The 56,377-nt window shown below is 45.7% G+C and carries 57 protein-coding genes and 1 tRNA gene; 26 read left to right on the top strand and 32 right to left on the bottom strand.

The window, feature by feature from the left end; all coding sequences use genetic code 11:
- Nucleotides 1-39: 39 nt before the first annotated feature.
- Together AB4405_RS22840 and AB4405_RS22835 are read right to left on the bottom strand one after the other, a co-directional pair.
- Complete coding sequence (locus AB4405_RS22840; protein ID WP_102471187.1) at nucleotides 40-1,743, bottom strand: sodium:solute symporter family protein; 1,704 nt, start codon at nucleotides 1,741-1,743, stop codon at nucleotides 40-42.
- Between the two features lie 10 nt (nucleotides 1,744-1,753).
- The gene (locus tag AB4405_RS22835) at nucleotides 1,754-2,020 is read right to left on the bottom strand and encodes a DUF4212 domain-containing protein (RefSeq protein WP_372062936.1); all 267 of its coding nucleotides are present in this window, start codon (nucleotides 2,018-2,020) and stop codon (nucleotides 1,754-1,756) included.
- A gap of 332 nt (nucleotides 2,021-2,352) precedes the next feature.
- Here AB4405_RS22835 and AB4405_RS22830 point away from each other — a divergent pair, with 332 nt between their 5' ends.
- Nucleotides 2,353-4,086: a potassium/proton antiporter gene (locus AB4405_RS22830; protein WP_372062935.1), complete on the top strand. Its 1,734-nt coding sequence runs from the start codon at nucleotides 2,353-2,355 to the stop codon at nucleotides 4,084-4,086.
- A 79-nt stretch (nucleotides 4,087-4,165) separates the two neighbouring features.
- On the opposite strand, the gene AB4405_RS22825 is transcribed toward AB4405_RS22830, so the two are convergent.
- From AB4405_RS22825 to aspA, 4 genes are all read right to left on the bottom strand, one after another.
- The gene (locus tag AB4405_RS22825; protein ID WP_102471184.1) at nucleotides 4,166-4,795 is read right to left on the bottom strand and encodes a response regulator transcription factor; all 630 of its coding nucleotides are present in this window, start codon (nucleotides 4,793-4,795) and stop codon (nucleotides 4,166-4,168) included.
- 99 nt (nucleotides 4,796-4,894) lie between these two features.
- The gene (locus tag AB4405_RS22820; protein ID WP_372062963.1) at nucleotides 4,895-6,679 is read right to left on the bottom strand and encodes a protein-disulfide reductase DsbD; all 1,785 of its coding nucleotides are present in this window, start codon (nucleotides 6,677-6,679) and stop codon (nucleotides 4,895-4,897) included.
- A 152-nt stretch (nucleotides 6,680-6,831) separates the two neighbouring features.
- The gene (locus tag AB4405_RS22815) at nucleotides 6,832-8,142 is read right to left on the bottom strand and encodes an anaerobic C4-dicarboxylate transporter (protein WP_372062934.1); all 1,311 of its coding nucleotides are present in this window, start codon (nucleotides 8,140-8,142) and stop codon (nucleotides 6,832-6,834) included.
- 148 nt (nucleotides 8,143-8,290) lie between these two features.
- Nucleotides 8,291-9,742 carry an aspartate ammonia-lyase gene (aspA, locus tag AB4405_RS22810; protein ID WP_372062933.1) on the bottom strand — a complete coding sequence of 484 codons (1,452 nt, stop codon included), beginning with the start codon at nucleotides 9,740-9,742 and terminating at the stop codon, nucleotides 8,291-8,293.
- 349 nt (nucleotides 9,743-10,091) lie between these two features.
- Between aspA and AB4405_RS22805 the strand changes: the two genes are divergently transcribed.
- Genes AB4405_RS22805 through mutM form a run of 3 tightly spaced genes read left to right on the top strand, consistent with a single transcriptional unit; the run spans nucleotide 10,092 to nucleotide 11,965 of the window.
- Nucleotides 10,092-10,616, top strand: a complete 525-nt coding sequence (locus AB4405_RS22805; protein ID WP_372062932.1) for an FxsA family protein — start codon at nucleotides 10,092-10,094, stop codon at nucleotides 10,614-10,616.
- Nucleotides 10,617-10,622: 6 nt separating this feature from the next.
- The gene (locus tag AB4405_RS22800; RefSeq protein ID WP_372062931.1) at nucleotides 10,623-11,141 is read left to right on the top strand and encodes a hypothetical protein; all 519 of its coding nucleotides are present in this window, start codon (nucleotides 10,623-10,625) and stop codon (nucleotides 11,139-11,141) included.
- A gap of 14 nt (nucleotides 11,142-11,155) precedes the next feature.
- Nucleotides 11,156-11,965 carry a bifunctional DNA-formamidopyrimidine glycosylase/DNA-(apurinic or apyrimidinic site) lyase gene (mutM, locus tag AB4405_RS22795; RefSeq protein WP_372062930.1) on the top strand — a complete coding sequence of 270 codons (810 nt, stop codon included), beginning with the start codon at nucleotides 11,156-11,158 and terminating at the stop codon, nucleotides 11,963-11,965.
- 97 nt (nucleotides 11,966-12,062) lie between these two features.
- On the opposite strand, the gene lpxM is transcribed toward mutM, so the two are convergent.
- From lpxM to coaBC, 4 genes are all read right to left on the bottom strand, one after another.
- Nucleotides 12,063-13,013 (bottom strand): lauroyl-Kdo(2)-lipid IV(A) myristoyltransferase, encoded by a 951-nt coding sequence (gene lpxM, locus AB4405_RS22790; protein WP_102471177.1) that lies wholly within the window; start codon nucleotides 13,011-13,013, stop codon nucleotides 12,063-12,065.
- 7 nt (nucleotides 13,014-13,020) lie between these two features.
- On the bottom strand, nucleotides 13,021-13,962 hold the full coding sequence (gene lpxL / locus AB4405_RS22785) for an LpxL/LpxP family Kdo(2)-lipid IV(A) lauroyl/palmitoleoyl acyltransferase (protein ID WP_372062929.1): 942 nt from the start codon (nucleotides 13,960-13,962) through the stop codon (nucleotides 13,021-13,023).
- A gap of 5 nt (nucleotides 13,963-13,967) precedes the next feature.
- Complete coding sequence (slmA, locus tag AB4405_RS22780) at nucleotides 13,968-14,558, bottom strand: nucleoid occlusion factor SlmA (protein WP_102471175.1); 591 nt, start codon at nucleotides 14,556-14,558, stop codon at nucleotides 13,968-13,970.
- 229 nt (nucleotides 14,559-14,787) lie between these two features.
- Nucleotides 14,788-16,002 (bottom strand): bifunctional phosphopantothenoylcysteine decarboxylase/phosphopantothenate--cysteine ligase CoaBC, encoded by a 1,215-nt coding sequence (gene coaBC, locus AB4405_RS22775; protein WP_372062928.1) that lies wholly within the window; start codon nucleotides 16,000-16,002, stop codon nucleotides 14,788-14,790.
- Nucleotides 16,003-16,216: 214 nt separating this feature from the next.
- Here coaBC and radC point away from each other — a divergent pair, with 214 nt between their 5' ends.
- From radC to rpmG, 3 genes are all read left to right on the top strand, one after another.
- Nucleotides 16,217-16,891 carry a DNA repair protein RadC gene (gene radC, locus AB4405_RS22770; RefSeq protein WP_102471173.1) on the top strand — a complete coding sequence of 225 codons (675 nt, stop codon included), beginning with the start codon at nucleotides 16,217-16,219 and terminating at the stop codon, nucleotides 16,889-16,891.
- Nucleotides 16,892-17,187: 296 nt separating this feature from the next.
- Nucleotides 17,188-17,424, top strand: a complete 237-nt coding sequence (gene rpmB / locus AB4405_RS22765) for a 50S ribosomal protein L28 (protein ID WP_076589033.1) — start codon at nucleotides 17,188-17,190, stop codon at nucleotides 17,422-17,424.
- 14 nt (nucleotides 17,425-17,438) lie between these two features.
- The gene (rpmG, locus tag AB4405_RS22760) at nucleotides 17,439-17,606 is read left to right on the top strand and encodes a 50S ribosomal protein L33 (RefSeq protein ID WP_002535344.1); all 168 of its coding nucleotides are present in this window, start codon (nucleotides 17,439-17,441) and stop codon (nucleotides 17,604-17,606) included.
- Nucleotides 17,607-17,740: 134 nt separating this feature from the next.
- On the opposite strand, the gene AB4405_RS22755 is transcribed toward rpmG, so the two are convergent.
- The 4 genes from AB4405_RS22755 to AB4405_RS22740 form a co-directional block, all read right to left on the bottom strand.
- Nucleotides 17,741-18,217 (bottom strand): tRNA (cytidine(34)-2'-O)-methyltransferase, encoded by a 477-nt coding sequence (locus AB4405_RS22755; RefSeq protein ID WP_372062927.1) that lies wholly within the window; start codon nucleotides 18,215-18,217, stop codon nucleotides 17,741-17,743.
- Between the two features lie 199 nt (nucleotides 18,218-18,416).
- A complete protein-coding gene (locus AB4405_RS22750; protein WP_372062926.1) occupies nucleotides 18,417-19,541 on the bottom strand; it encodes a M14-type cytosolic carboxypeptidase in 1,125 nt (374 codons plus the stop codon).
- A gap of 76 nt (nucleotides 19,542-19,617) precedes the next feature.
- Nucleotides 19,618-21,006: an envelope stress sensor histidine kinase CpxA gene (cpxA, locus tag AB4405_RS22745; RefSeq protein WP_372062925.1), complete on the bottom strand. Its 1,389-nt coding sequence runs from the start codon at nucleotides 21,004-21,006 to the stop codon at nucleotides 19,618-19,620.
- A gap of 2 nt (nucleotides 21,007-21,008) precedes the next feature.
- Nucleotides 21,009-21,692 (bottom strand): response regulator, encoded by a 684-nt coding sequence (locus AB4405_RS22740; RefSeq protein ID WP_372062924.1) that lies wholly within the window; start codon nucleotides 21,690-21,692, stop codon nucleotides 21,009-21,011.
- A 183-nt stretch (nucleotides 21,693-21,875) separates the two neighbouring features.
- On the opposite strand from AB4405_RS22740, the gene AB4405_RS22735 reads away from it, so the two are divergent.
- From AB4405_RS22735 to pfkA, 3 genes are all read left to right on the top strand, one after another.
- Nucleotides 21,876-22,394 (top strand): CpxP family protein, encoded by a 519-nt coding sequence (locus AB4405_RS22735; RefSeq protein ID WP_372062923.1) that lies wholly within the window; start codon nucleotides 21,876-21,878, stop codon nucleotides 22,392-22,394.
- A 504-nt stretch (nucleotides 22,395-22,898) separates the two neighbouring features.
- Nucleotides 22,899-23,807 carry a CDF family cation-efflux transporter FieF gene (fieF, locus tag AB4405_RS22730; protein WP_372062922.1) on the top strand — a complete coding sequence of 303 codons (909 nt, stop codon included), beginning with the start codon at nucleotides 22,899-22,901 and terminating at the stop codon, nucleotides 23,805-23,807.
- 300 nt (nucleotides 23,808-24,107) lie between these two features.
- Nucleotides 24,108-25,070 (top strand): 6-phosphofructokinase, encoded by a 963-nt coding sequence (gene pfkA, locus AB4405_RS22725; RefSeq protein WP_102471166.1) that lies wholly within the window; start codon nucleotides 24,108-24,110, stop codon nucleotides 25,068-25,070.
- Between the two features lie 117 nt (nucleotides 25,071-25,187).
- Here pfkA and tpiA read toward each other — a convergent pair whose 3' ends face one another.
- Complete coding sequence (tpiA, locus tag AB4405_RS22720; protein WP_372062921.1) at nucleotides 25,188-25,958, bottom strand: triose-phosphate isomerase; 771 nt, start codon at nucleotides 25,956-25,958, stop codon at nucleotides 25,188-25,190.
- A 241-nt stretch (nucleotides 25,959-26,199) separates the two neighbouring features.
- Between tpiA and AB4405_RS22715 the strand changes: the two genes are divergently transcribed.
- Both AB4405_RS22715 and AB4405_RS22710 read left to right on the top strand, forming a co-directional pair.
- The gene (locus AB4405_RS22715; protein WP_102471164.1) at nucleotides 26,200-26,547 is read left to right on the top strand and encodes a 5-carboxymethyl-2-hydroxymuconate Delta-isomerase; all 348 of its coding nucleotides are present in this window, start codon (nucleotides 26,200-26,202) and stop codon (nucleotides 26,545-26,547) included.
- A gap of 14 nt (nucleotides 26,548-26,561) precedes the next feature.
- Nucleotides 26,562-26,987 (top strand): DUF805 domain-containing protein, encoded by a 426-nt coding sequence (locus AB4405_RS22710; protein ID WP_102471163.1) that lies wholly within the window; start codon nucleotides 26,562-26,564, stop codon nucleotides 26,985-26,987.
- Between the two features lie 64 nt (nucleotides 26,988-27,051).
- On the opposite strand, the gene AB4405_RS22705 is transcribed toward AB4405_RS22710, so the two are convergent.
- The 3 genes from AB4405_RS22705 to glpX all read right to left on the bottom strand — a co-directional run bounded on the left by AB4405_RS22705 (nucleotide 27,052) and on the right by glpX (nucleotide 29,369).
- Nucleotides 27,052-27,381: a DUF3135 domain-containing protein gene (locus AB4405_RS22705; RefSeq protein WP_102471162.1), complete on the bottom strand. Its 330-nt coding sequence runs from the start codon at nucleotides 27,379-27,381 to the stop codon at nucleotides 27,052-27,054.
- Between the two features lie 215 nt (nucleotides 27,382-27,596).
- On the bottom strand, nucleotides 27,597-28,214 hold the full coding sequence (locus AB4405_RS22700) for a helix-turn-helix transcriptional regulator (RefSeq protein ID WP_372062920.1): 618 nt from the start codon (nucleotides 28,212-28,214) through the stop codon (nucleotides 27,597-27,599).
- Between the two features lie 147 nt (nucleotides 28,215-28,361).
- On the bottom strand, nucleotides 28,362-29,369 hold the full coding sequence (gene glpX, locus AB4405_RS22695; RefSeq protein WP_102471160.1) for a class II fructose-bisphosphatase: 1,008 nt from the start codon (nucleotides 29,367-29,369) through the stop codon (nucleotides 28,362-28,364).
- 337 nt (nucleotides 29,370-29,706) lie between these two features.
- Between glpX and zapB the strand changes: the two genes are divergently transcribed.
- From zapB to AB4405_RS22680, 3 genes are all read left to right on the top strand, one after another.
- A complete protein-coding gene (gene zapB, locus AB4405_RS22690) occupies nucleotides 29,707-29,949 on the top strand; it encodes a cell division protein ZapB (RefSeq protein WP_102471159.1) in 243 nt (80 codons plus the stop codon).
- Between the two features lie 152 nt (nucleotides 29,950-30,101).
- Nucleotides 30,102-30,746 carry a TetR/AcrR family transcriptional regulator gene (locus tag AB4405_RS22685; protein WP_102471158.1) on the top strand — a complete coding sequence of 215 codons (645 nt, stop codon included), beginning with the start codon at nucleotides 30,102-30,104 and terminating at the stop codon, nucleotides 30,744-30,746.
- A gap of 123 nt (nucleotides 30,747-30,869) precedes the next feature.
- Complete coding sequence (locus AB4405_RS22680; protein WP_372062919.1) at nucleotides 30,870-31,847, top strand: DHH family phosphoesterase; 978 nt, start codon at nucleotides 30,870-30,872, stop codon at nucleotides 31,845-31,847.
- A 171-nt stretch (nucleotides 31,848-32,018) separates the two neighbouring features.
- Here AB4405_RS22680 and AB4405_RS22675 read toward each other — a convergent pair whose 3' ends face one another.
- Complete coding sequence (locus AB4405_RS22675) at nucleotides 32,019-33,149, bottom strand: murein hydrolase activator EnvC (protein ID WP_372062918.1); 1,131 nt, start codon at nucleotides 33,147-33,149, stop codon at nucleotides 32,019-32,021.
- Nucleotides 33,150-33,274: 125 nt separating this feature from the next.
- On the bottom strand, nucleotides 33,275-34,807 hold the full coding sequence (gene gpmM / locus AB4405_RS22670; protein ID WP_372062917.1) for a 2,3-bisphosphoglycerate-independent phosphoglycerate mutase: 1,533 nt from the start codon (nucleotides 34,805-34,807) through the stop codon (nucleotides 33,275-33,277).
- A 383-nt stretch (nucleotides 34,808-35,190) separates the two neighbouring features.
- Here gpmM and AB4405_RS22665 point away from each other — a divergent pair, with 383 nt between their 5' ends.
- The 4 genes from AB4405_RS22665 to cysE all read left to right on the top strand — a co-directional run bounded on the left by AB4405_RS22665 (nucleotide 35,191) and on the right by cysE (nucleotide 38,381).
- Complete coding sequence (locus tag AB4405_RS22665; RefSeq protein ID WP_102471154.1) at nucleotides 35,191-35,625, top strand: rhodanese-like domain-containing protein; 435 nt, start codon at nucleotides 35,191-35,193, stop codon at nucleotides 35,623-35,625.
- Between the two features lie 160 nt (nucleotides 35,626-35,785).
- A complete protein-coding gene (gene secB, locus AB4405_RS22660; protein ID WP_102471153.1) occupies nucleotides 35,786-36,253 on the top strand; it encodes a protein-export chaperone SecB in 468 nt (155 codons plus the stop codon).
- Between the two features lie 170 nt (nucleotides 36,254-36,423).
- Entirely contained in the window at nucleotides 36,424-37,446 is a 1,023-nt protein-coding gene (gpsA, locus tag AB4405_RS22655) for an NAD(P)H-dependent glycerol-3-phosphate dehydrogenase (RefSeq protein WP_372062916.1), read from the top strand.
- Between the two features lie 113 nt (nucleotides 37,447-37,559).
- Nucleotides 37,560-38,381 carry a serine O-acetyltransferase gene (gene cysE, locus AB4405_RS22650; RefSeq protein WP_102471151.1) on the top strand — a complete coding sequence of 274 codons (822 nt, stop codon included), beginning with the start codon at nucleotides 37,560-37,562 and terminating at the stop codon, nucleotides 38,379-38,381.
- A 78-nt stretch (nucleotides 38,382-38,459) separates the two neighbouring features.
- Here the strand turns inward: cysE and AB4405_RS22645 are convergent, their stop codons facing one another.
- On the bottom strand, nucleotides 38,460-39,821 hold the full coding sequence (locus AB4405_RS22645; protein WP_372062915.1) for an MATE family efflux transporter: 1,362 nt from the start codon (nucleotides 39,819-39,821) through the stop codon (nucleotides 38,460-38,462).
- A 224-nt stretch (nucleotides 39,822-40,045) separates the two neighbouring features.
- Between AB4405_RS22645 and AB4405_RS22640 the strand changes: the two genes are divergently transcribed.
- The 3 genes from AB4405_RS22640 to AB4405_RS22630 all read left to right on the top strand — a co-directional run bounded on the left by AB4405_RS22640 (nucleotide 40,046) and on the right by AB4405_RS22630 (nucleotide 42,853).
- Complete coding sequence (locus AB4405_RS22640) at nucleotides 40,046-40,336, top strand: co-chaperone GroES (protein ID WP_102471149.1); 291 nt, start codon at nucleotides 40,046-40,048, stop codon at nucleotides 40,334-40,336.
- Nucleotides 40,337-40,404: 68 nt separating this feature from the next.
- On the top strand, nucleotides 40,405-42,042 hold the full coding sequence (groL, locus tag AB4405_RS22635) for a chaperonin GroEL (RefSeq protein ID WP_102471148.1): 1,638 nt from the start codon (nucleotides 40,405-40,407) through the stop codon (nucleotides 42,040-42,042).
- 244 nt (nucleotides 42,043-42,286) lie between these two features.
- A complete protein-coding gene (locus AB4405_RS22630; protein WP_372062914.1) occupies nucleotides 42,287-42,853 on the top strand; it encodes a VC2662 family protein in 567 nt (188 codons plus the stop codon).
- 100 nt (nucleotides 42,854-42,953) lie between these two features.
- Here the strand turns inward: AB4405_RS22630 and AB4405_RS22625 are convergent, their stop codons facing one another.
- The gene (locus AB4405_RS22625) at nucleotides 42,954-43,436 is read right to left on the bottom strand and encodes an MgtC/SapB family protein (protein ID WP_372062913.1); all 483 of its coding nucleotides are present in this window, start codon (nucleotides 43,434-43,436) and stop codon (nucleotides 42,954-42,956) included.
- 97 nt (nucleotides 43,437-43,533) lie between these two features.
- A complete protein-coding gene (gene epmB / locus AB4405_RS22620; protein ID WP_102471145.1) occupies nucleotides 43,534-44,556 on the bottom strand; it encodes an EF-P beta-lysylation protein EpmB in 1,023 nt (340 codons plus the stop codon).
- A 34-nt stretch (nucleotides 44,557-44,590) separates the two neighbouring features.
- Between epmB and efp the strand changes: the two genes are divergently transcribed.
- Nucleotides 44,591-45,157 (top strand): elongation factor P, encoded by a 567-nt coding sequence (gene efp, locus AB4405_RS22615; protein WP_372062912.1) that lies wholly within the window; start codon nucleotides 44,591-44,593, stop codon nucleotides 45,155-45,157.
- Between the two features lie 62 nt (nucleotides 45,158-45,219).
- Here the strand turns inward: efp and AB4405_RS22610 are convergent, their stop codons facing one another.
- The 5 genes from AB4405_RS22610 to frdA form a co-directional block, all read right to left on the bottom strand.
- Entirely contained in the window at nucleotides 45,220-45,915 is a 696-nt protein-coding gene (locus AB4405_RS22610; protein WP_372062911.1) for a hypothetical protein, read from the bottom strand.
- Nucleotides 45,916-46,065: 150 nt separating this feature from the next.
- On the bottom strand, nucleotides 46,066-46,428 hold the full coding sequence (gene frdD, locus AB4405_RS22605; protein ID WP_372062910.1) for a fumarate reductase subunit FrdD: 363 nt from the start codon (nucleotides 46,426-46,428) through the stop codon (nucleotides 46,066-46,068).
- Nucleotides 46,429-46,438: 10 nt separating this feature from the next.
- A complete protein-coding gene (frdC, locus tag AB4405_RS22600) occupies nucleotides 46,439-46,822 on the bottom strand; it encodes a fumarate reductase subunit FrdC (RefSeq protein WP_102471110.1) in 384 nt (127 codons plus the stop codon).
- Nucleotides 46,823-46,824: 2 nt separating this feature from the next.
- Nucleotides 46,825-47,583: a succinate dehydrogenase/fumarate reductase iron-sulfur subunit gene (locus AB4405_RS22595; protein WP_102471109.1), complete on the bottom strand. Its 759-nt coding sequence runs from the start codon at nucleotides 47,581-47,583 to the stop codon at nucleotides 46,825-46,827.
- A complete protein-coding gene (gene frdA, locus AB4405_RS22590; protein WP_372062909.1) occupies nucleotides 47,583-49,400 on the bottom strand; it encodes a fumarate reductase (quinol) flavoprotein subunit in 1,818 nt (605 codons plus the stop codon). Before frdA ends, AB4405_RS22595 begins: the two co-directional genes overlap by 1 nt.
- Before the next feature lie 250 nt (nucleotides 49,401-49,650).
- Here frdA and epmA point away from each other — a divergent pair, with 250 nt between their 5' ends.
- Entirely contained in the window at nucleotides 49,651-50,625 is a 975-nt protein-coding gene (gene epmA / locus AB4405_RS22585; RefSeq protein ID WP_372062908.1) for an elongation factor P--(R)-beta-lysine ligase, read from the top strand.
- A gap of 105 nt (nucleotides 50,626-50,730) precedes the next feature.
- Here the strand turns inward: epmA and AB4405_RS22580 are convergent, their stop codons facing one another.
- The 4 genes from AB4405_RS22580 to rsgA form a co-directional block, all read right to left on the bottom strand.
- Nucleotides 50,731-51,624, bottom strand: coding sequence for a DMT family transporter (locus tag AB4405_RS22580; RefSeq protein WP_372062907.1), 894 nt, complete (start codon nucleotides 51,622-51,624; stop codon nucleotides 50,731-50,733).
- A 110-nt stretch (nucleotides 51,625-51,734) separates the two neighbouring features.
- A complete protein-coding gene (locus AB4405_RS22575; RefSeq protein ID WP_372062906.1) occupies nucleotides 51,735-53,150 on the bottom strand; it encodes a DASS family sodium-coupled anion symporter in 1,416 nt (471 codons plus the stop codon).
- 228 nt (nucleotides 53,151-53,378) lie between these two features.
- Nucleotides 53,379-54,251 carry an archaetidylserine decarboxylase gene (asd, locus tag AB4405_RS22570; protein WP_102471104.1) on the bottom strand — a complete coding sequence of 291 codons (873 nt, stop codon included), beginning with the start codon at nucleotides 54,249-54,251 and terminating at the stop codon, nucleotides 53,379-53,381.
- Nucleotides 54,252-54,388: 137 nt separating this feature from the next.
- Nucleotides 54,389-55,444: a small ribosomal subunit biogenesis GTPase RsgA gene (rsgA, locus tag AB4405_RS22565; protein WP_102471103.1), complete on the bottom strand. Its 1,056-nt coding sequence runs from the start codon at nucleotides 55,442-55,444 to the stop codon at nucleotides 54,389-54,391.
- 97 nt (nucleotides 55,445-55,541) lie between these two features.
- Between rsgA and orn the strand changes: the two genes are divergently transcribed.
- Both orn and AB4405_RS22555 read left to right on the top strand, forming a co-directional pair.
- Nucleotides 55,542-56,087 (top strand): oligoribonuclease, encoded by a 546-nt coding sequence (gene orn / locus AB4405_RS22560; RefSeq protein ID WP_372062905.1) that lies wholly within the window; start codon nucleotides 55,542-55,544, stop codon nucleotides 56,085-56,087.
- Between the two features lie 177 nt (nucleotides 56,088-56,264).
- Nucleotides 56,265-56,340, top strand: a tRNA-Gly gene (locus tag AB4405_RS22555).
- The last annotated feature ends 37 nt before the right edge of the window (nucleotides 56,341-56,377 follow it).

The raw sequence follows: 56,377 nt of genomic DNA, 5'->3' as shown, positions 1-56,377 counted from the left end.
GCCAACTTTATAGTAACGTTGTTATTGTTTGTCAGTTGATTAATGGTCGTGAGCTTCGCCTGCGCCTTTCGGGTAACGAATAGACTCAACCATTTCTTGTACGTCATTTGGCACTTCAGCGGTAAATTTATTGACCACAATGGATACAACAAAATTTAGACACATACCCAGTGTACCAATCCCTTCAGGGCTGATTCCAAACCACCAGTTTTCAGGTGAGCTTGCTGCTGGGTTAATGAATTTGAAGTAAATGATGTAGCTTGCAGTGAAGGCAATACCCGTCAACATACCGGCAATGGCTCCTTCCTTATTCATCTTCTTGTAGAAAATACCCAAGATGATGGCAGGGAAGAAAGAGGCAGCGGCTAGACCAAAGGCAAAAGCAACCACTTGTGCAACGAACCCAGGAGGGTTTATACCTAAGTACCCCGCCCCGACAATCGCGACCATTGCTGCAATACGAGCGGCGAGTAGCTCTTGCTTATCGGTCATGTTTGGTCTGAAGCCTTTCTTCAGTAAATCATGAGAGATAGAGGTAGAGATGACTAATAATAGACCCGCAGCCGTTGACAGTGCAGCCGCTAGGCCACCCGCTGCAAGCAATGCAACCACCCAGTTAGGTAATTTTGCCAACTCAGGAGAAGCCAGTACGATAATATCGCGGTTGATCTTCATTTCGTTGCGTTCGTCACCCGAGTAGAACATCTTACCGTCGCCGTTCTTATCTTCCCAGCCGACTAGGCCTGTGCTTTCCCAGTTTTGATACCAACTCGGTGCTTCAGCGGCAGGAACCCCTTTCATGTCGGGACCGTTGATGGTCTCAATCATGTTAACGCGAGCAAATGCGGCAACCCCAGGTGCAGTTGTGTACAGCAATGAGATGAACAGAAGTGCCCAACCTGCCGAGATACGAGCATCACGTACACGTGGCACTGTGAAGAAGCGAATGATGACGTGAGGAAGACCGGCAGTACCTACCATTAGAGCGGCACAGATGAAGAACACATCCACCATGCTCTTGTTGCCTTCGGTATAGGCGGTAAACCCGAGCTCTTCAGTTAATCCATCAAGTTTATCAAGTAGATAAACATCCGTTCCGGTAAGTGTGGAGCCCATACCAACCTGTGGAAGTGGGTTACCTGTCATCATGATAGAGGTGAAAATTGCAGGGACAAGGAAAGCGAAAATGAGAACACAGAATTGAGCTACCTGTGTATAAGTGATACCTTTCATGCCACCTAGTACCGCGTAGAAGAACACAATACCCATACCGATAATGATGCCGAGGTTAATGTCGACCTCTAAGAAACGAGAGAATACGACACCAACACCACGCATCTGGCCTGCGACGTAAGTGAACGATACGAAGATCGCACAAAAGACGGCAACCATACGTGCGGTTCTTGAGTAATAACGCTCACCAATAAAATCGGGAACCGTAAATTGTCCAAATTTGCGAAGGTAAGGTGCTAAACATAGCGCAAGAAGTACATAACCTCCGGTCCAACCCATAAGGTAAACCGCGCCGTCGTAACCGACGAAGGAAATAATACCCGCCATTGAAATAAACGATGCTGCCGACATCCAGTCTGCGGCTGTCGCCATGCCGTTAGCGACGGGGTGCACACCACCACCCGCTACGTAAAACTCACTGGTTGAACCCGCACGAGCCCAGATTGCGATGCCGATATACAATGCGAAGGTAATACCGACGAGAATAAACGTCCAAGTTTGAATATCCATGTTCTAGCCTCTAGTCTTCTTGTACGTTGTATTTTTTGTCGAGCGCATTCATGCGAGCAACGTAAATAAATATCAGCGCCACGAAGGTATAAATCGAACCTTGCTGAGCAAACCAAAATCCGAGCTTAAAACCGCCAAATTGAATGGTATTGAGGACATCAACAAATAAAATGCCAGCGCCGTAAGATACGACAAACCAAACCGTGAGCAGTGCACCCATGATTCCCAAGTTTTCTTTCCAGTAGGCTTGCGCATGTTCCGATGATTCGAACGCCATGGCCATCTCCTTATTAAGTGGTGTTAACGTAATGTTACGCTTAATAAGGTAGCAGGGTCTTGACTAGAACTCTGTGCAACTTTAGTCGAGCGCCGAAAGCTATAAATACATTAACTAACAGTGCCTTATGTCTTTGCATGCAAAAAGTGTGATGTTAATTTGCTGTTAAATTAGCCAAAGGTCTAATATTTAACAGTATCAACAAGCGGTGATAGGTCAATTAAGTACACATTAGTACACAAGTGTCTTGTAAATTAACGAAGTTGAACGTGAACAATTATGTTTTAATTGCCGTGTTAGTAATAAGTTACAAGCATTGTGGAGAGGAATGAGTGGACGCAGATTCGATTAATAGCCTTTTTTTAACGGGCGCCGTTCTTGTGGCATTGAGCGTGGTCTTTAGCCAGGTGTCAGCAAAGCTAGGTGTCCCGATTCTCGTCATGTTTTTAGGCATCGGGATGCTGGCTGGAGAAGATGGCCCTGGTGGCATTTATTTTGACGACTATTCAATAACCTACCTAGTAAGCAATCTAGCACTGGCTGTCATTTTGCTGGATGGCGGGATGCGCACCAGAGTTGCTAGTTTTCGCGTTGCTTTTTGGCCGTCGATTACAATGGCAACGCTTGGTGTCGCTTGTACCACAACGCTTACTGGTTTGATGGCGATGTGGTTGTTTGACCTCGAACTCTTACAAGGCATCTTGGTTGGCGCTATTGTGGGGTCAACAGATGCTGCGGCCGTTTTCTCTTTACTGAAAGGGCGTCAACTCAATGAACGTGTTGGTGCGACTCTTGAGATTGAGTCTGGAACCAATGACCCTATGGCTGTATTCCTGACCGTTACATTGATTGCGGTTCTTGGTAGTTCAGGCTCTGACTTGGGGGCAACGTTCCTGGTTAAGAGTTTTCTGATGCAATTTGGTATTGGTATCTTCATCGGTTTGGCTGGTGGTTGGTTGCTTTGGAAGTTGGTTAATCGAACACAGTTGCACGAAGGGTTGTATTCGATATTAGTCATCAGTGGAGGCGTTGCGCTACTTGCGCTCGCAAACCAACTTGGTGGTAGCGGTATTCTGTCGATTTATCTGGTGGGGTTATTACTGGGCAATAAACCGACTCGTTCTCGTCATTCCATATTGAGTGTATTGGATGGCATGACTTGGCTTAGCCAAATCGTGATGTTTTTGGTACTCGGTTTATTGGTGACCCCATCCAGCCTGATTGAAATTATGCTCCCTGGCTTTGCATTAGCGTTTGGTATGATCTTTTTTGCAAGGCCAATCTCCGTCTGGTTAGGCTTGTCTCTGTTTAAGAGTTTTGGTGCTCGTGAGAAATGGTTTATCTCATGGATTGGGCTAAGAGGCGCGGTGCCTATTATCCTCGCGGTGTACCCTATGATGGCGGGGCTTCCTAATGCCCAATTGTATTTCAACATTGCGTTCTTTGTGGTGTTGGTTTCGTTGGTGGTACAAGGCGGCACGTTAATGAAGGCCGCAGCCTTAGCTAAGGTTGAATTACCACCTAAACCTGAGCCTATGTCTCGCTCCGGTGTCGAAATATTTCCGACCAGTGAGTGGGAACTGTTTATTTATAAACTGAAACTGGAAAAGTGGTGTGTAGGTGAACCATTACGTAAATTAAAGATGCCGAAAGGTACTCGTATCGCGGCACTATTTAGAGATAACCAGCTCCTACATCCATCAGGAAGTACGGTATTACGAGCGGACGATACGCTGTGTGTTTTGGCTCAAGATAAAGACTTAGACGCGTTAAGTGCCTTGTTTAGTGACGCGCCAGAAGATGAAAGTTTGGCACGATTCTTTGGTGACTTCTTTTTGGATGCTACTGCTAGGTTATCCGATGTATCGACTTTTTATGGCCTAGACTTTGATGATGTTGATGAAGATATGACATTGAAAAGCCTAGTGGAAAAAGAGCTCGGCGCTCAACCCGTGTTAGGTGACAGTTTTGAATGGCATGGATTGCAGTGGGTGGTGGCGGCAATTGAAGAGAATAGCGTCACTAAATTAGGACTTTGTTTGCCTGAAACATTGGACGAGTCATGATTATATTGTGCGTTAGGGTGTGATTGTCGAAAACGATTTATGAATAACTCGATAACCCTTGCAGGGCTATCGAGTTTATTTATTCACTAGCGTCATTAAGTAAAATAACCGCCTGAGTTCGATTTTTTACCCCTAACTTTCTAAATATGGCGGTCATATGGGCCTTGATCGTCGCCTCAGAAACATTCAAATCATAAGCAATTTGCTTGTTGAGTAGGCCATCTGACAGCATGCCAAGAACCTTGTATTGTTGAGGGGTGAGGGTCGCGATTTTTTCCGCCAGATCGCTATAAGCTGAGTCATCGGAAAGCAACTCAACCGGAAAGTAAGGTTCCCCTTCAAGGACTTGGTTTAAGGCACCAATTAGTGCCTTCATATCACTTGATTTTGGAATGAAACCAAAGGCCCCATGTATCTTCACCTGAGAGACGATACTGGCTTCTTCACTTGCAGAAATGACCACAATCGGAATGTCTGGGTGATCCGCTCTAAGTTGAATTAAACCGGACATACCGTTTGCTCCGGGCATCTTCAGATCGAGCAATATCAGATCGGGTTCTTCACTTTTCTCGAGCAAGCTGAGTAAAGAGGAGAGGGAATCGGCTTCCAATAAATTGGCACCACTTATCGCCATGTGCACCGATTGAAATAGTGCATTTCTAAACAGTGGATGATCGTCAGCGATAATGATGGTGTACGTCGGTTCCATGTTATCTCGATATTTTACAAAAATGTTAACACTATTATTGATGCTCTTGAGATAGCAAACAATTAACTCAATGCAAAACTCTGATGCGAATCGAATTTTTTATTGAGTTAGTTGGCTTTTTCTCAGGTGTTGTAAGAAATCCTCGGCCGGAACAAAGCCTGTCAGTCGGGCGCTGGGTTGAGCTTGCCCTTGAGAATCCCAAAATTCAATGGTTGGAAGCCCTAGTACATTCATTGCTTTTAGTAATTCAATGTCCTGTGGTTGATTTTTAGTGACGTCGGCTTGCAGTAAGACAAACCCTTTTAATACAGGCTCAACCGATGGGTCATGGAAGGTGTATTTTTCAAACTCTTTGCAAGCGACGCACCAGTCAGCGTAGAAATCGAGCATGACAGGCTTACCAACCAGTTTGGCTTGCTCAAGAGCTTGATTTAGTTCTGCTACGTTACTTACTCGAGTAAATGAAACTTGTGCTTCTGAGCGAGTATGCAAAGACTCTCCAAACCAATACTGTAAGGCGGGTTGCGCAGAGGCAAAAAGGCCAAGTATGGCCACAATGCCGACAAAGCTTTGCTTCCACCCCCCGAAAGTGAGGGTGTTTTTCTGATGATACAACCAGCCAAACGCAGCAATACCTAACCCAGACCAAAGTGCTGTGCTCCAAAGCTCAGGCAAAATACGCTCGAGTAAGAAAATAGGCGCCGCAAGTAGGACAAATCCAAAGAGGGTTTTGACTCGATCCATCCATGCACCTGCTTTAGGAAGCAGTTTATTGCCAAATACAGCCGCCGCGATCAGTGGGATCCCCATGCCTAAGGCTAACGCATACAAGGTAATGCCACCGGTTAAGAGGTCACCACTTTGTGCGACATAAAGTAATGCCCCAGAGAGTGGCGCAGTCGTACATGGCGAACAAACAAGGCCAGAAATAGCGCCCATCAAAAAGACACCGACGAGGTTGCCTCCTTGTTGTTGATTGCTGATACCGTTTAACCAAGTTTGAGCTCTGGACGGTAACTGTATGGTGTACAAGCCGAACATGGATAATGCCAGTGCGACAAAGAGAATGCTGAGCCCTATTAATACATATGGGTGTTGCATCGCCGCTTGAAATTGCATGCCAGCAGAGGCAACAATAAGCCCAAGTAAGGTATAGGTTAAGGCCATGCCTTGAACGTAAACAAAAGAAAGTCCAAGCGCTTGCTTTTGTGTACGCTTACCCCCCCCTAATACAATACTGGTGAGGATAGGGTACATGGGTAACACGCAAGGGGTAAACGCAAGACCAATACCTAGTAACAAGAAGAGCGCCGGGGCCCACCATACTTGAGCGAGCTTATCGGTGAGGTTATTGCTTGATGACGTTGTGGTATCAATCGTTGTTGAGCTTGTTGTGATTGGCCTTTGTGGGGCAACGGCAGAGGCATCGAAGTTAAATGGCTCTATCGTAATGGTTCTAGTTTCGGGTGGGTAGCAAAAGCCAGCTTTCGCACAGCCTTGATACTGAACAATCAGTTGTCCCCCTTGCTGATATTTCTCTAGTGGGACCTGGATGAAGAGCGGTTCAGTATAGATGTTTACTTTGCCAAAGAATTCGTCTTCGTATGGCGTACCATCCTCCATTTCAAGAGCGCCTATGGTGACGTTATCGCCACTGATACTGATCCTATCTTGATACAAATAATAGTCATCTTTGACTTGCCAATCGATGAACATCCGTTGCCCTTGTTGGTAGTAATTGAACGGAAATGCTTGATCAACTGGAACAAAGCTATTGGGGGCTTGAGGTGAAAATACCGCACCTGAGTCTTGTTCGAATTGAGCAAGGCTTGGCCATGATATGGCGACAAGAGAAAGTAGGATGAGCTTATAAAGTATTCGTATCATAAGGAAATATTGGCAAGTTCATGTCTAGGGTTATCAAGAGTTATCTTAACCTAAGACAGGCAGATAGGAAGTTTTGTTTCAAATGAAGGATAAAAAAAGAGCTACGTATAACGCAGCCCTGATGTTTTTAAGAACCAACGGGTCTTTGCTTAGCCGATGAGCAATCCACCAAAAGCAAAACCAAGCGCGACAGCCGTGCTGATCGTTGCGACGCCAGGTAAGAAGAACGGATGATTGAAGACATACTGGCCAATACGTGTCGAACCCGTGTCATCCATTTCTACTGCCGCGAGTAGTGTTGGATAGGTAGGTAATACAAACAGTGCGCTAACAGCAGCAAAAGAAGCGACGGCTGTAAGTGGGGCGACACCAATCGCGAGAGCTGCCGGCATAAGCGCGACGGTTGTGGCACCTTGAGAGTATAGGAGCATCGACGCGAAGAATAATACTAACGCGAGCATCCATGGGTAGTCTTGCAGTAATGCGCCCGCAAAGTCTTTAATTTCATCCACATGAGCATTAACAAAAGTGGAGCCTAACCATGCGACACCGAGCACGCAGACACAAGCGGTCATACCTGAACGGAAGGTCGCTGCCGCGGGAATCTGTGATGCATCAATCTTGGTAAACAGTGTAATGGCACCAGCGGCGGCAAGCATGACCGTCATGATGGCTTCATTGCGTCCCAATGCTGGATTCTCGATGAGGCCGACAGAGCTTGAGATCGCAGCGGCATAGCAGACGACAAAAGCAATGGCGGCTAAGAAGATATAAGTGGCGGTTTTTGCCGTCGGTAATATTTCACGCTTTTGAGTGGTGTTCAGCTTGATAAGACCTTGAGCAAGACGTTCTTGATAGACGGGATCATCTTTGAGTTCACTGCCCATAAAGTTGGCAACAAAAGCGCCAACCATACAAGCGATAAAGGTGGTTGGAATACAAACCGCAAGCAGGGTCAAATAATCGACGCCCATTGGTGCAAGCATGGCAGCGAAGGCAACGACTGCAGCAGAGATTGGCGAAGCGGTAATAGCAATTTGAGAAGCAACAACTGCAATCGAAAGCGGTCGAGACGGACGAACGCCTTGGCCTTTGGCTACTTCTGCAATCACAGGAAGTGTTGAGAATGCCGTATGACCGGTACCGGCAAGTAGCGTCATGACAAACGTGACGATAGGGGCATAAAAAGTAATTCGTTCAGGGTGTTTGCGTAAAAAGTTTTCTGCGATTTGTACTAACCAATCCATACCGCCAGCGACCTGCATTGCGGCAATCGCGGTAATAACCGACATGATGATTAAGATGACATCGACAGGAATATAAGATTGGCTGGTAGGAACCCCTAACACGAGGGACAAAGCAATAACACCTGCGCCCCCTGCTAAACCGATACCAATACCGCCGATACGTGCGCCCAAATAAATGAACAGCAGTACCACGGCCAGTTCTAGAGCAATCATAGCAAATCCTCTTATTGTGGTTCGTTGATCCAATCTACAGCTTAGATTGAATAAGAACGTTTATGTTGTGTTAAGTCAGTGTTATCGAGATTGATGTGTTCGTAATGACCAGCAAAAAGGCCCCCTATTAGGGAGCCTTGAGTGCGGATTATTCGTAGCGCTTGGCTTTATACTGAGGTTTCATGAGATTGTCTACCGAGAAAATGTCATCAAGTTCTTCTTCCGATAACAGACCGCGCTCAAGAACTACTTCTTTAACGCTCTTGCCGGTTTCTGCGCAGATTTTTCCAACGATATCACCCTCGTGATGACCGATGTATGGATTGAGGTAAGTGACGATGCCAATCGAGTTGTAAACATAGCGCTCACAGACTTCTTTATTGACAGTAATACCATCCACACACTTATCGCGCAGATTTACGCAGGCATTTTTGAGGATCTCTAGTGATTCAAACATGCTTTGTGCAATTACGGGCTCCATAACATTCAGCTGTAACTGTCCGCCTTCGGCAGCAAAGGAAATGGTCGTGTCGTTCCCCAACACTTTGAAGCACACTTGGTTAACCACTTCTGGAACCACTGGGTTAACTTTTGCGGGCATGATTGAAGAGCCAGCTTGTAACTCAGGTAGATTGAGTTCATTGAGTCCTGAACGAGGGCCAGAAGACAACAACCGTAGGTCATTACAAATCTTAGACAGCTTGACTGCTAGGCGCTTTAACGCACTGTGTGTCATGACGTAAGCGCCGCAATCTGACGTCGCTTCAATCAAATCTTCGGCAGGTACACATTCGAGTCCCGTAACCGCTGAAAGGTGTTTTACTGCTAACTCTTGGTAACCTGGAGCGGCATTCAAGCCGGTACCGATAGCGGTAGCGCCTAGATTCACCTCTAGTAAAAGCTTAGAGGTATAGTCAAGGTTACGGATCTCTTCGTTAAGCGTGACAGCCCATGCATGGAACTCTTGCCCAACGGTCATTGGCACAGCATCTTGCAGTTGAGTGCGGCCCATCTTTAGAATGGTGGAGAACTCTTGGCTTTTGGCTTCAAATGCCCCTTTTAGGTATTCGATCGAGTCCATGAGCTTATGGACACTGTTGTAAACCGCGATACGAAAACCGGTAGGGTAAGCACAGTTAGTGGATTGGCTCTTGTTAACATGGTCATTTGGGTTGATGAACTCATACTGGCCTTTTTCCTTGCCCATAAGTTCTAGCGCAACATTGGCAATGACTTCATTGGTATTCATATTCACTGACGTGCCAGCGCCACCTTGAAATACGTCTGATGGGAATTGGTCCATGCATTTCCCAGTTTCAAGAATGACATCGCAGGCTTGAATGAGGTACTGAGCGACATCTTTAGGTAAGACACCTAACTCACGGTTTGCTAACGTTGCTGCTTTCTTCGTCATCACCATGCCACGAACAAAATCAGGCACATCAGAAATGGTGGCATTCGAGATATTAAAGTTTTCAATGGCACGCAACGTATGGATACCATAGTAAGCATCCGCAGGGACGTGACGCTGACCTAATAGATCTTCTTCGAGGCGAGTGGCTTTAGCCGCTGTGTTTGGAGCGAGGGTAGAAGTAGCCATACATGGATCCTTAGATAATAGTTCTGCTTAAATTACAGTGTCTTTGCCATATCTGTTTTTAAGAATCCATTCGCCAGAATAATTGGCTGATTTTTACGTCCTGATTTATAGGAAACATATTACTCAAAGTGGCATATAAAAATAGTAGCTGGATCACCTTTTTAACCGAATTTTTGCAGAAACATCATCAATTCATGTGGGATGAGATGAGTATCAAGTTATTGGCTTTCGAGGCACAAAATACATACTTTGTAATACTCTTTTGTGTTTGCACTCCTTCATTACGACTGAATTATTTGTGGTTTGCTTCTATGTGCGCGTAAACTGACAATAAACTAAGGAGGACACTGTGTTCCCGATATTATTATTACTCTTTATTTGTGTGCCGATTATTGAAATTGGTTTGTTTATTCAAGTGGGTGGCTTTTTAGGGCTTTGGCCTACGATAGGGCTCGTTCTAATTACTGCATTTGTCGGTGCGACTCTTGTGCGCAGCCAAGGGCTACAAACCTTAATGTCGGTGCAAAATCGCCTACAACAAGGGGAGATGCCTGCGCAACAGATCGTCGAGGGTGTCATGCTTGCGGTCTCAGGGGTATTGCTACTGACGCCAGGGTTTATGACCGACGCAATGGGCATGGTCGTGTTGATACCAGGACCTAGAGCTATGATTGCGAAATATCTTATGAGTAAAGTAGCGGTTAACACCATGCAGAGCGGCTTTCATCAAGGTGGCGGTCCACAAGGTGGTTTTTATTCGAATGACCCTTTTCAGCGAGGTCCTTTTGATGGCTCACGCCAAGAAAAAGATGACAATACGTTTGAAGGCGAATTTGAACGAAAGGATGATAACGATAGAAACAAGTTGAACTAGCCATTTATGTTATCTCGTTTCAAATTGACTCGACGACGTTGGAATAGCGTATTGATGGCGGCCATTATTCTCTTTATGGGAGTGATGGCGGCACCAGCATTGATCAAGCAGTATTTGATATTGCCTCACGATGACACACCGCCGGGCATGATTTTGAACCCAAGCTACTCAGTGATTGAGATAAACGCTGCGGGTCTGCAGCTTTATATCAATGACAAATCTAGCGTATTGGGGGATGAGCAATGGCGAAGCATTCCCGAGCGCTTTGACCGTCAAGCGTCGCAACTGGTGGCTAACTGGCAAGCGATTCACGGCACCATTGTCGATGAGTCCACACTCCAGCAATTGAAACCTGCACTGGAGAGCCCTGTAACCATTGAGGTATGGTATCAAGAGGTTGAAGAGCCTCAACGTATCACGGCCTATCGATTTGATCAGTTCTGGTTAATGAAAACCTATAATCAAGAGTGGGTTGCGGTGAGTTTTGATGAACAAGAACTGTTGCCACTCTACGTGACGAAATAAAACTGAGGAACATCATGCCTGAGTTACCAGAAGTTGAAGTATCCCGCCTTGGCATTAGCCCGCATTTACTTGACCAAACCATCCAGAAAATTGTCATTCGCCAGCGTCAGTTACGCTGGTTGATCCCTGAGGAAATTCATCAGTTACATGGTGAAAAAATCCTGACGATTCGTCGTCGAGCTAAATACTTATTGATTGATACCGCTAAAGGGACGGCCATTATTCACTTAGGGATGTCTGGCAGCTTGCGAGTATTGGATACGCCCCCTGAGGCTGAAAAGCATGATCACGTTGATTTGGTGTTAAGTAGTGGCAAGGTGATGCGTTACAACGACCCTCGTCGCTTTGGTGCTTGGTTGTGGTGTGGGCCCGGTGAATCACATGAGCTTTTAGACAACTGCGGACCAGAGCCATTAACCGATGATTTTTCTGTCGAATGGATGATGACTCGAGCGAAGAATAAGCGTGTCGCGGTGAAAACATTTATTATGACCAATGCTAATGTTGTCGGCGTCGGGAATATTTATGCCAGCGAATCCTTATTTATTGCGGGCGTTCATCCGTTAACGCCGACTCATCGCTTGAAAAAATCCGATTGGATTCGCCTCGTTGCTGAGATTAAAACCGTATTGGCTCAGGCTATTGCCCAAGGTGGTACAACACTAAAAGACTTTTCTCAGACGGATGGCAAGCCGGGTTACTTTGCGCAAGAGTTGCTTGTCTATGGACGTGGTGGCCAACCGTGTAAACAATGTGGCCGTGTGATTCAAGAACTAAAGATTGGGCAGCGAAATACGTTCTTTTGTGAGCAATGCCAAAAATAGCAACGATGGCATAGATTCTCGCCTTAACTCAAGAACCGATGTAAATATAAAAAGGGCTTACCGATATGGTAAGCCCTTTTTTGATATTAAATGCAGACTACTGATAGATTCTTGAGCCGTCGCGCTGTGTCTCTAATAGATATAAGTTCCACATGTATTGCTCAGGTCTTTCTCGGAGTAAATCCTCAATGGCTTTGTTCATTGCTCTCGCATCGGATTCTTCATCACCGGTCGGAAAATCTTCAATGGCAGGCAGAATGTGCACTTCATACTGGCTTGTTTTGTCGTTGTAAGCAGGTAATACAGGGATTACTTTTGCTCGTGACAATCGAGACATCTTACCAAAACCTTTTAGTGTGGCTTTTTCCGTGGCGAAGAAGGGCACAAAGACGGAGTTTTGTGGGCCATGATCTTCATCTGGTAACCAATAGCCGATGTAGCCATCTTTTATTGAGCGAACGAAAGGTTTGACGCCAGCACTACGAGCAAAAATCCGGCCGCCATATTGCATCCGCTGAACATGCATGAGCCAATCTCCAATGGGATTGTTCTGAGGCTTCATGATGGTGGTCACTTTATGCCCTTGCGCGGCGAGCATCACGGCAGGGTAATCGACAGCCCAAGCGTGTGGCGCGAGAATGATAACATTCTCTCCTGCTTCGATTAGCGGTAAAAGGTTTTCTTCACCAATCATGACGCCGCGTTTCTGGTTGTGCTTGGTCGAGCGAACTAAGAACTCAGAGTAACCCAACAGATATTGAGCGGCCTTGGCAAAGGTCTCTTCCACGATATCTTGGATTGCTTGTGGCGATTTTTCAGGAAAGCACTTTTCTAGGTTGATTCGAGCACGGCGAACCACGCGGCCATTTTTCTTGACGATGAATGTAGAAAGGTAACGAGCAAAACGATCGCGAGGCTTTGCAGGAATAAACGCTAAGAACACCGCCAATAAGATGCCTAACCAAGTCCCCCAGTGTTTCGGATGCAAAAACGACCATTGAAAACGAGGATTGTAGAGATGCTTCTCAGTGTTATTTTGGTTGCTCATAGCATCCCTATTGGTAGCGAGAGTTAGTGAATGCCTTGTCAGGCAGAGACTTAAAACGTTTGTGCATCCATAGCCATTGCTCAGGTGCTCGTAAAATAATCTCTTCAACGTAATGGTTCATATAAGCGGCGGCTGCGATATCATCTTTTCTTGGGTACTGTTCTTCAATCGATTGACCTGCAATGATTTCATATTTCCCATCAGCATTCCTAAAACCCGAACCAGGTACAATGGCGCAGTTACTAGTTTGGGCTAAGATGCTGGTGCCAGTCGTCGTGCAGGTTTCTTGTACTGCAAAGAAGGGCACAAAGACGGATTTGTTATGACCATAATCTTGGTCTGGTAAATAGAAAAGGCGATGGCCTTGGCGCATAATTTTAATCATTTTTTTAAGGTCGGTACGGTAAATGAGTTTGTTGCCATTGCGTGTGCGTCCACGATACTGGATAAATTCATAAGCAGGACTACTATGTGGTCGGTATGCGCCATAACCTGGCAGTCCTAATACAGCAAAAGCTCTTGCGGTGATTTCTAAATTCAAAGCGTGAACACAGCATAGCAGCACACCTTTGTTGTCGGCATCATGTTGTTTAAGTGCGCTGATATCTTTCACTTGAATTAATCGTTTAAAGCGCCATGTTGGCCAAAACCAAGTAATGCCCGTTTCAATCAACGCCATGCCGGAGTTCTTGAAATTTTCTTCGATAAAGGCATCAACATCGTCGGCCGATTTCTCTGGGAATGCCAATTCAAGATTTCGACGAGCCACATCAGCCCGCTTGCTGCCAAACCGCATTCCAAATTTACCAATGCCTCGACCAAGCTTAAACAATAATGCGTAAGGCAGAAGATTAACAATCAGTGCAAGTAGTCCAAAGCCGATCCAAACACCCCAGTGTTTTGGATGCAGTAAGGAAAACGTAAAGTCAGGTTTCTTATCTATTTTCATAAGGCTTACTGTAGTTGTAGTTTTAGAAGTGCCCAATACTCATCAAATGTTGCGGTGGGTGAGTATTTAAAATCAGAGCGAACAAAGCGATTTAGGCTGCCTTCAACCTGCCCAAGGAGCTGAGCTGCGAGAATTTTATCATCGACAGGAAAGCTTTTTCCTTCACGAATCTTACGCTCACGTAAGATTTGACGTAAAGATGTCTCAATTCTTTCATAGAGCTGATTGATACGTTCGCGTAATCGTTCATTCTCAAACATTAGAGCATGTCCGGAAAGTATGCGACTTAAACCCGGGTTGCGCTCAGAGAAAACGAGAATGAGCTGTAATACGAGCTGGATACGAGTCAGTGTGTCTTTTTCTTCGTCGAGAATACGATTGATACGAGACATTAAGGACTCCTCAATAAACTCTATCAGCCCTTCAAACATGCGAGCTTTGCTTGGAAAATGACGATAGAGCGCAGCCTCAGAAACCCCAACCTGCTTGGCAAGTTTAGCGGTAGTGATGCGCGAGGTGCCCTCATTAGACTCTAGCATTTGTGCTAGGGCCTGTAGGATTTCCTCTTTTCTATTCGACTTTCTCGTAACGGACATAAATCCTATTCCTTTTGATTACAGCAATGCCTATGTGCGCGTCATAATAACGATAGGCGACAGGTTAGTGTACCTAAGGTCATTTTATCCACGTAGCGTTAGATATTAAATGGTTGAGCCAGTTAACAATCTCATTTTGAGCGTCTCATCGTGATCACTGGCTATACCCATGAGTAAGATTGGCACCTGAAAGAGGGTTCAGTCGGGTGACATTATCTGGGTGACCTAGTTATGATTCACCCTGTGAGAGCTGCTCGGCGATCGTGGATACGATTATATGACTGAGTTCAGTTTTTGTCGCACAGCCTAATAATTGCTGACCACCTTTCCAATACACGGTAATCGCATTTGTATCACTGTTAAAGCCTTGTCCCTCGATAGACACATCGTTTGCACAAATCATATCCAGATTCTTGCGTTTGAGCTTATCAAGTGCATAGGCCTCGACATCTTGTGTCTCCGCCGCAAAGCCGACAGTAAATGGACGCTGGCTCTTCATGGAGGCGACAGAAGCAATAATGTCAGGATTTTTGACCATATCAATATTCATGCTATCAACGTGGGTTGTTTTTTTAAGTTTTTGTTCGGCAACATTCGTCGGTCGGTAATCAGCGACAGCGGCGCAGCCAATAAACACATCGTAGTTTAACGCTTGGTCAGTGACCGCGCTCAGCATATCATCTGCACTGACCACATCGATGCGCGTAATCCCATGTGGTGTAGCAAGTGAGACGGGACCACTAATAATGCAAACCTCTGCCCCTTGTTCACGAGCGGCTTTGGCAAGGGAATAGCCCATCTTCCCCGAGCTATGGTTTGAGATGTAGCGCACAGGGTCAATCGCCTCTCGGGTGGGACCTGCGGTGATCAACACCCGCTTACCAGCTAAGGGTTTTGCTGCAAAGAACGATTCACACTTTTCGACAAGCTGCATCGGTTCTAGCATGCGGCCTGGCCCGACATCACCACAGGCTTGTTCTCCTGCTGCCGGCCCCCAAATAGACATGCCTCGGCGCGCTAAAGTGGCAATGTTTTCTTGTGTTGCGGCGTTCAGGTACATTTGTTGGTTCATGGCTGGCGATACGGCAATAGGTGCATCACTTGCTAGAACGAGAGTCGTGAGTAAATCATTCCCCATACCGGCGGACATACGCGCAATCAGGTCGGCCGTCGCCGGAGCAAGTAGAATTAGATCGGCCCATTTCGCCAGTTCAATGTGACCCATGGAGGCTTCAGCTGCTGGGTCGAGTAGGCTATCAGAAACGGGGCGACCAGAAACGGCTTGCATGGTTAATGGAGTAATGAACTCTTTTGCTGCTTTGGTCATCACCACTTGGACTTGTGCGCCTCGCTCAATGAGTCTGCGAGTCAACTCTGCACATTTATAGGCGGCGATACCGCCACTGATTCCAAGTAGTATTTTCTTTCCCGCCAATGTTTGCATAACCAGCTCCTTAAATTTTGCTGCGGCTAAGATAGCAAATGCGTCCTGATCCCGCTACTTTCAAGGGACTGCCAGTGCCGACCGATATAAGGAAACATCACTATTGCAGGAAAATTGAGTCCCCCTCGCGTTTAAAGTGTGAGCCGCTTTCTTTCTTTGAGTCGTTAAGAAATAACGAGGGAATTCGTTATTTATTCATTAAAGAGATGTCAGTATGGGGCTAAAGTTATTACCTTCAGAATCACTCCCTCGAGAAAAATTGCTGCAAAAAGGCAGTAGCGCATTAACGGATGCCGAATTGCTAGCGATTTTCTTGCGTACCGGTACGCAAGGTATCAATGTGATTCAATTATCTGATGCGTTAATCAACGACTTTGGATCACTTCGTGCGCTTTTTTCTTCATCGCAGGATGATTTTTGTCAGCGAAAAGGGTTGGGTGTCGCCAAATATGTGCAACTGCAAGCGGTACTTGAAATGAGTAAGCGCTATTTGTTAGAAGGTTTGCAAAGAGGGGATGCGTTGCAAAGTGCGGAGCAAACTAAGCGTTATCTCTCCACAATGCTTCGAGACCGCCAGCGAGAAGCCTTCTATGTACTTTATCTTGATAATCAGCATCGCTTAATTGCCGATGAGGTGATGTTCGAGGGCACCATTAATGCTGCGTCGGTATATCCAAGAGAGGTCGTAAAATGTGCGCTTTCTCATAATTCGGCCGCCGTGATTCTGGCACATAACCATCCATCGGGTGTTGCAGAGCCCAGTCAGGCGGATCGAAGAATCACAAGGCAGCTGTCCGATGCATTGGGTTTGGTGGATATTCGAGTGCTCGATCATTTTGTGGTGGGGGATGGTGAAGTGGTGTCATTTGCTGAAAGAGGCTGGATTTGAGCGAGTTAGGCGAAAAATTACCTTTTTATTGTAATATCTGTGAGACGGGTCTTTTGTTTTGATATTTTTCTGCTATTATTCGCGCACTAAAAGTATCATCTAACGCCAGCTCGCAGCAAAAAGATCAACAAATCCTAAAAAAGGATCTGTTCGGGTCTTGAGCAATGCATTGCAAGTTAGTATAATGCGCGACCTTTGATAGCCTTGTATGGGTATTCCATAATGGTAAGGCCTCTTGTATTTGAGGTTCGGCCACCAAGGTTGATATCGAGCTGAAACGATTTGGAGAGACATTCATGTCCCGAGTATGCCAAGTAACTGGTAAGCGTCCTGTAACGGGTAACAACCGTTCACACGCACGAAATGCTACCAAGCGTCGTTTTCTGCCGAACCTACAAACTCATCGTTTCTGGGTAGAAAGCGAAAAACGCTTTGTTAAACTACGTCTAACCGCTAAAGGTATGCGTATCATTGATAAGAAAGGCATCGATGCTGTTCTTGTTGACGTACGTGCCCGTGGCGAGAACGTTTAAGAGGAATTACGCAAATGGCTAAAGGCATTCGTGAGAAAATTCGTCTAGTATCTTCTGCAGGTACAGGACACTTCTACACTACTGACAAAAACAAACGTAACATGCCAGGTAAATTTGAGATCAAGAAATTTGATCCAGTTGTTCGCCAGCACGTTATGTACAAAGAAGCTAAAATCAAGTAATTGATTGGTTTCATTTGTCATGTAATGAAAACCCAGCTTTTAGCTGGGTTTTTTATTGCCTGTAATAAAGGTAATACCAAGCGAGGTACTTGGTCGTTACCTTAAAGTCAGTAAGTAATGATGTAAGTAAGGAATTAGCTTGCGCCTTGGAAGTCGAACTGACGCCATGCCTCGTAGGCGATTATCGCCACCGCATTGGATAGGTTTAAGCTTCGTGCATCCGGCATCATTGGGATTCGAATTCGTTGTTTCATTGGTAGGCTATCAATCAGATCAGCAGGCAGTCCGCGAGTTTCTGGACCAAATAACAACACATCCCCTTTCTTAAAGTGAGCATCGGTATGATGCCCCGTCGTTTTTGTTGTACAGGCAAATATACGATGCTCTGGATTATGCTCGTTTAAGTAGGCAATAAATGCCGCATAGTCTTTGTGTCGTTTAACGCGAGCTAAATCATGATAATCGAGGCCTGCTCGGCGTACCTTCTTCTCTTCAAGATCAAACCCTAAAGGCTCTATTAGATGTAAATTAGCCCCGCAGTTTGCACTGAGGCGAATAATGTTACCGGTATTTGGGGCAATCTCTGGCTCATAAAGCGCGATATCAAACATAAAGTGGGGTCTCACCAATCTCAAAATAATGGCACGAGTATACCTTATGTGATCAGTAATGTGATGGTAGGGTTTTCGAGGATGAAGAATTAAGCGAGGTAAAAAAGTCCGATGTATCGGCAGTGATAAGAGGATAGGCGTGTAGTGCGTTGTTGAGCGACTATTGCTCACCGTGTAGGTGAGCAATAGTATCACGGAGTTAAATCTTGTCGGTGACGACCAGCGTCGCCGCCAGCATGTCTTGGCCGAAGATAACGCTGCGCTCAGGTGACCAGCCATATAGAGGGTCTGGGTAGCTGTTGTTATCCTTAAATGGCATCTCGATGGTGTAGGACAAGCACTTAAACTGTTCCGCGACCCAATTTGAGCCAACCGTCAGGTTGGCTTTGCCTGGTTCGTCTTTGTCGTATCCGATGTCATCTTGGAACTCTGGAGTAATGGTCAACAATGCCTGTTTGAAGGTTGCTTCTAGCTCGGCAAACTGCGCGTCATAACTCGGGATACCCTCAGAGCCTGCTGCAAAGTTGTAAGGAATAGCTTCATCACCATGAATGTCTAAGAACATGTCGACACCCGTTTGAAGCATGCGCTCACGAACGAGGAAAACCTCTGGGCTATTTTCCATCGACGGTGTTTGCCATTCACGGTTTAGGTTAACACCGACGGCGTTCGTTCTTAGGTGGCCACGGATAGCGCCATCAGGGTTCATATTTGGAACGATGTACAGGACGGCTTTTTCGAGTAATGCTTTACTCACGGTATCACTGTCATCGAGTAAGCGCTGGATCATACCTTCGACGAACCACTCCGCCATGCTTTCACCAGGATGCTGGCGAGCAATGACCCAAATCTTCTTCTTGCCTTCTTCTGGCTCGCCAAACGTTAGCAGGCTCATGTCGTTGTTATCGAGTGTATGCCCAAGCGTCTCTAGCGAGCAGTGGTGCGCACTTTGTGCCATGTGAAGGAGGTCTTGGTGGCGGTCATAGGTATAAGGCGCGAAGTATGCAAAATACATAGACCCTCGCTCCGGGATAACATTGAAGGATAGGGTATCACCATCAAAATCTGATGGAATACGGAACCATTCTTCACGATCATAAGAAGCGACAACATCATAGCCCTTCCAGCCTTCAGGGTAGGCCGACTTAGCAAGGTCGATGATCTTAATCGTATGCGATTGCTCAGCAACCGTTTCTAAACGAAAGTGGAACCATTGATAGAATTCTGACTGATTGTCATTAGGGATGCTCAGTTGAATGTCATCTTTATTGTCTGCGCTGACAACATGAATGTTGCCACTGTCGAAGTTGCTGAAAATTCTCATTGGGTTCGTTACCTTTGATGCTAAGCAGTAAGAGGCGAGGCTAACACAAAGATAGCCTGATCTATATCATTCTGGCTTAAGCGAGGGGTAATTCAACCCGCATTTTTAGTCCACCAAGTGCACTACGAGACGCTTCTATCTGACCACTGTGTTGTAAAATAGCGCTTTGCGTAATGGCGAGCCCTAGCCCTGTTCCGCCTGAGTCTCGATCGCGCGCGGTTGAAACACGGTAGAATGGTCTAAAAATATCATTTAATTCATCATCAGGAACGCCTGGCCCATTGTCTTCGACCGTGATGATCAACGTATCCACTTGTTGCTGGATATTGACTTCAATTTTGTCGTGCCCATAGCGAATTGCGTTACGAATAATATTTTCAATCGCACTCATGAGTAGCTTAGGGTTACCGCACAAGGACGCCTCTGGGATAGTGGAAAAGGTGAGGGTTTTATCCATTTGTTCTGCCTCAAATTGAGCGTCATCTAAAATGGCTTCCCATAAGCTACTGGCGGGTTGAATCTCTCTGAGAGTATGGCTATCGGTGCTTATACGGGATAACTCGAGTAGCTCTCCAATCATTTGTTCCAACCGTTGCGCCTCAGTATCGATCCTAGATAACTCAGAGCTTTCGCCTTGTTTGCGGTTGGCCAATGCGGTTGCCATGCGCAGCCGAGTCAGTGGGGAGCGTAGCTCGTGAGAGATATCAGACAGTAGTCGCTGTTGGCCTGAAATGATTTGGTTTATTGCCACAACCATCTGATTGAAACTGGTTCCGGCTTGTTTAAACTCCGATGTGCCTTTCTCTAAGCTTGGGTCTACCTTAAATTCACCTTTGGCGACGCGTTTGGCTGCTCGCTCTAAGCGTCGAGCGGGCTGACTGAGTGCCCAGGCTAACCACAGTAATAAAGGAGTGCTCACCGCCATCACTGCTAATAATAGCTGGAAGGGTTTGTCGAACATTCGCAATAGAAATGGAGGGGGTTGGTTCCATTTTAAAGCAATGAAAAGCTGCAGGTCCTGATTGGCAAGGGTAATGGGAACGGGACCAGCCACCATATGCCTTCCGTACAGTTTCTGCAGCGGTGTTTGTGGCGATTCAACCGAGGTAATAAAGTTTTTAAGCGCTTTGATCTTAAAGTTTTCTAGTTTTTGAGTACTTAGGAGATTACCATCAAGATCGGCAAGGAAGAGTTGTGGGGAGTCTGATTTTCTGTGATTATTTGAGCGAACCGCTGCTTGCTCAAGGCGATATATTATGTTGCCGAGATTCTTTTGATTCTCAAACCGTTGTTGTGTGTTATCCCGCAATTTATACAATTGTTGTAAATAATCGCCTTGCACCTCGCGAGCCACTCTAGGGTCTAAGTGAGGAAGGGATAAAACCGCAATAAGCACCAGCAGCATCGTAAACCAAAAGATGGCAAATATACGTCCGTACAAGCTGGTCACGTTAGGCAACTTCATGGTTACTCCTTAACAAACAGGTAGCCACGGCCACGCAGTGTTTTAATTCTTGGTTTACCGTCTTGTTTTTCAGGCAGTTTTTTTCTTAGATTCGAAACGTGCATATCAACAGCGCGGTCAAACGCTGATAGGCGTTTTCCTAACACATCGAGGCTTAATGCTTCTTTCGTGAGTGTCTCGCCTGGTTTGAGAACAAAATAATGCAACAGGGCAAACTCCGTGCTGGTGAGCTCGATAGAGAGCCCCTGACAGGATGCTTCTTGTTTTCCTGGATAAATCTCGATGTCATCAAAGCGAACACAATCACGCTTGGACTCTATTGGTGTGGACTGCGTGCGGCGCAGTATGGCTTTGATACGTGCGAGCAATTCTCTGTCGCTAAAGGGTTTAGGAAGGTAATCATCCGCACCGAGCTCGAGCCCAATGACGCGATCGATTTCTTCTCCCTTAGCGGTAAGCATTAATACCGGTGTTTGCCATTTTTCACGTAATTTTTTTAATGTATCCATACCATTTAGACGAGGCATCATGACATCCATGAGAACAAGGTCTACATCGCTGTTCATTGCTTCTAGACCCGCTAAGCCATCATTGGCCTCGCTCACTTGAAACCCTTCAAAGTTGAGTATGTCTTTCAACAAACTTGTCAGTTCCGTGTCGTCATCGATAATCAGAATGTTCATCATGGTGCTATCTCTCTAATATTTACTACGATGTAATAATAATGCGTTAAATATCGTAAATATCTATCTTTACGATTCTTTACGCTCTCTGTGCGTTGCTTTACTTAAGAGCCCCTATTCTATACTCAAGCGCTGCAAAGCAAACGGGTGCAAGTGCAGCTTCCTAAACAAATGAAGGTAATGATTATGAAATTAGCAAAAAAACTTGTACTAGCCGCTGCAGTTCTTCCTTTGACGTTCGCGACAGCAAGTGCGTTAGCATACGGTGGTCAAGGTGATCACCACGGCAAGGGCGGGAAAGGCAGCGATGGTCAATGTGGTGGTTTGGACCGTAAAGTCTTCAGTCAACTTGACTTAACTGATGCGCAGAAAGACCAGATGAAAGAAATGCGTCAATCTATGAAATCAGACAAGAAATCAAAACGTGGCGAAAACGTTGAAGCAAAAATGGCAGAGATGCAGGCTCGTCACCAAAAGATGCAAGATTTGGTGCTGGCCGATACGTTTGATGCTGACGCTGCCAATGCCCTCGCATCAGAGATGGTCGCACAGCAGACTGAGCGTCGCGTGAAGATGATGGAAAAACAGCATGAAATGCTGAGTATCCTTACTGCAGAGCAAAAGACTAAACTAAAAGAAGTACAGCAAGAGCGCATGCAAAAGTGCGTGACTAAAATGGAATCTCGAGCAGCGAAGACGAAGTAATTTCGCCAAGAGATAAATACGGGACGCTTATTTGTTATAGGCGTCCTGAATGTTGGGCCAAGTGATGATGAAACAGTTAATCGCTGTTGTCGTTATGCGCTCCGTATGTTCAGCGAATGCATCGAGCGACAAGGAGTGATGTCATCAATAGGGTCGGGCGTTAGCAAATAACCATGCAGCAAATCAATGTTCTTATCGGGGTTGCAATAATATTGGGTATAAGGCCGTGGTCGCTGAATGCTAAGGAGCGCAGTGTTTATATCCAACGTGGTAAAAATGAGTTTAATATTGAGTTAGTTGGTCTTGTGAATGATGACTAACTATCTTGTCGTATTCGGCAATAGTGGTTGGGTAACCTACATTTTTCGATTTCCCTTATAGTTACCAGAAGCCTACGGCGCTTCTTTCACTATTTTTAAGTGGCCTCTGGTCACTTTTTTTTTGTATTTTTGTCACTAATAATACGTATACTTACGTCACGTTAATTGAAAAATGTCACGGAAGATGGAAAACAGCTACGCCAAACTTGTTACTACGGCTGCTTGGGCCGCCACTATCATCGCTACTCTACTTTTAATTACTAAGGTCATTGTGTGGTGGGTCACGGGTTCAGTGAGTCTACTTGCTTCGGTCATCGACTCATTGCTCGATATCGCTGCGTCAGCGGTCAACCTCGTTGTGGTTCGATATTCCCTTCAGCCAGCCGATAAAGAGCATACCTTCGGGCATGGAAAGGCCGAATCACTTGCTGCATTAGCACAAGCCATGTTTATCTCTGGTTCGGCGTGCTTTCTTATTCTCAATGGCGTTGACCGTTTTTTCAGACCCACCGAATTGCATTCTCCGGAGTTGGGCATCTACGTGAGCTTGTTTGCGTTAATCGTGACCTCTGGATTGGTCGCATTTCAACGTTATGTAGTTAAACAAACAGGCAGCCAAGCCATCGCAGCCGATTCTCTGCACTACCAAACTGATATTTATATGAATGCGGCAATTATGGTTGCACTTGGGTTGAGTTGGTATGGAATTGGACAAGCCGATTCTGTTTTTGCGGTTGGAATTGGTGTGTTTATTTTGGTGAGCGCATTTAAAATGGCGTCGACAGCCATTCAATCCTTACTTGATAGACAGCTTCCAGAGGACGAACTTCAACAAATAAAGCAAATTAGTACCGACGTCGAGGGTGTGTTGGGCGTTCATCAGTTAAGAACGCGCATGTCTGGGCCGGTTCGTTTCATTCAGTTACATCTTGAGTTGCATGATTTGATGCCATTGATTGAGGCGCATCGAATTGCCGATGAAGTTGAAGAAAAATTGATGATAGCCTTTCCTGAGGCAGATGTGTTGATTCATCAAGACCCTTATTCTGTGGTGATTAAAGATGAGAAGCAACAATTAGAAACAGACTGGTAGAGCGCTGACGGGTTATAGTCCCGACAGTGATAATGGTAATGTTATAATGCATTGCCTATTATCAGGGCTCGTGATAAAAAAGTGCGATTCTGATGTGAATCAACACAAGAGCGCCTATAAACTGTAATACTCTTACATAAGTAATATTCTTACATGAGTAACAACGTTACGTCGCCTGTGTTTTGGGGAACCCGGCGGCTCTATATAGCGAAAGCGATATAAGCGTAACGAGAAGAATTCCATATGTCGCTAAGTGCGCCATAATTAAATTGAAATTAGATTGTTAAATCGAGGGTGAGCATGATTAAAAAAATCGGTGTTTTGACAAGTGGTGGAGATGCACCTGGTATGAACGCTGCAGTACGTGGTGTCGTTCGTACTGCTTTGTCAGCAGGCGTGGAAGTATATGGTGTTTACGACGGTTATTTAGGTCTCTACGAAGACCGTATTAAGAAGCTAGATCGTTCAAGTGTCTCAGATGTGATTAACCGTGGTGGTACCTTTTTAGGTTCGGCGCGTTTCCCTGAATTCAAAGAGGTTGAAGTTCGTGAACAAGCGATCGAAAACCTAAAGAAACACGGTATTGAAGCCCTTGTCGTCATTGGTGGTGATGGTTCTTACATGGGGGCTAAAAAGCTGACTGAGATGGGCTACCCATGTATTGGTCTGCCAGGCACTATTGATAACGATATCGCAGGAACGGATTATACCATTGGGTATCTAACCGCGCTTAACACGGTTATTGATGCGATTGACCGTCTACGTGATACGTCCTCTTCTCACCAGCGTATTTCTATCGTTGAGATCATGGGTCGCCACTGTGGTGACTTGACCTTGATGTCAGCGATTGCCGGTGGTTGTGAGTACATCATTACGCCTGAGACAGGGCTCGATAAAGACCTGCTTATTAGTAACATTCGAGATGGTATTGCGAAAGGGAAAAAACACGCGATTATCGCTCTAACTGAGCTGATGATGGACGCGAATGACCTAGCAAAAGAAATTGAGGATGCAACCGGTCGTGAGACTCGTGCAACAGTATTGGGTCATATCCAGCGCGGTGGTCGCCCAACGGCATTTGACCGTGTGTTGGCTTCTCGCATGGGTAACTACGCTGTTCATCTACTGATGGAAGGTCATGGTGGTCGTTGTGTCGGTATCCAAAAAGAAATCTTGGTACACCACGATATTATCGATGCAATTGAGAACATGAAGCGCCCAGTGCGCGATGATTTGTACAAAGTTGCTGAAGAACTATTTTAAGCATATCGAATACCGCCGATAGGCTTTAGATACAAAAAACCGCTGACTTGTCAGCGGTTTTTTTATGTTTGTTTCAGAGAAAGCGTTTGATAGTGCTTTCTCTGAAATCAGGAAAGCTTATGCTTTCGCTTTTGCCGCTGCTTTAGCGATAGCCGCAAAGCTTTTCGCGTCTAGTGCCGCGCCGCCAACTAGAGCACCGTCGATGTCTGGTTGTGCGAAGTAAGCTTCAGCATTTTCAGGTTTAACAGAGCCGCCGTATTGAATAACAACGTTTTTCGCTACTTCTTCGCTCTTCGCTGCAATGTGTGCACGGATAGAAGCGTGGATGCGCTGTGCGTCATCAGCTGTAGCGGCTTTACCAGTACCGATAGCCCAGATTGGCTCGTAGGCGATGATAGCACCGTTAAGCGCCTCAACACCTGACAGGTTGATTACTGCGTCGATTTGACGAGCACATACTGCTTCAGTCTCGCCCGCTTCGTTTTGCGCTTCAGATTCACCGATACAAAAAACTGGCGTTAGGCCATTTTCTTTTAGGAAAGCAAATTTTTGCGCGATGAACTCATCTGATTCATTGTGGTATTGGCGACGCTCAGAGTGACCAATGATGATGTGAGTTGCACCAAAATCTTTCAACATTTCTGGAGACATATCGCCAGTGAAAGCACCGCTGTTATTCACATCAGTGTTTTGAGCACCAAGGATAATTGCGCTACCAGCATCTGTTAGCGTACGCTCTGCAAGATCAACGTAAAGTGCTGGTGGAGCGACTGCTACATCAACGCCAGTTACGCCTTCAAGTTCCGCATTTAAAGCAGTAAGCAATTCCGTGACCATTGCTTTGCTGCCGTTGAGTTTCCAGTTACCCATCACTACAGGTTGACGCATAAGATTTTCTCCAAAATCAATGTTTTTAAAAAAACGAATGTAAAAAACAAACGTGAATACGAAAGAATATAACAGATTAATTCACACAGATCATGATTGGAGTCATGACTTTCTCGCTTTCATGTTTCCGAGTATGAGCATGACTCAGTGATCCAGTAAACAGAATAATAGATTAGTTCTCGGCATTTTCCCTTTGACTTGCTATACCTTGTTGCTCAGCTTGTCACACTAAGGAAAGACGATGCCAAATCTGGTTATGGAGTATTCCAATACCGCGGATCAACGGTTGAATATACAAGGCTTATTAGAGGACTTACATCAAGTTACGCTACACTGTGGGTTGTTTGAAGCGAATTCCGTGAAATCTCGGTCTCTTCGTTGCCATAATTGGCTTATCGGCGAACATGGAGACAGTGAAGACTTTGTCCATATTAGCTTTGAGCTATTGTCGGGACGCACTGAAGAGCAGAAGCGAGAGTTGTCGAGGCAATTAATGGATACGCTCAAGCAACAGGCAGGGCATTTGAAAAGTTTAACGGTCAATATTCGAGACATGGATAAGGCCTGCTTCCAAAAAATCAGTCAGTAAAGTGAGAGTATTTGATGTCGTTTAAATCACTGTTGTTTTCGTCAGAAGGACGAGTTGGACGTAAGACCTTTTGGGTATGGAATGTCTGCTATTACCTAGGAATTATGGTGTTTGCACAGGGCATGAATATTCTATTTCCTGCTGCTATGTCTATTTTATTACCGCTCTTTTTACTCATTATTCTTATCCCCGATTTGCTCATCACCGCCAAGCGTTGGCATGATAGGGATAAATCAAGCTGGTGGTTATTGCTCAATATCCCTTTAGTGATTGGACGCCTAAGCTTACCTACGCTCGATCCAGCGACGGCAGCTGAACCATCGTTGGTACAAAGTGTTATTTCTTTTGCGGCGATTGGGTGTGGATTGTGGATTCTAGTCGAGTGTGGTTTTCTCAAAGGCACCCCTGGCGAGAATCGGTTTGGGGCTGAACCCAAATGATCCTTACTCGATGATGAAATATGAAAGGAAGCGCAAGCTTCCTTTTTTATCGCTGTGGTTTACTTTAACGCCATTCTTCGCGACTCACAAAGGTCAGAACCGTTGCTTTACGGTTATGGCTGGGCAGGTCGCCATTTAGCGCTTTTGAGAATGTTGAAAGCTGACGATACAGCTCTTGTCTCAGGAGTATGTTTGCATGAATGGGGTTACTGGCTCGTTTAAGAATCCGTTCGATATGAGTTTGCTGAGCTTGCAATCTAGGCTGCATCTCTTCTGAGCATGAGTTAATTAGGTCTTGGCATAGAGTCTGGCGTAACTGGCTTAGTTGCTCTGGATGGTGCTTTGCCATCTCGGCGAGTTCATCGAAAGAAGGTAGCGTTTGCGAAATAGCCATGTTTCATCCTCATCTAGATCAAGCATTGCCCTTGTCTGAAAACAAGTGCTAGCACATTTAATGAGGTTAGGCGTTTTTGATGGAAGTCACATTTTTAATCGCGCTTATCTCAATTATAAGACAAGGCTCCGGCATGTGAATGAACCGTAAACTAACGTTTTGGCGTGTTAGCAATAAAGCGTTAAGACAACGCGATGTGGCTCTAGGTAAGGACGTTAGTGCTCGATGAACCGATATACACAGCGTCGTGCACCCGCAACAATGTGTTCATCACGTTCGACCTGAACGGTATCCCCCATTAATGCTTGAAACACATTAATCTCGGATTGACAGAGTGCCTCACAGCGTGTGGCGGCTTGACAAATAGGGCAGTGATTCTCGATAAGAATAAAGCCTTCATCGCATTTCTGATACTCAGCCATATACCCATCTTGTTCACGTAATTCAGCTAACCGGATGAGTTTTTGTTCAAGACCCTGCAATCCCATCAAGTGATTTTGATAGTTGGCAAGCGTGGTTAACTCACGTTCTTTAGCGACTTTATGAACGCCTTCTACGCCGAATACATTCTCTATTGCATCAATGAATTGGATGGTGAGATCCGCATGCCTATCGGAAAAGTTTGCATGGCCTTTGCGCGTTAATAACCAGTGGCGGTTGGGGCGCCCAACCTTAACTTTTATGTCTTCAAAACGAAGAGATCCTTCGCTTTCCAATGACTGTAGGTGTTGTCTTGCCCCCATTGTCGTGATGGAAAGTCGAAGTGCCACCTGCTTGGCCGTGACCGCGCCTTCGCGTTTGATGATATCGATGATGTGGTCAGTGGCTTTCATGTTTGATCCGGTTACTCGAGGCAAATGATAGATGAAGTTTGTGGCTATTATGGCCGATAAGCTTTATAAAGCAAATTATTTACTATCGTAAAGGTAGCAACAAAAAACGCTGCCGTAGCAGCGTTTTTTCATCTCGAGTTAACGAAATTAGAGGATAATGCCTCTGATTTCTGGATCTTTACGCTCTAGGTAGTGAATAGATTTGATGCGGCGAATGGTACGACAGCGGCCGCGAATCAATAGTGTTTCCGTGGTGGCGATGTTGCCTTGACGGGTAATACCTTCCAGTAGATCACCTTTAGTGATCCCGGTTGCAGAGAAGACAACATTGTCACTGCGGGCCATGTCTTCCATGCGAAGTAATACATTGGCTTTTACGCCCATTTCTTTACAACGCTCAAGTTCCAACTCACCGGCTTGACGGTTTTCTTCGTTATCGCCTTTCACTTCATGGCGAGGCAGTAAACGAGCATGCATGTCACCATCGAGTGCGCGAATGACGGCGGCAGACACGACGCCTTCTGGTGCGCCACCAATACAGTACATGACGTCTACTTCGCTATCAGGCATACAAGTAAGGATAGATGCAGCAACATCACCATCGGGCACAGCGAAGACACGAACACCCATGGCTTGCATTTCTGCAATGACATTATCATGTCGTGGTTTTGCCAATGTCGTGACGACTAAGGTATCGAGAGATTTGCCTAACGCAGCCGCGATGTTTTTTAGGTTATCAGTTAGCGGTAAATCTAGGTCGATTGCACCTTTTGCGCCAGGACCCACCACCAATTTTTCCATGTACATGTCTGGTGCTTTTAAGAAACTACCTTTCTCACCAGCGGCGAGTACGGCTAATGCATTCGATTGCCCCATTGCCGTCATACGAGTGCCTTCGATTGGGTCTACTGCGATATCAACCGCATCGCCACCAATACCGACTTGCTCACCAATGAAGAGCATTGGAGCATCATCAATTTCACCTTCACCAATAACAATTTCACCACTGATGTCGGTTTTGTTCAGTAGGGTACGCATTACCTCAACTGCCGCGCCGTCGGCCGCGTTTTTATCTCCGCGTCCTAACCATTTGTATCCGGCCAGTGCGGCACCTTCGGTAACTCGTGAAAAAGCCATCGCTAAATCGCGCTTCATATTGACTCCAATAGATGAAAATTGACAAAAGGATTTACGGCGCGGATTTTAACATACCAAGAAGAAAACGTTTGCTTTTTTGTTTGATGCTGCGCAAAACCTTGACGACTTAATCTGATTTTTTATCGATCAGCTTACCTAGGCGCTGCGAGATAAGGAGGTTCGCCTCGTATTCGATACGGTTTATTTCTTGCTTTTGTGTGTTTACGGTGTTTTTTTGACCGAATAGTGAAAAATCTGCAATATAGGGCGTGTCTATCTTCTCGAGGCTGAGTAGAATGGAGCAACGTAGAATGAAGCTATTTCATTACATAAGAATTTAACAAGGTAGGCTGAGATGTCTTTTGAAGTACTGGAACAACTAGAAGCAAAAATTCAAACTGCAGTGGACACTATCGCTCTTCTTCAAATGGAAGTTGAAGAGTTGAAAGAAGAAAAAGTTCAACTGACTAGCCAAGCAGAAGAATTGCGTAACGGCCGTGAAGAACTTGAGCAAAAAGCAGAAGTGATGCAGCGTGAACACACGCAGTGGCAAGAACGCATTCGCAATCTACTTGGTAAAATGGACGAAGTAGAATAAGCGTCAGTTCCCCCTGATTTCTAAAAAGCACTCCTCGTTGAGTGCTTTTTTTGTATTAAGTTGGTCTAACCAGTCAGACTATTGGTATCTCGCGCTTTCGCTCACAAGTTGAACACGTATACTAGCGCTAAACAGGCAAAGGATCAGTAAGAATGAAAACACGCGATAAAATAGTGTATGCCGCCTTAGAGCTCTTTAACTCAGATGGTGAGCGTAACGTTACGACCAACCATATTGCTGCTCATATCGAGATCAGTCCAGGTAACCTGTATTATCACTTTAGTAATAAGCAAGAGATTGTTCGCGATATCTTTACGCTTTATTCTCAAGAGCTCATCGAGCGATTTACCCCGGTCCAAGGTCAACAAGAAAGCTTGGCACTGCTGAAGCATTATCTTGATTCGATTTTCACCCTGATGTGGAAATACCGTTTTTTCTACTCAAATCTGCCTGAAATTCTGCAGCGAGACGTCAAGCTGCATGATGAGTACATTGAGGTTCAAGAACGACTTCAAGGTAACCTTGTGAATATACTTCGCGCATTTGTCGATTTTGAACTGTTAAGTTTAACGGATAAAGATTTGAAATCACTCGTCACAACATTGCATATGATTGCGGTTGGCTGGCTGAGCTATCAATCGGCAATGTCACCAAAAACCAAGATTACCGAAGAAGTTATTCAACAAGGTATGCTACAGATGATCAATGTGGTTAAACCGGTGGCGACCTTAAAAGGGCAAGAGCAACTCTCTTTGCTTGAAGATGGTGTCAAAATGATGGGACAAAGCAAGGATTAGCTTGCCGCTTTCATCCGGTGATAGGCATGTCATATAGCGAATTCGTATTTCAACAAACCCTGCTCTCCCAGTAGGGTTTGTTGCTATTGGGTGCTCGAACACCGCCGCAAACAAGGATAGGAAATGCATTACGATGTTTTTAATGGCGATGCAGATGGCATCATTGCGCTGTTGCAATTGCGTTTATCTGAGCCGAAGCACAGCGAGCTAGTATCAGGTATTAAGCGAGATATTGCTTTGCTTGAACGAGTCCCGCTAGCGTTGGTGAGTACGGTGACGGTGCTGGACGTTTCGATGGATAAAAACCACGAGGCATTGGCGTCATTATTGGCACATTCTATCCCTGTCACCTATATCGATCATCATAAGGCGACGTCTCCTCCGCAATCTCCACTTCTCACTAGCCATATTAATTTGGATGCTAATACGTGCACAGCCTTAATTGTCGATCAATTGCTTGAAGGTCAGCATCGGTTGTGGGCCATTACGGCGGCGTATGGGGACAATATGATTGCCAGTGCCGAAGCTTTGGCTGATGCGGAGAACCTCACTCGCATTGACCGTGATTTTCTTCGTGAGTTTGGTACCTTGATTAACTACAATGGCTATGGGGAAAAGTTAGACGATTTGCATTTCTCCCCGGTCGATCTGTATCAAGCGTTGTTGCATTATTCCAACCCATTTGAATGCCGCACTGACCGTGACTCACCATACCACGCTTTGTTGGCGGCATTCCGACACGATGAGGGCGCCGTAAATGAGGCGACGATATTATTTGAATCATCAGTGCTTCAGGTTATCGAATTGCCCGCAACCGCCGCGGCAAGAAGGATGTCAGGGACCTTTATCAACCGCCTTGCCAATGAAACGACATCACGCGCGCACATTACCCTCGTGGCACGTGAGTCCGGTGATGTTGATAGGGAGTTGTGCTATACCGTCTCAGTACGAGCGCCGCTTGATAATAAGCAGGGAGCGGCGGCCATTTGCAGCTTGTTTGTATCAGGGGGAGGGCGAGAAGCGGCCGGAGGCATTAATCAATTACCCCAAGCATCCATTCCTGCGCTAATAGAGGCAGCATTGAAACAATATCAATCATAACTTCACTGTAATACGTCGCTTAAGTAATACGTCACTGCAATAATAATAGCTGCGACGTTATAATAGCTGCGACGTTATAATAGCGTCGTCGTAACACATGGTAGTCCCGTCATCATTGATAATACTGCCGCGATAAACGACGAACTCATCGCCACACCGAAGAACCCAAGGTTAACGTTTTAGCCAGCTTTTTGGGTTCTGAACCTTGCTGTTTCTTCTAATCTCGAAATAGAGTGAGGATCTAGACTGCCCACCTGTGTCGCCTGCCAGAGCAATGGTTTCACCTGCCGTGACTTTATCGCCTTCTTTTTTTAGCAGGGTTTGGTTATAGCCATAGAGTGTCATGTCACCTTTCCCGTGGTCGAGGAGGACGACTAATCCATATCCTCTGAGATAATCAGCAAAGACAACTGTTCCAGAATACACTGATTTGATAGGCGTGCCATAAGAGGCGGCGATCACCATCCCTTTCCAGTTTGCTTGCCCGGCTTGTTTTGTGCCAAAGCTATGCAAGACACCACCTTTAGTTGGCCAAGGCAGTTTGCCTTTTTGTTTGGCTAATCCATCCATCGGCACTTGATTACGTTTGGCTGCTTTGACTATCTCCGCTTTGAGACGAGTTTCATTGCGTTGTAATTCGGTGAGATAGGTTTTATCACTGGATATACTGTTACGGATTTTGCCAACGGTGCTTTTTCTATTGCGTTGATTTTTGGCTAATGTATCGCGGGTGTCTTTTTGCTGTTGCAATAGTTGAGCAATCTGATTGCGCTCTAGTTCTAAGGCGCGTTCACTCTCCAATAACTGCAATTCAGTGGTAGACAGCTGTTCTAATGTTTCGGCTCTTGCAGTAGCAAGATGTTGATAGTATTGGCTGATTCTGTCATCACTGGAATCATTATTGAACATGCCTGAGCTATTGCGGTTTTGTTTGGTGACGTAATAGGTTTGCACTAACTCCGCGAGAATTTTTTGCTGTGTTTTCTTTTGCTCAGTGAGTGCGGCGACGCGTTTGTGTAGCGACTCAATGTTACGGTTTGCTTCAGTGAGTTGTGAGGTGGTGGATTGAATGTTTTTCTCTATATTCGAGATGCCAATCTCTTGCTCTCGTAGCGATTTTTGCAGTTTATCGAGTTCTTTTTGCTGCTTACTCAAATCTTGTTGTTGACGTTTTATCTCACTCTTAACACCAGAGAGTTCATTTTGGCTTGCGCTGCTGTCCATTGGGGTAAGCGCCGCAATTAACCCTAAGGTTAGCGTCGAAAGAAAGATGTGAAGGTGCGTCTTGTGATTAGAGTGCATGTCGTATCCGCTGATAGAAGAGATCAAGCTAGTCTGAGTTAACTACTGTATTGAAAAGCGATTATTGGTGCAAGCATACAAAAACGCCGATGCAATGGCATCGGCGTTTTATCAGACTTGTGTCATTACTTTACTAGAACGTCGCCTGACATTTCTGCTGGGATGTTCATGCCCGTCATTGATAGCATGGTTGGTGCTAGATCCGACAGCTTTCCGCCTTCTTTAAATTCAACGTCTTTGTCGCCAACGTAAATTAGAGGGACGGGAAGGTTTGTATGAGCGGTATGCGTACCACCCGTTACCGGATCAACCATCATTTCTGCGTTACCATGGTCAGCGGTGATCAGCATTTGACCGCCCACTTCTTTGATCGCTGCAACAACTTGACCGACACTGGCATCAAGCGCTTCAATAGCTTGCTCGGCTGCCTCGTAAACACCGGTATGGCCAACCATATCAGCATTCGGGTAGTTACAAATGATGGTGTCGTATTTGCCGGACTTAATTGCAGCAACCATTTTCTCGGTGAGCTCTTGAGAGCTCATCTCAGGTTGCAGGTCGTAAGTCGCCACTTTTGGAGAAGCAACCAGTTGACGCTCTTCGCCTTCAAATTCATTCTCAACGCCACCATTGAAGAAGAACGTTACGTGTGCGTATTTCTCAGTTTCCGAGATACGCAGTTGTGTTTTCCCTTCTTTTGACAGCCATTCACCGTAAGTGTTCTCTAGTGATGCTGGCGGGAAAGCGCAAAGTAGCGGAATGTTGGCGGCGTACTGCGTTAGCATGACGAAATCAACGGCTGGGAATGTACTGCGCTCAAAACCGTCAAAGTCAGGAACGAATGCGCGAGTGATCTCACGTGCGCGGTCAGCACGGTAGTTCATAAAGATAACAGCGTCGCCATCTTCAATCACTGCAGATGCTTCACCTTCAGCGCGAAGCTCTGTTGGTGCTACGAATTCATCGTTTTCGTCACGAGCATAAGCCGCTTCTAGACCTTCAACCGCTGAATCAAAGGTAAATGCACCTTTTGCTTCAGCAAGTAGGTCGTAGGCTTTTTCAACGCGATCCCAGTTGTTATCACGATCCATAGCGTAATAGCGACCAACAAGCGAAGCCACACGACCTTTACCAAGTTCTGCAAACAGGGCTTCGAAACGTTTTAGAGAATTTTCTGCACTGCGAGGTGGTGTGTCACGGCCATCTAAGAAGCAATGTAGGTAGATTTTTTCAGCACCACGGTCAGCCGCCATTTGGACAGCAGCATAAATATGGTCTTCATGAGAGTGAACGCCACCAGGAGACATTAGGCCCATGATGTGAACGGCTTTGTCTGCTGCGATGGCTTTATCCATTGCGGCAACAAGCGTTTCGTTTTGAGAGAACTCACCATCAGCGATAGATTTAGTGATACGAGTTAGGTCTTGATATACAACACGACCTGCGCCGATATTGGTATGGCCAACTTCAGAGTTACCCATTTGGCCATCAGGAAGACCAACATCAAAGCCAGATGCAGAGATAAGGGTGCGTGGATTATTTTCCCACAAACCATCCATGACGGGTGTTTTTGCGTTGTTGATAGCGTTGCTTGCGTTATCTTCACGGTATCCCCAACCGTCAAGAATGACTAGAGCCATAGGCTTCTTAGCTGACATAGTTATAACCTCGTTGAATTCTAAATAACTTTACTGAAAACAAATTAGCGTAATTTTACTACACTTTTTACCCAAAACAGTAGGGGCAGATCAAATATTGTTTGTGATTACCGTAGCTGGTTTTCAGTTTCTTGAAAGTTAATTGCATGGATTTGTTCTTAGTGTGAGCTAATCATAGACCCAATACGTCCATGATTCCTTTGGTATTGATGTATTAATAACCGATAGCAAAGGGCATTGACCAATTGTTTTCTTCTATTAGTCCAATAGCGAAATAGGGATCTCAATTATTTATTCGAAACATGTTCCCCCCTCGCCACAAGGCAGCTAAGCCGTTATACTCCTCGTCTGATTTAATATTCAACTAATTAAGAGCGCAAGCTATGCAAGAGTACTTAGATTTTTTTCAACAAAATATGATCATGGCCGTGGTTTGGGCCGCACTTTTTGTTGCTCTGATTGCCAACTTCGTGAAGTCTGCCAATGCAGCGTACAAAGAGATTTCCGCCGCTCAGGTGACTCAGATGATGAACCGTGATAATGCTGTCGTTGTGGACATTCGTTCTAAAGATGACTTCAAACGTGGTCACATTACTGATTCAGTTCATGTGCTTCCGTCTGATATCAAAGCAGAATCCATTCCTAGCCTTGAAAATCATAAAACAGACCCAATCATTGTTGTATGTAAGACCGGCCAAACTGCACAAGAAAGTGCAAACCTGCTGGCTAAATCCGGCTTTGAACAGGTTTATGTTCTGAAAAATGGTTTGTCAGCTTGGAGCGAAGCAAATCTGCCGTTGATCAAAGGTAAAAAATAACCTCAACAATTGAGTGTTTTCGCGGCATTTTTCACGTCTGGATGTGATAAATGCCACGGATTTAAAGGCTCGCCTAGTCAATAAACCTAGGCTCAGCTAGTCTGCCAGACAACTCAGAAACGGTTTCGACAAATTTAGACGTATTATAAGGATAGTCATCATGGCTGAAGCAGCACCACAAGAAGCACAACAGAACTTCACAATTCAACGTATCTTTCTGAAAGATCTTTCTTTTGAAGCGCCGAACTCTCCGGACATGTTTCAAAAAGAATGGAACCCAGATGTTAAGCTTGACCTAGACACGCAAAGTCGTGAATTGGGTGAAGGTGTTTACGAAGTCGTACTTCGCCTAACGGTGACGGTTAAGAACGCAGAAGACACGGCATTCTTATGTGAAGTTCAGCAGGGTGGTATTTTCACTGCAGAGCAAATGGAAGCAGGTCAACTGGCACATTGTCTTGGTGCTTTCTGCCCGAACATTCTGTTCCCGTACGCACGTGAAACCATTTCTAGCCTAACAATGAAAGGTACGTTCCCACAATTGAACCTAGCACCAGTTAACTTTGATGCATTGTTCATGAACTACCTACAGCAACAAGCTCAAACAGAAGAGCAAACTGAAGCGTAATTTGCGCTCAGTGACAGGTTGCTCTTCGCGGCATGAGCGATGCTAATGCCGTACGAGACAGCCCTCTTTTTGAAAATGCACAGCGCTTAGCGATGTGCATTTTTTATTTCACTTCTAAGGCTAAACTTAAACTCTTAGTAGTGGCTTTTAAACGATGACGTGGTGATGTGATGAGTAACGCATACGGGAAAGAGATTTCAATGACGGTGATTGGCGCAGGTTCTTATGGAACGTCGCTGGCCATTTCTTTAGCGCGTAATGGTGCAAATGTTGTGCTTTGGGGGCATGACCCAGTTCATATGGCACGCCTAGAAGCAGATAGAGCGAACCAAGATTTTTTGCCTGACATCGATTTTCCAGAGTCACTCATTATTGAATCGGACCTGCATAAAGCGGTTCAATCGAGCCAAGACCTGCTCATTGTTGTCCCAAGCCATGTGTTTGGCTTAGTCTTAGAAAGCATGAGGCCACATTTACGCAATGACAGCCGTATTTGCTGGGCAACAAAAGGGCTTGAGCCAGAGAGTGGCCGCCTACTAAAAGACGTCGCGAACGATATTATCGGTGACAAGTACCCGCTGGCAGTGCTATCGGGCCCTACCTTTGCCAAAGAGCTGGCAGCTGGCATGCCGACAGCAATCGCAGTGGCGTCGACTGATTCGCAATTTGTGGCGGAGCTGCAAGATAAAATTCATTGCAGTAAAACGTTCCGTGTATACGCCAATGACGACTTTACCGGCATGCAGCTGGGCGGCGCCGTTAAGAATGTGATTGCCATTGGCGCAGGTATGTCAGATGGCATTGGTTTTGGTGCGAATGCGCGTACGGCATTGATTACGCGAGGTCTTGCTGAAATGACGCGTCTAGGCGCTGCCCTAGGTGCGAAACCGGATACCTTTATGGGGATGGCTGGGCTTGGTGACTTGGTACTAACGTGTACGGATAATCAGTCACGAAATCGTCGTTTTGGCTTAGCGTTAGGTCAAGGAAAAGATGTCGATTCTGCACAGGTTGAGATTGGTCAGGTCGTTGAGGGATATCGTAATACCAAAGAAGTTTGGTTGTTGTCACAGCGAATGGGTGTAGAGATGCCAATTGTTGACCAAATCTATCAAGTATTGTATCAAGGGAAGGATGCGAGACTTGCAGCGCAAGATCTACTAGCAAGGGATAAAAAAGCAGAGAAGCAATAAGCTTAAACATCACGCGTGGGCAGAAGCCAGTATCACGACTTAGCCTTAGGGTCATTTCTGAATCTGTGCGTGTTGTGCTGCTTTGAGGTGAGAGACAACTTCTAGGACAGAACATGAAACACTGTGAAAAACAAAAAGTATGGCAGTGCATAGTAAAAGAAGGACGTAAGCAGTCGGAAGAAGAGCCGATGCTTGCTAGCTTTTATCATGCCACAATCATTAATCACGAGAGCTTGGGTGCAGCACTAAGTTACATTCTCGCGAATAAACTCAAGACGGCATCTATGCCAGCGATGGCGGTACGTGAGGTTGTAGAGCAAGCATTTGCTGCCGATCCCTCGATTACCGATGCCGCGGCATGTGACATTTGTGCCACAGTGAATCGTGATCCTGCTGTCTCTATGTATTCAATGCCGCTGTTGTACCTGAAAGGGTTTCATGCTCTACAAGGCTATCGTGTTGCAAACTGGCTATGGAAGGAAGGCAGAGTGGCGCTGGCTACTTATCTACAGAATCAGATTTCTGTTGCTTGCCAAGTAGATATTCACCCGGCGGCCTGTATTGGCAAAGGCATTATGCTCGACCATGCTACCGGTATTGTTATCGGTGAAACGGCAGTGGTCGAAAATGACGTATCGATACTACAAGATGTGACGTTGGGTGGTACCGGTAAAGAAGGCGGCGATCGTCACCCTAAGATCCGTGAAGGCGTTATGATTGGTGCTGGTGCGAAGATTTTAGGTAACATTGAGGTCGGGGTTGGCGCCAAGATTGGCTCTTGTTCCGTTGTTTTACAAGCGGTCCCAGCGCATACCACAGTGGCAGGTGTACCTGCTAAGATTGTCGGTAAACCTAAAACGGATATGCCATCTTTAGATATGGATCAGCAGTTTAATGGCAAATCGCAGACCTTTGTTGGTGGCGATGGTATCTAAGTCCATGCTGAGTAGGCCAAGCATTGACCCATCATCAAGCGCGGTTCGGTAGCAATAAGTTAGGCGTAAAACCGATTGTTAATCAAAAGACTCAGTGTGCACGCACTGGGTCTTTCGTATTTTAAGGGTATAGCTATAGGCCAGAATGCCACCGATGACATTCCCCACCGCGACACCAATAAATAACCCTTCGACAGAATACAGCATGTTACCTAATGCTGCTGCGGGCAGGGTGAAGACAAACAGGCGCATAGCACTCCACATGAACGCCTTATTTGGCATGTGAAGGGCATTAAGCCCGCTTCCAAGCATCATGATTATTCCCTGAAAACCATAGCTAAACGGGACCACAAGTAGGTAATGCCAGAGTATTTCTCTTACCGCAGCTTCTTGAGAAAATATCGCGGAGATAGGGATGCTCAATGGCACCATCATGATAAATACCAAGAACTGAAATACGATGGCAAAGCGCATGCTCAGGAACAGACCAGCAAAGCTTCGTCCGGGTTGTTTGGCCCCAAAGTTTTGCGACATGAAAGGGGTTAATGCGGAGCTTAGTGAGATTAAAACCAGTATTAATATGGATTCTACACGTTGAGCGGCGCCATAAGCCGCAATGGCCGCAGTGCCATGTACGGAAAGCATCTTCATTAAAATTGCTCCCGATATCGGTGACATTGCGGTTGAAAGCGCTGACGGTGTCCCTATCTTTAAGATGGCGCTCCAGTCTTTAAATATATCAGGAGGGTTGATTCGACCGAGCAACTTCTCACGCTTAACCAATACGTAAAGTGATCCTAACAGCGCACCAAACCAAGCAAAACCACTCGCCACCGCCGCGCCTTGGATGCCTAACTCAGGAAACGGACCGACCCCAAAGATAAACAAAGGGTCTAAGATGCCATTTAACACGCCTGAGAGCATCATGATCTTGGCTGGAGTCTTGGTATCGCCCGTTGCTCGAATGGCACTGTTGCCTGCCATTGGGATAACTAAAAGTGGAATCGTAAAATACCAGATCACCATGTATTGGTTAATTAACGGAATAATGTCGTCATTAGCGCCAAGCATGCGAAATAATGGTTCAATGGTTGTTAATCCAATGGTTGAGGCAACGGTGACGAGGATAACGGCAAGAATAAGACCATGAGTAGTGAACTGCGCGGCGTTGCGAGTGTTGCCTTGCCCTAATAACCGACCAATGATGGTGGAAAGGCCGACACCTATTCCCATTGTGATGCAGTTGACGCCAAACGTGACTGGAAAAGTGAAGCTGATGGCCGCAAGAGATTGCGTGCCAAGTAACGCGATAAAAAAGGTGTCAACGAGGTTAAAGGCCAAGATCGCCACCATGCCAAATACCATAGGGACTGTCATTTGTTTGAGCACAGTAGAGATAGGGGCAGATAGCAGCCCATGCTTATCTTGCATAGAATTCATCGTTGACGATACAGGGATTCAGGATACAGGAATTCCTTAAATCGTGCGAGATTCGACTGGATTGACGTGCCGCTGTCGTGACAAAGTCCATTTTCGTTATTTTTGTCACAAAATTTTGGCTTCTACCCCTTGGGATTAACTCGATCATCCCCAACATAATTATCACAAGCCGAATTAAGGCATTCTCAAAGCTAACATATTAATTAATTCAGGAGACACGACCGATGAATATCCGTCCTCTACACGACCGCGTGATCGTTGAGCGCAAAGAAGTTGAATCTAAATCTGCTGGTGGCATCGTTCTTACGGGGTCTGCTGCAGAAAAATCAACACGTGGTACGGTGCTGGCTGTAGGTAATGGCCGCATTCTAGAAAACGGGTCAGTTCAAGCATTGGACGTTAAAGTGGGTGACACGGTTATCTTCGCTGAAGGTTACGGTACGAAAACTGAAAAAATCGACGGCAAAGAAGTTCTGATTATGTCTGAAAACGACATCATGGCGATCGTCGAATAATAGTAGACGTTGAGTAATTTTACTCTGAATCAAACATTATCCACTGAATTTAGATAAGGAAATAAACAATGGCTGCTAAAGACGTTAAGTTTGGCAACGACGCACGAATCAAAATGCTAGAAGGTGTCAACGTTCTAGCTGATGCTGTAAAAGTAACATTGGGCCCTAAAGGCCGTAACGTGGTTCTAGATAAATCATTTGGCGCACCGACTATCACTAAAGATGGTGTTTCAGTTGCACGTGAAATCGAACTTGAAGACAAGTTCCAAAACATGGGCGCACAAATGGTTAAAGAAGTGGCTTCGCAAGCGAATGACGCGGCGGGCGACGGAACAACGACTGCAACAGTATTGGCTCAGTCTATTATCGCTGAAGGCCTAAAAGCGGTTGCTGCTGGCATGAATCCAATGGATCTTAAGCGCGGCATCGACAAAGCGGTTATCGCAGCTGTTGAAGAGCTGAAAACCCTGTCTGTTCCTTGTTCAGATACTAAAGCGATTGCTCAAGTAGGTACTATCTCAGCGAACTCTGATTCGACAGTAGGTAACATCATTGCTGAAGCGATGGAAAAAGTAGGTCGTGACGGCGTTATTACGGTTGAAGAAGGTCAGGCTCTACAAGACGAGCTAGACGTTGTTGAAGGTATGCAGTTCGACCGTGGTTACCTATCTCCTTACTTCATCAACAACCAAGAAGCTGGCAGTGTTGATTTAGAGAGCCCGTTCATTCTTCTTATCGATAAGAAAGTATCGAACATTCGTGAGCTTCTACCTACTCTAGAAGCGGTTGCTAAAGCATCTCGTCCACTGCTTATCATTGCAGAAGACGTTGAAGGTGAAGCACTGGCGACATTAGTTGTGAACAACATGCGTGGTATCGTTAAAGTAGCGGCAGTTAAAGCCCCTGGTTTTGGTGACCGTCGTAAGTCTATGCTACAAGATATCGCAGTCCTAACTGGCGGTACTGTGATTTCTGAAGAGATCGGCCTAGACCTTGAGAAAGTTACGCTAGAAGACCTAGGTCAAGCTAAGCGTGTGACTATCACAAAAGAGAACTCAACCATCATTGATGGTGCGGGTGATGAAGCGATGATCCAAGGTCGTGTGACGCAGATTCGTCAACAAGTTGAAGATGCAACATCTGACTACGACAAAGAAAAACTTCAAGAGCGTGTGGCTAAACTTGCTGGCGGCGTAGCGGTAATCAAGGTTGGCGCAGCGACTGAAGTTGAGATGAAAGAGAAAAAAGACCGTGTTGAAGATGCACTTCATGCTACTCGTGCGGCAGTAGAAGAAGGTGTGGTTGCCGGCGGTGGTGTTGCACTTATCCGTGCTGCGTCTAAAGTTGCTGGCCTTGAAGGTGATAACGAAGAGCAAAATGTGGGTATCCGCGTAGCACTTCGTGCAATGGAAGCACCTCTTCGTCAAATTACTGCGAATGCGGGTGATGAAGAGTCTGTTGTTGCAAACAACGTAAGAGCGGGCGAAGGTAACTACGGTTACAATGCGGCGACGGGCGAATACGGCGACATGATTGCGATGGGTATCCTTGACCCAACAAAAGTAACGCGTAGCGCACTGCAGTTTGCCGCATCAGTAGCTGGTCTTATGATCACAACAGAAGCAATGGTAACCGATGCACCTCAAAAAGAAGCGCCAGCGATGCCTGATATGGGCGGAATGGGCGGCATGGGCGGCATGATGTAATTCATCAGAAAACGCTGACAGAGCCAGAGGGGAAACCTCTGGCTTTTTTGTACCTGCTTCAATAATAAACCGCGTAATGTCTAGATGTTTGGCGTTATGACAATTAACTGACATACGGTATAGTGACCGGAAATAGCATCGTCTATAGTTATAAGTGTATAAAAACAGTTTCAAGTGGAAAACCGCCATTAACGGACCGAGTAGTGGCTAATGGATAAATAATAATGTCAGTGGAGACAATATAATGAAAAAAGTCGTATCCGCCATCGCAGTGGCAGCAGCAGTATCAATTTCCCCAATGGCGCTAGCAGACAGCACGCCGGTTATGTTTTCTTCTCTTAATGGCTTCAACGCACCTGACGCAAATGCGGTAGGTGGCGTGCGTCTTTCCGTTCTTCATGGTCAAGTCAATGAAGTTAAGGGTGTTGATTTCTCAGTGCTAGGTATGTCTGAAACGCAGCGTACAACAGGTGTGAACTTCGGCCTTTTCTTTGGCGCCTCTAAAGTGACACAAGAAATGAAGGGTGCATCTTTAGGTATCTTTAACTGGAATACGGGCAAAACATCGGGTGTTAACCTTGGTGTAGTGAACGTGACAAATGATGTTAAGGGTCTTAACTGGAGTGCGGTTAACTACTCTGAGGGTAATACCATGGCTGATATCGGTATTGCGAGTTTCTCGAAGAAATCTAACTTCCAATTGGGTATCTTTAACAAAACCAACACTATCGATGGTGTTCAGATTGGTCTGATTAACTGTGCTGATAATGGTTTCTTTAAGTGTTTCCCAATCATTAACTTCGCTAAATAATCTCGCCTAATGGCAGTCGCGACGTAATTGATGTTGAGTAAAACAATTAGCCCTTAAATGACACCATTTAAGGGCTTTTTTATTGCGTATGTTTTAGAGATTACTTTTTGTGCTTTGAGCGCTTCTGAAAGGTTTGATGGACACCACGACGCAGGCTTTGGAAACTACTCTCCGCTTTATCGACCCCTAACAAAATGGTTAATGCTAATAGGGTAAGGATCACGGAGGCCTTGTAATGATCCAAGCCAATCATCATCCCAAGTCCAGCTAATAACCAAATAACGGCGGCAGAGGTCACCCCGTGAATCTTGCCATTTTCTGACATCATCACGCCTGCCCCTAAGAAGCCAACCCCAGTAATGATCTGCCCTAATACTCGGGCTTGATCTAGGGTGTTGGGAGACAATGACACCGCCATCGACATGAATAAGTACGTGCCAGATAAGATTAAAATCGAGGTTCTAATACCAACGGGCTTGCCTCGAGTCTGTCGTTCTAAACCAATGAGTGTGCCATTGAGCATGCAACAAGCAAGGGCTTGCCATGAGAATGGACCTAAATCGAAAATCGTTACTAATTCCACAAATATCCTCCTCATAAAAAAGGCAGTATCTGTTTATTAGACCGGACAGGCGAACAAATAAATTTTATCGAAACGAAAAGGTTGTCTAAGGTAAATGCTACTCAAGATAGAGGTCGAGAGGCGTTTTGCTCGTTTTCCCCCCTTCTTCACGCGTGAGCTTTGGCACCAAATAGCCAGCAACTTTCTGTATGACCCCTTGCATCAACTGTTTTGCATCCTGATCGCTAATGAAGTAATGCGCCGCGCCTTGTACTTTGTCTAAGACATGTAAGTAGTAAGGCAAAATACCAGCGTTAAAAATAGCGCGGCTAAGTGCAACTTGTGCTTCTACGGAATCATTAATGCCTTTAAGCAGTACAGCTTGATTCAGCATGATGACATTCGCTGCCTTCAGTCGGCCTATAGCTTCAGTGAACTCAGAGTTGACCTCATTGGCATGATTAATATGCGTTACAAGAACTGTATTCAGCCGAGTGGCTTGCAATAATTCACATAAGGTATCGGTGACTCGTGCGGGGATGACAACAGGCAGTCGAGAATGAATGCGCAGCGTGGCAACATGATCAATGCCTTCTATTTTATTGATCAGCCATTCCAGTTCGTTGTCTTTCGCCATTAGCGGATCACCACCCGATAAGATGACCTCATCGATGTCGGGTTGACTGGCGATGTAGTCTAATGCGAGCTGCCAATTTTCCTTGTTTCCCTTATTGTCTTGATAGGGAAAGTGACGTCGGAAACAATAGCGGCAATTTACCGCGCAACCGCCTTTCACGATCATCAACGCGCGACTGGCATATTTGTGCAAAAGCCCAGGTACCACTGCACCTTGTTCTTCTAAGGGGTCTTGCGAGTAACCGCTATGAACCTCAAACTCTTGGCTCAGTGGTAAAACTTGTTGTAAGAGTGGGTCATATGGGTTGCCTTTTTCCATGCGATCGACAAAGCTTTGGGGGACACGCATAGGAAAGAGCTTTCGAGCTCGAAGGCCACTTTCCCAAGGAGTCGCATCAATTTCCAGTTGTTTAAGCAACTGATACGGGTCTGAGATCGCATTGGATAGCTGTTTGAGCCAGTTTTGCTCAACAGAAACAAGATTTCGGGTTATGATAGGCGACATTAAATTTTAACTCGAAGAATACTAAGAGGATACAATGGCTACTGTTAGCACGAATGAATTTAAAGGCGGTTTGAAATTTATGCTGGACAACGAGCCTTGCGTAATTCTAGAAAACGAATACGTGAAGCCAGGTAAAGGTCAAGCATTTAACCGTGTTAAAATTCGTAAACTACTGTCTGGTAAGGTGTTAGAGAAAACATTTAAGTCAGGCGAGAGCTTTGAAGTCGCTGACGTCATGGATATCGATCTAGATTACCTATACTCAGACGGTGAATTCTACCACTTTATGAACAGCGAGACATTCGAACAAATCGCAGCAGACGTAAAAGCTGTGGGTGATAACTCGAAATGGCTAGTAGAAAACAACGCATGTATGATTACATTGTGGAATGATAATCCAATTTCAGTCACACCACCTAATTTTGTTGAGTTAGAAGTGACAGAAACGGATCCTGGCCTTAAAGGTGATACACAAGGTACAGGCGGTAAGCCAGCAACGCTAATCACTGGCGCCGTTGTACGTGTTCCACTATTTATTCAAATTGGTGAAGTCGTGAAAGTTGATACTCGTACTGCAGAATATGTAGGTCGTGTTAAGTAACGTCACTTCATTAATAAAAAAGGTCGCTGAGGCGACCTTTTTTAATGTTGGAACAGAAGCACTTAGTCTTGCGGACGCCAACCTAATGCACTCGCTACCGTCCCCAGAATAAGGGTATCCATCTCTGAATCGGGCAAGTTTGCCAGTGTTTGAAGCGTTATCGCGCCATTGGTTTGCGCGGCTGCAATCTCTTGACTACCGCGACTAAAACTGTAGCCAAGTGGATGTTCAACACTCATCAATAGTCCCTCACCCTCGTGAATAGATTCAACATTGAAGTGTGTCTTGCGGAGCCGAATGAAGCCGATTTCTTTTTTCGTGGTTGATAGGCTGATGGCTTCGGATTTTTGTGCCACTTCATACTCTCCAATGGTTTGCCCTGCTTCATTAATCTGGCAAATGTAAGGGTCGTTACCACCAAATGAAAAACTGCCAACATCAACACTTGTGCCACCGCCACTGCATATAAGTGTCCACGTTTCCCCACTGTCAATGCGAGTCACCTCTGCAACCATATCCCCTTGGTTATTATTGACGGTATTAAACCAAGAGCTGGTGGAGGCGCTGCGTGAATATTTCCCTTGATAGAGGCCAGCTATATCGAATGAACCTTCAGGACCGAATCCCCAAAATGTGCCATCGGTTTTCAGTATGAGCTCTGGTTGTGCTGAAACCGCGTCTGATTTTTTCATATCAACGGTGCTACCACACCCAAAAAGAGCACTTGAAATAATAAGTGCGCAAATAGACTTTTTCATTGTTATATCTCTTTTTATTATGAATCGTTGCGGATTGTATAGGGAGGGGGAATGTAGGAATGTAAGGGATTGTCTGGATGGATGACGGGTCACTACGTAACGGATAACAAAAAGGCAGCCTAATCGCTGCCTTTTTCGGTGATTAATCTTTTAAATCATAAAGATAAATATCACTGCTAATGCGCTAATAAGACCCGCAAAGAAATAGCAAACAATCTTGCCTGCGACTCCAGCGTGGATCTTGAGGTCATGCATGCCATGGTGAAGGCGGTGCATAGCATGCCACATTGGCAAGGCTAGCGTGGCAATCACAAATAAAGCACCAATAAAGCTGGTGGCAAAATTAGCCGCGCGTTCATAGCTGAGTGCTTCGGCATCGATGATGCCCATAGGAACAAGAATGCCCAGTACAAGAATGGTCACAGGAGTGATCATGGCAAACCATGAGCCACCAGCGCCAAATAGTCCCCACCATACGGGTTCGTCTGAACGTTTAGGGTTTTGGTTAATCACAGTGGTCTCCTTAGACAATAATCAGCACAATTAAAGAAATTGCGGCAACGGCCGCCCATTGTGCGAGCACGATGGTTTTCTTCTCGACGGCTTTGCCCTTGATTTTAATCGGCATAACTTGAGGCATCATGCTGAAAAACGTTTGAGCGTGAAACAAGCTGCCCGCTAACGCAACAATATTGATCGCGATCACCAGAGGGTTGGCCATAAAATCTAGCCAGCCTTGCCAAGCTTCAGGCCCTTTTACAAGCGCGCCTAAACCGAAGGTTAGGAAGATGGTGAATAAGATCAGCGGTAAGACCGTGGCCTCACGCAACATGTAGAATCGGTAAAAAGGATGATTCTTCCACCATGTTCGTTTTATTTCGCGAACATAAGGTTTTCTATTGCTCATCGTTATGCCTCCACATTCTTTGGTGAGCCATCGGGTTTAAGCATGGCAATGACGAAGTCTTTTGAAGACTCAATCTTACCTTGGTTAACCGCCGCTGCTGGGTCAACGTTCTTCGGACAAACATCAGAACAGTAGCCAACAAAGGTGCATCCCCAAGCGCCATTCTCACCATTGATCAGTGCCATTCGCTCACTTTTACCGTTATCACGGCTATCGAGGTTATAGCGGTGTGCCATTGTTAATGCGGCTGGGCCGATAAACTCTGGATTTAAGCCAAATTGAGGACAGGCGGCGTAACACAGACCACAGTTGATACAGCCAGCAAATTGCTTGTATTTGGCCATTTGCTCAGGCGTTTGTATATTGGCGCCATCTTCAGGTGTGCGAGGATTACCAATGATATAAGGTTTAACCGCTTCCAAGCGCTCAATAAATGGCGTCATGTCGACAATTAAGTCTTTTTCGATTGGGAAATTGGCTAATGGCTCAATTTTAACGCCGCCAGGGTAGTCGCGTATGAAGCTCTTACATGCCAGTTTAGGTACGCCGTTGACCATGATTCCACAAGAACCACAGATCGCCATTCGACAAGACCAGCGATAAGACAAGTCTTTATCGAGGTTGTCTTTGATGTAACCGATAGCATCGAGTACAGACATGGTTTCATCGAACGGGACATCAAACATTTGCATGCGTGGCTCAGAATCTTTTTCTGGGTCATAACGCATGATTTCAATTTTCTGAATGCGATTTGCTGACATTATGCTTGCTCCTCTGCATTGTTTTCTTTATTGGTTTTTGCTTCTTCAGCGGCGGCTTTTTCTGCTGCTTCACCATATAAACGAGCTTTCGGTTGAGATTTAGTGATTTTTACATCGCTGTAATCAATACTTGGAGCACTGTCTTCTTGGAAGAATGCGAGTGAGTGTTTTAGGTAGTTTTGGTCATCACGTTCGGTGCAGCCATCATCCAAACGCTGGTGCGCGCCACGAGACTCTTTACGAAGAATTGCTGAGTGCACCATGGCCTCGGCAACTTCCAATCCGTAGCCCACCTCGATAGCGTAAAGCAGGTCAGTATTGAATACTTTTCCTTTATCCTTAATGCCAATATTCTTGTAACGCTGCTTGAGCTCAGCAATCTTTTCAAGAGTGGCTTGCATCAAGTCTTCTTGGCGGTAGATCCCACAACCCGCTTCCATGGTATGACCCATTTCAGTACGGATGTCAGCCCAGTTCTCGTCGCCGCTTTGGTTCATTAGTGCAGCAATACGAGCTTCTACGGCTTCGACTTGCTTCTCGATAGCGGCATCATCCCAGCCTTTGAAGGCTTTTGCGCGCTCAACGGCTTGTTCACCGGCCACACGGCCGAATACAACAAACTCAGCTAAGGAGTTCGACCCTAAACGGTTTGCACCGTGTAGGCCCACAGAGGCACATTCACCAACGGCAAACAAACCTTGGATGCGAGTTTCACATTGGCCGTTTGTTTCGATACCACCCATGGTGTAGTGAACCGTTGGACGGATAGGGATCGGCTCTTTAGCGGGGTCAACATTGACGTAGGCTTTTGCTAGTTCACAAATGAATGGCAGGCGCTCTTGAAGGTATTCTTCACCGAGATGACGTAAGTCTAGGTGCACGACATCACCCAGCGGGTGCTTGATAGTGTTGCCTTTTTGCTGCTCATGCCAGAATGCCTGAGACACTTTGTCTCGAGGCCCTAGCTCCATGTATTTGTTCTTTGGCTCACCGACAGGGGTTTCTGGACCCATGCCATAATCTTGGAGGTAACGATAGCCGTTCTTATTGACAATAATACCGCCTTCACCGCGACACCCTTCCGTCATTAAGATCCCTGTACCTGGTAGCCCAGTTGGGTGGTATTGAACAAATTCCATGTCACGCAGTGGAACACCATGACGATACGCCATCGCCATGCCGTCGCCCGTTACGATGCCACCATTGGTGTTGCAGTGGTAAACACGACCGGCACCACCTGTTGCGAGCACCACGGATTTGGCTTTAATGGTGACTAGCTCACCCTCAGACATATGAATGGCGATAAGCCCTTGAACTTCGCCTTCAACAACAAGAAGGTCAACCACGAAATACTCATCAAAGCGATTGATTTTTTCGTACTTCATTGAGGTTTGGAAGAGCGTGTGTAGCATATGGAAGCCGGTTTTATCTGCCGCAAACCATGTACGTTCGACCTTCATTCCGCCAAAGCGACGTACGTTGACCTCACCGTTTTCTTTACGGCTCCAAGGGCAACCCCATTGCTCCATTTGGATCATTTCTTTTGTTGCGCTTTTTACAAAATACTCAACAACATCCTGTTCACAAAGCCAGTCACCACCCCCAACGGTATCGTTGAAATGATTGTCTAGGCTATCTTCATCCTTGATTACAGCGGCAGATCCCCCTTCTGCTGCAACAGTGTGCGAGCGCATAGGGTAAACTTTTGAGATAAGAGCAACGTCCAGTTCAGGGTTTGCTTCAGCGGCTGCAATAGCAGTTCGAAGACCAGCGCCACCAGCGCCGATGACTGCGATATCTGTGGTAATTGTCTTCACAGTTATCCTCCAGTGTGAGGGTGAATGCGAGGGAACTCGCGGGTAATAATTAGGCTTTAAATAAGCCGATAAAAACTAAGGGTTATAGTAGAGAACCCCTTTTACAAAAAAATTGATTGAGTTAGGTTTTTTCACCGGAAATGCATGGAGAAGCATAGTATTTATATGATGTGTGACTAACGTCACTTATAATCAGGTGAGTTCTTCAAGTTTGTACAATTATCAATAACTACAGCTAATGAGTTTGATTATGATTTACAGTGACTGGCAGCCAACAGCATCAATGCCTCTGTTAAAAAAACGTGCCGAAATTATGCACTCAATACGTCAATTTTTCTTATCAAAATCAGTGATGGAAGTCGAGACGCCAGCCATGAGTCACGCCACGGTGACCGATGTGCACTTACAGACGTTTAAAACCGAATTTGTCGGGCCTGGGTACGCCGATGGACAGGTACTGTATTTCATGACAAGCCCGGAATTTCACATGAAGCGACTGTTGGCAGCGGGCAGCGGGTCGATTTATCAAATCGGCAAGGCATTTCGTAATGAAGAAAATGGCCGTCACCATAATCCTGAATTCACCATGTTGGAGTGGTATAGAGTCGGGTATGACCATCATCAACTGATGGACGAAATGGACGAGTTATTGATGATGGTGTTAGGTGGAACACAAGCAGAACGAATGACTTACCAACAAGCGTTCATTCAAGCTCTGGATGTTTGTCCGTTAACGGCTTCCATGTCGCAGCTGCGTGTCGCGGCTAGCACCTTAGGGTTGTCTGATATCGCTGACATAGAAGAGGACAGGGATACGTTATTGCAATTGTTATTTAGTGTCGGGGTAGAAACGACGATTGGATCGAACACGCCTGCTTTTGTTTATGATTTTCCAGCGTCACAAGCGGCGCTGGCGAAGGTTAACGCCGATGATCCAAGGGTCGCCGATCGCTTTGAGGTTTATTATCAGGGAATTGAACTTGCTAATGGCTTTCATGAGCTGGATAACCCGAAAGAGCAACTTGCACGTTTTGAACAAGACAATCAAAAAAGAGTGGCAATGGGCTTACCTGTGCAGCCCATTGATTACCATTTGATTGCTGCACTTGAAGCCGGCCTGCCACAATGTGCGGGTGTGGCATTGGGTATTGACCGACTGATTATGTTGGCTGTCGGCGCGGAACATATTGATCAAGTGACCGCCTTTCCGTTTCCTATTGCTTAATGGCTTAATGGCTTAATGGCTTAATGGCTTAATGGCTTAATTACTTAGTAGCTTATGTAGCTTGGAGCGATAAGGCTTAATACCGAAAAGCACTACCCATGAGGGTTAGGTTACCAATATACCGGTTCCTAAGACGGCCAGTAGCGCACCTAACCACGCGTATCGGTTAGGGCGTTGTTTGGTGTATAACCAAAGTAATGGTAATACCATGATAGGTGTCGTGGAAGAAAGCAGCGCCACCATACCAACATTACCGGTTTGCAAAGCAAAGAGAATCAAGGTCATACCGACTGCCATGGCAAGAAACCCGTTGAGCGCAGTGATTCCAAAAATGGGTAGGGTGATGGGACGAAGGCTTTTAGCAAGTTTCGCACCTGTTAGCCAAAACAAGCTATGGGCGACAAAGGCGGTGATCATACGAATGGCTGAAGCCGCGACGGGGTCGATAGCAGTTTGCATCACTGGTTTTGCGATAATACCGCCTAAAGCCTGACACAGCGCTGCTGTAATGCCTAGCGCGATACCCACGGATGCTTTACCTCGAATGTCCTCTAAGCTGTTTGTTGACGCTTTATTTTGTTTGCGCCCAAAGAAGATGGCGGTTGCGACGCCAGAGAACACCAATGCAGAGCCCATCAACTCTATTGGCGTCATGGTTTCAGAAAATAGAAAGTAACCAAGAATGGCGGAGAAGACAGCATGGCAAGAGAACAACAATCCTGCTTGTCGAGGCCCCATTCGATTTAAGCAGGCAAACAAGGCGGTATCGCCAATAAAGATGCCAATCAAGCCTGAGAGTGCCATAGGCGTGATATGTTGATAGCTGACACTGCCCCAGCCACTGGTGAGTAGGGCCATGGTCGTTAAGATGAGCGCGGTGCACCCCATTCGCCATCGGCTGTAGGCAAAAGAGCCAAGATGGCGCGCTGGCGTGACAGAAATAATACTGGATACTGCCCATAAAAAAGCGGCAATAAGCGCAAACCACTCAAACCCCATGAGTTTCCCTATTCAATTCGAAGTCTTATCGATAAACAGGTTGTACTATGCGCCTCTTCAAAGTGCAACGAAATCCATCCGACGCGATGAATTTCGCTGCACTTATAGGGTTAGGTGAGAATCCAAGCGGCGGTATAAACGATAAGCAAGCCAATTACCCCAAGGATAAGTCCCATTTTCGCCATGTCTTTACTCTCAATAAGGCCGGTAGAATAGGCGAGGGAGTTAGGCGGCGTAGAAACGGGCAGGATCATACCGAGAGACGCGGAGAAGGCGACCACAACCAAAAGCCCCTGCAGGCCGCCGATACTGGCAAGGCTCTCCATCGAGGCACCAATTGCAGCTGCAATTGGCATGAGCAGGTTAGCGGTAGCCGTATTTGACATGAAATTGGCCATTAACCAGCAGACGACAGACAGTGTGAGTACGACCGCCATTGGCGATAATGACTCATAGTCGATGGCATGAGCAAGCGCTACGGCAAGCCCTGTTTTATCAAGCCCAATGCCAATCGCAATCCCCCCAGCAACGAGCCAGAGTACATCCCAGTTAATCAGCTTTAGCTCTTCTTTACCCATGATTCCGGTGAGTGTAAAAACAGCCAGTGGAATGATGGAAACCACGTAGGTATTCATGCCGTGTAGTTTGGTGGTCATCCAAAGCAAGATGGTGCTAGCAAAGGTGACATAGACAACGATGGCTCGCCAATTTTTTTGGAATTTACCGTTTAACCTCAAAACCATTTTATCTTGAGATGATGGAAAAAAACGCTGCAACAGGAACCAAGCAATGGTCAGCTGAATAATGACAAACGGCAGTCCCATCATCATCCACTGAAGAAAATCGATGGTGTTGTCTCCGGTAAGGTATTGCAAGGCAATGGCATTCGGTGGCGTACCTATTGGTGTCGCGATTCCCCCTGTGTTGGCTGCAATAGGGACACATAACACTAACGCTTTGATGCCAATATCGCCTTTAGGGGCAGAAGCCACAATGGGGCCGAGTAAAGCCAGCATCATGACAGTGGTCGCCGTATTGGACATAAACATCGAGAAAACAGCGGTAATGAGCATTAACCCAAGCATGATGAATCTAGGTTGATGACCAAATGGTTTCAGTAATACGCGTGCGAGGTTGTTGTCCAGTTCGTATTTTGATGCAGCAATCGCCAGTGCAAATCCGCCCATGAACAGAATAATGATAGGAGATGAAAAAGCGCTAAAGATATCCGTGTATTTCATCAATTCGCCAAGATCATGCCCCGCTGGTGGCGTACGAAATAGGTGTAAGCCTTTATCTGAAATCATCACCAGCTCTAAGGCGATGATGAGAATAGAGGTAGCAAAGACCGGTACAGGTTCAAGTACCCAAAGGAGTGCCGCGAGCAGGAAGATAGCGAGCAATCGATGCTGAATTAATGTGAGGTTGTCGATAGGTATGGCATCGATCGGCATCATTAAGACCCCGAGTGGTATGATGAAACAGATCAGAAGCCGGATCAAAATCCCGTTATTTATCTTAAGCATAGGCAGTGTTATCTCGAGTGAAAGCAAACTACTCGATAGATTAAAATATAATCGTACTAGGGTCTTAGACTGCCGTTAGAGTTTTGAAAACAAGCGTAAATTATTGGTGGGAATGTTGTTTTGCGTCAACGATTATGGCTGAAAGGCATCGATAAAGCGGCGTTAAGCAAGAATAAATAACGGCGCAAAGCTGCGCCGTTATTTTAAACAAGATTACACAAGCGTGATTTAGTTGACGCTGTTATCGGCACGGTGTGCGTATGGCGTACCCATCACGGTTGTTGCGGTATTGACCATCGTTTCATCAAAGTGAACACTATCTTTGGCAAAAAGGTTGATGACCGTTGAGCCTAGCTTAAAGCGGCCCATTTCCTGGCCTTTTTTCAATACCACCGACTTGTTGCCTTCTGCTGGGTAGTCCCATGTATGAACTGAACTGCCTGTTGGAGGCGTCACTGTCCCAGCCCAAATGAGCTCAATGCTACCCACAATGGTTGCACCGACAAGTACTTGTGCCATTGGGCCAAATTCGGTATCGAAGATACAAACCACTCGCTCATTTCGGGCGAAAAGGTTGGGTACGTTCTCTGCGGTGAGTGGGTTCACTGAAAATAGATCGCCAGGGACATAAATCATTTGACGAAGTGTTCCATCACAAGGCATGTGTACGCGATGGTAATCACGTGGAGACAGATACAGCGTGGCAAATTCACCGTCGGTGAACTCTTGCGCAAGCTTTTCATTGCCGCCAAGCAGCTCTTGAGCGGTATAGCGATGGTTTTTCGCCTGAATAAGCTGACCATCTTCAATTGGACCGAATTGGCTGACACACGCGTCTGCGGGGTGAACAAGGACATGGTCACCGTCTGTAATAGGGCGGGCGCCAGGTTTTAATTCACGAACAAAAAACTCATTAAACGTGTCGAAATGAGCGGGGTCTGAGTACAGAGCTTCGTCCAGGTTGACGTTATATTGTTTTACAAACCAACGAATGATTGCTGTTGTTAGACCACCGGCTTTAGCCGATGCCAGTTTACCAACCAGACGGGTTAGTCCGTGCTGTGGTATCCAATATTGAAGTCCAACTTTAATCTTATCCATTGCTTACTATTCCAACATTAATTGAGAGTTTCGAGTTTAGGGCGCGAGATAGTAAAATAAATCTCGTAAAATGTCAGTACCTAGTCAAGCTTAAGGACTGACACTAAGCGTAATATGCATTCCAAATTCAAATGAATTTACAGGTCTGCCTTTTTGCTACGAGAGTATTGTCGGTTCGCTTTGTTTTCTACCATGCTGTCAAGAATACGATGATAATTATCAAAGCGGCCTCTTGCGATATTGCCGTTTTCAACCGCTTCTCGCAAAATACAACCCGGATCATCAAGGTGTTTACAGTCTCTAAACTTACAACCACCAAGGTAAGGTCGGAACTCAACAAAGGCTTCTGTAATCTCGTTAGACTCTAGGTGCCATAAGCCAAACTCTCGGACGCCAGGGGAGTCGATGAGATCGCCACCGGACGGAAAGTGATAAAGACGTGCGGCTGTCGTGGTATGTTGACCAAGCCCCGAATTTGTCGAAATTACGCCTTCTTCAATATCGAGCTCAGGCATCAACGCATTGACTAGGCTGGATTTTCCAACCCCAGATTGCCCGACAAAAATGTTCACTTTTCCTTGTAGATAGCCCTCGAGCTCCTTTATGCCTTCGCCGGTCTCTTTACTCACAAAAGCCACGTCATACCCGATGCCTTTGTAGGCATTAAGGGAAGCGTAAATGGCCGCTTTATCTTCTTCCGCGATTAAATCAACCTTGTTTAGCACCAACAATGGGGCGATCTGCAGGGTTTCTGACGCAACTAGATAGCGATCGATAATGTTAAATGAGAGATCGGGCGCGATGGCAGACACGATCACCATTTGGTCAACGTTGGCAGCTACCGGTTTAAGACCGTCGTAATAATCTGGACGCGTTAAGATAGAAGTGCGAGGCTCTACGGCTTCAACAACGCCAGAAATACCATGCATGGATTCGATACCGACACGCCATTTTACGTGATCCCCTGAAACTAGAGATTCAATTCCTCGTCGTAAGTTACAGCGATGAACTTCTTGAGTTTCAAGGTCTTCAATATCGGCATGTTGACCAAAACGAGTAATTACTAAACCTTGTTTCACCGATCCCAGCATGGATTCATCCCACTGTATGGCTTCTTCTTGTTTTAGCTTTTTGCTTTGGTTGCTGCGTACTCGACGCACTTGACCTTTAGTCAGTTTTTTCTTTTTCGCCACGATAATTCTATGATGCTAAGCATCAAACCATTTGGGTTACTGAAATTTATTTCGGTATAGTACCTCTTTTGGCAGAAAACAAATAGACGAGGGCGATATGTCTTTTAGTGATCAGAATTTAATCTGGGTTGATCTGGAGATGACAGGGCTCGATCCTGAGCAACATAAAATCATTGAGATTGCGAGTATTGTTACCGACAGCCAGCTGAACATACTCGCTGAAGGCCCGGTGATTGCGATTCATCAGCCGAACAGTGAATTGGAAAAAATGGATGACTGGTGCACAAATACTCACACGGCGAGTGGGTTAGTTGATCGAGTGACAGAAAGTTCATACACCGAGCAACAAGCCATTGAAGAAACGATTGCCTTTCTTGAAAAATGGGTACCCAAAGGCGTGTCACCAATTTGTGGTAACAGCATTGGTCAAGATCGCCGTTTTTTGTACAAACACATGCCTGAGCTAGAGCAGTACTTTCACTATCGCTATATCGACGTCAGTACGTTGAAAGAATTGACACGACGTTGGAAGCCAGAGGTGTTAGACGGGTTTACTAAACAAGGTACACACTTAGCTATGGATGATATTCGTGAATCAATTGCAGAGCTTAAATACTATCGTGATACTATTTTTTCGATTTAGTGAGTAACTCTTATTAATTATAGCGGGGCTGATTTATCCTAGTTTCAAGAAAAATAAGGTATTTTTGTGTGCTTTTCCATCAAACAGAAAAAAAATGAATGTTTTTTATCGATAGGACTTGCATCACAAAAAAATGCTCTTATAATTCGCAGCCCTGAACGACGAAAGACGTTCAATGCGATACTAGCTCAGTTGGTAGAGCGCAACCTTGCCAAGGTTGAGGTCATCGGTTCGAACCCGATGTATCGCTCCATTTTCCTTTGGAAGATGTAAGTTCTCACGGTACTTAA

Origin of the sequence: Vibrio sp. 10N.261.51.F12 (assembly GCF_041471725.1) — a bacterium.
Classification (GTDB): domain Bacteria; phylum Pseudomonadota; class Gammaproteobacteria; order Enterobacterales; family Vibrionaceae; genus Vibrio.
Note: the sequence above shows the minus strand (reverse complement) of the source record. Positions and strands in the feature narration are given on the sequence as shown.

What these genes read in the sequence shown, in the direction of transcription:
- AB4405_RS22750 (WP_372062926.1), bottom strand. Translation starts at nt 19,541, where the DNA reads ATGAGAATTTTCAGCAACTTCGACAGTGGCAACATTCATGTTGTCAGC.
- AB4405_RS22740 (WP_372062924.1), bottom strand. Translation starts at nt 21,692, where the DNA reads ATGATGAACATTCTGATTATCGATGACGACACGGAACTGACAAGTTTG.
- rpmB (WP_076589033.1), top strand. Translation starts at nt 17,188, where the DNA reads ATGTCCCGAGTATGCCAAGTAACTGGTAAGCGTCCTGTAACGGGTAAC.
- efp (WP_372062912.1), top strand. Translation starts at nt 44,591, where the DNA reads ATGGCTACTGTTAGCACGAATGAATTTAAAGGCGGTTTGAAATTTATG.
- secB (WP_102471153.1), top strand. Translation starts at nt 35,786, where the DNA reads ATGGCTGAAGCAGCACCACAAGAAGCACAACAGAACTTCACAATTCAA.
- AB4405_RS22700 (WP_372062920.1), bottom strand. Translation starts at nt 28,214, where the DNA reads ATGAAAGCCACTGACCACATCATCGATATCATCAAACGCGAAGGCGCG.
- epmA (WP_372062908.1), top strand. Translation starts at nt 49,651, where the DNA reads ATGATTTACAGTGACTGGCAGCCAACAGCATCAATGCCTCTGTTAAAA.
- AB4405_RS22825 (WP_102471184.1), bottom strand. Translation starts at nt 4,795, where the DNA reads ATGGAACCGACGTACACCATCATTATCGCTGACGATCATCCACTGTTT.
- AB4405_RS22685 (WP_102471158.1), top strand. Translation starts at nt 30,102, where the DNA reads ATGAAAACACGCGATAAAATAGTGTATGCCGCCTTAGAGCTCTTTAAC.
- lpxL (WP_372062929.1), bottom strand. Translation starts at nt 13,962, where the DNA reads ATGAAAATAGATAAGAAACCTGACTTTACGTTTTCCTTACTGCATCCA.
- gpsA (WP_372062916.1), top strand. Translation starts at nt 36,424, where the DNA reads ATGAGTAACGCATACGGGAAAGAGATTTCAATGACGGTGATTGGCGCA.
- AB4405_RS22645 (WP_372062915.1), bottom strand. Translation starts at nt 39,821, where the DNA reads ATGAATTCTATGCAAGATAAGCATGGGCTGCTATCTGCCCCTATCTCT.
- slmA (WP_102471175.1), bottom strand. Translation starts at nt 14,558, where the DNA reads ATGTCCGTTACGAGAAAGTCGAATAGAAAAGAGGAAATCCTACAGGCC.
- orn (WP_372062905.1), top strand. Translation starts at nt 55,542, where the DNA reads ATGTCTTTTAGTGATCAGAATTTAATCTGGGTTGATCTGGAGATGACA.
- groL (WP_102471148.1), top strand. Translation starts at nt 40,405, where the DNA reads ATGGCTGCTAAAGACGTTAAGTTTGGCAACGACGCACGAATCAAAATG.
- lpxM (WP_102471177.1), bottom strand. Translation starts at nt 13,013, where the DNA reads ATGAGCAACCAAAATAACACTGAGAAGCATCTCTACAATCCTCGTTTT.
- frdC (WP_102471110.1), bottom strand. Translation starts at nt 46,822, where the DNA reads ATGAGCAATAGAAAACCTTATGTTCGCGAAATAAAACGAACATGGTGG.
- rpmG (WP_002535344.1), top strand. Translation starts at nt 17,439, where the DNA reads ATGGCTAAAGGCATTCGTGAGAAAATTCGTCTAGTATCTTCTGCAGGT.
- AB4405_RS22675 (WP_372062918.1), bottom strand. Translation starts at nt 33,149, where the DNA reads ATGCACTCTAATCACAAGACGCACCTTCACATCTTTCTTTCGACGCTA.
- coaBC (WP_372062928.1), bottom strand. Translation starts at nt 16,002, where the DNA reads ATGCAAACATTGGCGGGAAAGAAAATACTACTTGGAATCAGTGGCGGT.
- asd (WP_102471104.1), bottom strand. Translation starts at nt 54,251, where the DNA reads ATGGATAAGATTAAAGTTGGACTTCAATATTGGATACCACAGCACGGA.
- aspA (WP_372062933.1), bottom strand. Translation starts at nt 9,742, where the DNA reads ATGGCTACTTCTACCCTCGCTCCAAACACAGCGGCTAAAGCCACTCGC.
- mutM (WP_372062930.1), top strand. Translation starts at nt 11,156, where the DNA reads ATGCCTGAGTTACCAGAAGTTGAAGTATCCCGCCTTGGCATTAGCCCG.
- AB4405_RS22595 (WP_102471109.1), bottom strand. Translation starts at nt 47,583, where the DNA reads ATGTCAGCAAATCGCATTCAGAAAATTGAAATCATGCGTTATGACCCA.
- AB4405_RS22835 (WP_372062936.1), bottom strand. Translation starts at nt 2,020, where the DNA reads ATGGCGTTCGAATCATCGGAACATGCGCAAGCCTACTGGAAAGAAAAC.
- AB4405_RS22680 (WP_372062919.1), top strand. Translation starts at nt 30,870, where the DNA reads ATGCATTACGATGTTTTTAATGGCGATGCAGATGGCATCATTGCGCTG.
- AB4405_RS22610 (WP_372062911.1), bottom strand. Translation starts at nt 45,915, where the DNA reads ATGAAAAAGTCTATTTGCGCACTTATTATTTCAAGTGCTCTTTTTGGG.
- AB4405_RS22575 (WP_372062906.1), bottom strand. Translation starts at nt 53,150, where the DNA reads ATGCTTAAGATAAATAACGGGATTTTGATCCGGCTTCTGATCTGTTTC.
- zapB (WP_102471159.1), top strand. Translation starts at nt 29,707, where the DNA reads ATGTCTTTTGAAGTACTGGAACAACTAGAAGCAAAAATTCAAACTGCA.
- gpmM (WP_372062917.1), bottom strand. Translation starts at nt 34,807, where the DNA reads ATGTCAGCTAAGAAGCCTATGGCTCTAGTCATTCTTGACGGTTGGGGA.
- AB4405_RS22580 (WP_372062907.1), bottom strand. Translation starts at nt 51,624, where the DNA reads ATGGGGTTTGAGTGGTTTGCGCTTATTGCCGCTTTTTTATGGGCAGTA.
- AB4405_RS22705 (WP_102471162.1), bottom strand. Translation starts at nt 27,381, where the DNA reads ATGGCTATTTCGCAAACGCTACCTTCTTTCGATGAACTCGCCGAGATG.
- pfkA (WP_102471166.1), top strand. Translation starts at nt 24,108, where the DNA reads ATGATTAAAAAAATCGGTGTTTTGACAAGTGGTGGAGATGCACCTGGT.
- AB4405_RS22710 (WP_102471163.1), top strand. Translation starts at nt 26,562, where the DNA reads ATGTCGTTTAAATCACTGTTGTTTTCGTCAGAAGGACGAGTTGGACGT.
- AB4405_RS22840 (WP_102471187.1), bottom strand. Translation starts at nt 1,743, where the DNA reads ATGGATATTCAAACTTGGACGTTTATTCTCGTCGGTATTACCTTCGCA.
- AB4405_RS22815 (WP_372062934.1), bottom strand. Translation starts at nt 8,142, where the DNA reads ATGATTGCTCTAGAACTGGCCGTGGTACTGCTGTTCATTTATTTGGGC.
- epmB (WP_102471145.1), bottom strand. Translation starts at nt 44,556, where the DNA reads ATGTCGCCTATCATAACCCGAAATCTTGTTTCTGTTGAGCAAAACTGG.
- AB4405_RS22640 (WP_102471149.1), top strand. Translation starts at nt 40,046, where the DNA reads ATGAATATCCGTCCTCTACACGACCGCGTGATCGTTGAGCGCAAAGAA.
- tpiA (WP_372062921.1), bottom strand. Translation starts at nt 25,958, where the DNA reads ATGCGTCAACCTGTAGTGATGGGTAACTGGAAACTCAACGGCAGCAAA.
- AB4405_RS22630 (WP_372062914.1), top strand. Translation starts at nt 42,287, where the DNA reads ATGAAAAAAGTCGTATCCGCCATCGCAGTGGCAGCAGCAGTATCAATT.
- AB4405_RS22755 (WP_372062927.1), bottom strand. Translation starts at nt 18,217, where the DNA reads ATGTTTGATATCGCGCTTTATGAGCCAGAGATTGCCCCAAATACCGGT.
- AB4405_RS22665 (WP_102471154.1), top strand. Translation starts at nt 35,191, where the DNA reads ATGCAAGAGTACTTAGATTTTTTTCAACAAAATATGATCATGGCCGTG.
- cpxA (WP_372062925.1), bottom strand. Translation starts at nt 21,006, where the DNA reads ATGAAGTTGCCTAACGTGACCAGCTTGTACGGACGTATATTTGCCATC.
- fieF (WP_372062922.1), top strand. Translation starts at nt 22,899, where the DNA reads ATGGAAAACAGCTACGCCAAACTTGTTACTACGGCTGCTTGGGCCGCC.
- glpX (WP_102471160.1), bottom strand. Translation starts at nt 29,369, where the DNA reads ATGAAGCGCGATTTAGCGATGGCTTTTTCACGAGTTACCGAAGGTGCC.
- AB4405_RS22735 (WP_372062923.1), top strand. Translation starts at nt 21,876, where the DNA reads ATGAAATTAGCAAAAAAACTTGTACTAGCCGCTGCAGTTCTTCCTTTG.
- radC (WP_102471173.1), top strand. Translation starts at nt 16,217, where the DNA reads ATGGGGCTAAAGTTATTACCTTCAGAATCACTCCCTCGAGAAAAATTG.
- AB4405_RS22800 (WP_372062931.1), top strand. Translation starts at nt 10,623, where the DNA reads ATGTTATCTCGTTTCAAATTGACTCGACGACGTTGGAATAGCGTATTG.
- cysE (WP_102471151.1), top strand. Translation starts at nt 37,560, where the DNA reads ATGAAACACTGTGAAAAACAAAAAGTATGGCAGTGCATAGTAAAAGAA.
- AB4405_RS22715 (WP_102471164.1), top strand. Translation starts at nt 26,200, where the DNA reads ATGCCAAATCTGGTTATGGAGTATTCCAATACCGCGGATCAACGGTTG.